The 55572-nt window shown below is 73.1% G+C and carries 46 protein-coding genes and 1 tRNA gene; 30 read left to right on the top strand and 17 right to left on the bottom strand.

Features of this window, described 5'->3' with window-relative positions; all coding sequences use genetic code 11:
• The first annotated feature begins 133 nt into the window (after positions 1-133).
• Positions 134-2281 (top strand): MMPL family transporter, encoded by a 2148-nt coding sequence (locus tag ACZ7IF_RS10020; protein ID WP_470965956.1) that lies wholly within the window; start codon positions 134-136, stop codon positions 2279-2281.
• Positions 2282-2377: 96 nt separating this feature from the next.
• On the opposite strand, the gene ACZ7IF_RS10015 is transcribed toward ACZ7IF_RS10020, so the two are convergent.
• The gene (locus ACZ7IF_RS10015) at positions 2378-2764 is read right to left on the bottom strand and encodes an SsgA family sporulation/cell division regulator (protein WP_470965952.1); all 387 of its coding nucleotides are present in this window, start codon (positions 2762-2764) and stop codon (positions 2378-2380) included.
• Positions 2765-2941: 177 nt separating this feature from the next.
• Between ACZ7IF_RS10015 and ACZ7IF_RS10010 the strand changes: the two genes are divergently transcribed.
• The 4 genes from ACZ7IF_RS10010 (at position 2942) to ACZ7IF_RS09995 (ending at position 6887) form a co-directional block, all read left to right on the top strand.
• Positions 2942-4003 (top strand): energy-coupling factor ABC transporter permease, encoded by a 1062-nt coding sequence (locus ACZ7IF_RS10010; RefSeq protein WP_470965946.1) that lies wholly within the window; start codon positions 2942-2944, stop codon positions 4001-4003.
• Between the two features lies 1 nt (position 4004).
• On the top strand, positions 4005-4766 hold the full coding sequence (gene cbiQ, locus ACZ7IF_RS10005; protein ID WP_470965941.1) for a cobalt ECF transporter T component CbiQ: 762 nt from the start codon (positions 4005-4007) through the stop codon (positions 4764-4766).
• Positions 4754-5551 carry an energy-coupling factor ABC transporter ATP-binding protein gene (locus ACZ7IF_RS10000; RefSeq protein ID WP_470965935.1) on the top strand — a complete coding sequence of 266 codons (798 nt, stop codon included), beginning with the start codon at positions 4754-4756 and terminating at the stop codon, positions 5549-5551. Before cbiQ ends, ACZ7IF_RS10000 begins: the two co-directional genes overlap by 13 nt.
• Positions 5552-5723: 172 nt before the next feature.
• The gene (locus ACZ7IF_RS09995) at positions 5724-6887 is read left to right on the top strand and encodes a serine hydrolase domain-containing protein (protein WP_470965930.1); all 1164 of its coding nucleotides are present in this window, start codon (positions 5724-5726) and stop codon (positions 6885-6887) included.
• Positions 6888-6922: 35 nt separating this feature from the next.
• Here ACZ7IF_RS09995 and ACZ7IF_RS09990 read toward each other — a convergent pair whose 3' ends face one another.
• The 3 genes from ACZ7IF_RS09990 to ACZ7IF_RS09980 form a co-directional block, all read right to left on the bottom strand.
• Positions 6923-7402, bottom strand: a complete 480-nt coding sequence (locus tag ACZ7IF_RS09990) for a YbaK/EbsC family protein (protein ID WP_470965925.1) — start codon at positions 7400-7402, stop codon at positions 6923-6925.
• Positions 7403-7652: 250 nt separating this feature from the next.
• Complete coding sequence (locus tag ACZ7IF_RS09985) at positions 7653-9302, bottom strand: penicillin-binding transpeptidase domain-containing protein (RefSeq protein ID WP_470965919.1); 1650 nt, start codon at positions 9300-9302, stop codon at positions 7653-7655.
• Between the two features lie 79 nt (positions 9303-9381).
• Complete coding sequence (locus ACZ7IF_RS09980) at positions 9382-11148, bottom strand: dolichyl-phosphate-mannose--protein mannosyltransferase (RefSeq protein ID WP_470965913.1); 1767 nt, start codon at positions 11146-11148, stop codon at positions 9382-9384.
• Positions 11149-11215: 67 nt separating this feature from the next.
• Here ACZ7IF_RS09980 and rsmI point away from each other — a divergent pair, with 67 nt between their 5' ends.
• The 13 genes from rsmI to ACZ7IF_RS09915 all read left to right on the top strand — a co-directional run bounded on the left by rsmI (position 11216) and on the right by ACZ7IF_RS09915 (position 27249).
• Positions 11216-12112, top strand: a complete 897-nt coding sequence (rsmI, locus tag ACZ7IF_RS09975) for a 16S rRNA (cytidine(1402)-2'-O)-methyltransferase (RefSeq protein WP_470965906.1) — start codon at positions 11216-11218, stop codon at positions 12110-12112.
• A 160-nt stretch (positions 12113-12272) separates the two neighbouring features.
• The gene (locus ACZ7IF_RS09970; RefSeq protein ID WP_470965899.1) at positions 12273-12764 is read left to right on the top strand and encodes a hypothetical protein; all 492 of its coding nucleotides are present in this window, start codon (positions 12273-12275) and stop codon (positions 12762-12764) included.
• Positions 12765-12810: 46 nt separating this feature from the next.
• Complete coding sequence (locus tag ACZ7IF_RS09965; protein ID WP_470965896.1) at positions 12811-13725, top strand: TatD family hydrolase; 915 nt, start codon at positions 12811-12813, stop codon at positions 13723-13725.
• A gap of 146 nt (positions 13726-13871) precedes the next feature.
• Positions 13872-15305 (top strand): ubiquitin-like domain-containing protein, encoded by a 1434-nt coding sequence (locus ACZ7IF_RS09960; RefSeq protein WP_470965892.1) that lies wholly within the window; start codon positions 13872-13874, stop codon positions 15303-15305.
• Positions 15302-16213, top strand: coding sequence for a 16S rRNA (adenine(1518)-N(6)/adenine(1519)-N(6))-dimethyltransferase RsmA (rsmA, locus tag ACZ7IF_RS09955; protein ID WP_470965885.1), 912 nt, complete (start codon positions 15302-15304; stop codon positions 16211-16213). The genes ACZ7IF_RS09960 and rsmA overlap by 4 nt, the downstream gene beginning before the upstream one ends.
• Positions 16210-17109: a 4-(cytidine 5'-diphospho)-2-C-methyl-D-erythritol kinase gene (locus ACZ7IF_RS09950; protein WP_470965878.1), complete on the top strand. Its 900-nt coding sequence runs from the start codon at positions 16210-16212 to the stop codon at positions 17107-17109. Before rsmA ends, ACZ7IF_RS09950 begins: the two co-directional genes overlap by 4 nt.
• A gap of 117 nt (positions 17110-17226) precedes the next feature.
• Entirely contained in the window at positions 17227-18585 is a 1359-nt protein-coding gene (locus ACZ7IF_RS09945) for an acyltransferase family protein (protein WP_470965874.1), read from the top strand.
• 28 nt (positions 18586-18613) lie between these two features.
• Positions 18614-20413: an ABC-F family ATP-binding cassette domain-containing protein gene (locus ACZ7IF_RS09940; RefSeq protein ID WP_470965870.1), complete on the top strand. Its 1800-nt coding sequence runs from the start codon at positions 18614-18616 to the stop codon at positions 20411-20413.
• Between the two features lie 188 nt (positions 20414-20601).
• Entirely contained in the window at positions 20602-22290 is a 1689-nt protein-coding gene (locus tag ACZ7IF_RS09935) for an outer membrane protein assembly factor BamB family protein (RefSeq protein ID WP_470965867.1), read from the top strand.
• A 53-nt stretch (positions 22291-22343) separates the two neighbouring features.
• Positions 22344-24011, top strand: a complete 1668-nt coding sequence (locus ACZ7IF_RS09930; RefSeq protein WP_470965860.1) for an outer membrane protein assembly factor BamB family protein — start codon at positions 22344-22346, stop codon at positions 24009-24011.
• Between the two features lie 133 nt (positions 24012-24144).
• On the top strand, positions 24145-24858 hold the full coding sequence (locus ACZ7IF_RS09925; protein WP_470966763.1) for a response regulator transcription factor: 714 nt from the start codon (positions 24145-24147) through the stop codon (positions 24856-24858).
• Between the two features lie 173 nt (positions 24859-25031).
• The gene (galE, locus tag ACZ7IF_RS09920; protein WP_470965856.1) at positions 25032-25991 is read left to right on the top strand and encodes a UDP-glucose 4-epimerase GalE; all 960 of its coding nucleotides are present in this window, start codon (positions 25032-25034) and stop codon (positions 25989-25991) included.
• A 481-nt stretch (positions 25992-26472) separates the two neighbouring features.
• Entirely contained in the window at positions 26473-27249 is a 777-nt protein-coding gene (locus ACZ7IF_RS09915; RefSeq protein ID WP_470965851.1) for a LuxR C-terminal-related transcriptional regulator, read from the top strand.
• On the opposite strand, the gene ACZ7IF_RS09910 is transcribed toward ACZ7IF_RS09915, so the two are convergent.
• Positions 27208-27705 carry a MarR family winged helix-turn-helix transcriptional regulator gene (locus ACZ7IF_RS09910; protein ID WP_125603002.1) on the bottom strand — a complete coding sequence of 166 codons (498 nt, stop codon included), beginning with the start codon at positions 27703-27705 and terminating at the stop codon, positions 27208-27210. The genes ACZ7IF_RS09915 and ACZ7IF_RS09910 overlap by 42 nt on opposite strands.
• A gap of 146 nt (positions 27706-27851) precedes the next feature.
• On the opposite strand from ACZ7IF_RS09910, the gene ACZ7IF_RS09905 reads away from it, so the two are divergent.
• Positions 27852-28709 carry a trans-aconitate 2-methyltransferase gene (locus ACZ7IF_RS09905; protein ID WP_470965847.1) on the top strand — a complete coding sequence of 286 codons (858 nt, stop codon included), beginning with the start codon at positions 27852-27854 and terminating at the stop codon, positions 28707-28709.
• Between the two features lie 2 nt (positions 28710-28711).
• On the top strand, positions 28712-29101 hold the full coding sequence (locus ACZ7IF_RS09900) for a VOC family protein (protein ID WP_470966756.1): 390 nt from the start codon (positions 28712-28714) through the stop codon (positions 29099-29101).
• Between the two features lie 99 nt (positions 29102-29200).
• Here the strand turns inward: ACZ7IF_RS09900 and ACZ7IF_RS09895 are convergent, their stop codons facing one another.
• Together ACZ7IF_RS09895 and ACZ7IF_RS09890 are read right to left on the bottom strand one after the other, a co-directional pair.
• Positions 29201-29875 carry a TetR family transcriptional regulator gene (locus ACZ7IF_RS09895; RefSeq protein WP_470965842.1) on the bottom strand — a complete coding sequence of 225 codons (675 nt, stop codon included), beginning with the start codon at positions 29873-29875 and terminating at the stop codon, positions 29201-29203.
• Positions 29872-30834: an acyl-CoA desaturase gene (locus ACZ7IF_RS09890; protein WP_470965839.1), complete on the bottom strand. Its 963-nt coding sequence runs from the start codon at positions 30832-30834 to the stop codon at positions 29872-29874. The genes ACZ7IF_RS09895 and ACZ7IF_RS09890 overlap by 4 nt, the downstream gene beginning before the upstream one ends.
• Before the next feature lie 398 nt (positions 30835-31232).
• On the opposite strand from ACZ7IF_RS09890, the gene ppc reads away from it, so the two are divergent.
• The gene (gene ppc, locus ACZ7IF_RS09885) at positions 31233-33926 is read left to right on the top strand and encodes a phosphoenolpyruvate carboxylase (protein ID WP_470966751.1); all 2694 of its coding nucleotides are present in this window, start codon (positions 31233-31235) and stop codon (positions 33924-33926) included.
• A 67-nt stretch (positions 33927-33993) separates the two neighbouring features.
• Here the strand turns inward: ppc and pth are convergent, their stop codons facing one another.
• The 5 genes from pth to ACZ7IF_RS09860 all read right to left on the bottom strand — a co-directional run bounded on the left by pth (position 33994) and on the right by ACZ7IF_RS09860 (position 38208).
• Entirely contained in the window at positions 33994-34584 is a 591-nt protein-coding gene (gene pth, locus ACZ7IF_RS09880; protein WP_470965834.1) for an aminoacyl-tRNA hydrolase, read from the bottom strand.
• Positions 34585-34683: 99 nt separating this feature from the next.
• The gene (locus ACZ7IF_RS09875; RefSeq protein ID WP_470965831.1) at positions 34684-35268 is read right to left on the bottom strand and encodes a 50S ribosomal protein L25/general stress protein Ctc; all 585 of its coding nucleotides are present in this window, start codon (positions 35266-35268) and stop codon (positions 34684-34686) included.
• Between the two features lie 199 nt (positions 35269-35467).
• Entirely contained in the window at positions 35468-36445 is a 978-nt protein-coding gene (locus ACZ7IF_RS09870; RefSeq protein ID WP_361600702.1) for a ribose-phosphate diphosphokinase, read from the bottom strand.
• Positions 36446-36578: 133 nt separating this feature from the next.
• Positions 36579-38027: a bifunctional UDP-N-acetylglucosamine diphosphorylase/glucosamine-1-phosphate N-acetyltransferase GlmU gene (gene glmU, locus ACZ7IF_RS09865; RefSeq protein WP_470965826.1), complete on the bottom strand. Its 1449-nt coding sequence runs from the start codon at positions 38025-38027 to the stop codon at positions 36579-36581.
• 109 nt (positions 38028-38136) lie between these two features.
• A tRNA-Gln gene (locus ACZ7IF_RS09860) sits at positions 38137-38208 on the bottom strand.
• Between the two features lie 185 nt (positions 38209-38393).
• Between ACZ7IF_RS09860 and ACZ7IF_RS09855 the strand changes: the two genes are divergently transcribed.
• Positions 38394-39635: a sensor histidine kinase gene (locus ACZ7IF_RS09855; protein WP_470965823.1), complete on the top strand. Its 1242-nt coding sequence runs from the start codon at positions 38394-38396 to the stop codon at positions 39633-39635.
• A 14-nt stretch (positions 39636-39649) separates the two neighbouring features.
• On the opposite strand, the gene ACZ7IF_RS09850 is transcribed toward ACZ7IF_RS09855, so the two are convergent.
• Entirely contained in the window at positions 39650-40159 is a 510-nt protein-coding gene (locus tag ACZ7IF_RS09850) for an SUKH-3 domain-containing protein (protein WP_470965820.1), read from the bottom strand.
• A gap of 5 nt (positions 40160-40164) precedes the next feature.
• Entirely contained in the window at positions 40165-40728 is a 564-nt protein-coding gene (locus ACZ7IF_RS09845; RefSeq protein ID WP_470965817.1) for a YwqJ-related putative deaminase, read from the bottom strand.
• Positions 40729-40956: 228 nt separating this feature from the next.
• On the opposite strand from ACZ7IF_RS09845, the gene ACZ7IF_RS09840 reads away from it, so the two are divergent.
• From ACZ7IF_RS09840 to ACZ7IF_RS09825, 4 genes are all read left to right on the top strand, one after another.
• On the top strand, positions 40957-41952 hold the full coding sequence (locus tag ACZ7IF_RS09840) for an SMI1/KNR4 family protein (protein WP_470965813.1): 996 nt from the start codon (positions 40957-40959) through the stop codon (positions 41950-41952).
• Positions 41953-41959: 7 nt separating this feature from the next.
• Complete coding sequence (locus tag ACZ7IF_RS09835; RefSeq protein ID WP_470965809.1) at positions 41960-44461, top strand: SUKH-4 family immunity protein; 2502 nt, start codon at positions 41960-41962, stop codon at positions 44459-44461.
• Positions 44462-44586: 125 nt separating this feature from the next.
• On the top strand, positions 44587-45459 hold the full coding sequence (locus ACZ7IF_RS09830; protein WP_470965805.1) for a DivIVA domain-containing protein: 873 nt from the start codon (positions 44587-44589) through the stop codon (positions 45457-45459).
• A gap of 425 nt (positions 45460-45884) precedes the next feature.
• Complete coding sequence (locus ACZ7IF_RS09825; RefSeq protein ID WP_470965802.1) at positions 45885-46493, top strand: DUF7691 family protein; 609 nt, start codon at positions 45885-45887, stop codon at positions 46491-46493.
• Between the two features lie 223 nt (positions 46494-46716).
• On the opposite strand, the gene ACZ7IF_RS09820 is transcribed toward ACZ7IF_RS09825, so the two are convergent.
• Complete coding sequence (locus ACZ7IF_RS09820; RefSeq protein ID WP_470965798.1) at positions 46717-47577, bottom strand: alpha/beta fold hydrolase; 861 nt, start codon at positions 47575-47577, stop codon at positions 46717-46719.
• Positions 47578-47659: 82 nt separating this feature from the next.
• Between ACZ7IF_RS09820 and ACZ7IF_RS09815 the strand changes: the two genes are divergently transcribed.
• Both ACZ7IF_RS09815 and ACZ7IF_RS09810 read left to right on the top strand, forming a co-directional pair.
• Complete coding sequence (locus ACZ7IF_RS09815; RefSeq protein WP_470965795.1) at positions 47660-48220, top strand: CGNR zinc finger domain-containing protein; 561 nt, start codon at positions 47660-47662, stop codon at positions 48218-48220.
• Positions 48221-48441: 221 nt separating this feature from the next.
• Positions 48442-48945, top strand: a complete 504-nt coding sequence (locus tag ACZ7IF_RS09810; protein ID WP_470965790.1) for a hypothetical protein — start codon at positions 48442-48444, stop codon at positions 48943-48945.
• A 50-nt stretch (positions 48946-48995) separates the two neighbouring features.
• On the opposite strand, the gene ACZ7IF_RS09805 is transcribed toward ACZ7IF_RS09810, so the two are convergent.
• On the bottom strand, positions 48996-49841 hold the full coding sequence (locus tag ACZ7IF_RS09805) for a hypothetical protein (protein ID WP_470965787.1): 846 nt from the start codon (positions 49839-49841) through the stop codon (positions 48996-48998).
• A gap of 111 nt (positions 49842-49952) precedes the next feature.
• Positions 49953-51647, bottom strand: a complete 1695-nt coding sequence (locus tag ACZ7IF_RS09800) for an MDR family MFS transporter (protein WP_470965784.1) — start codon at positions 51645-51647, stop codon at positions 49953-49955.
• Positions 51648-52046: 399 nt separating this feature from the next.
• Between ACZ7IF_RS09800 and ACZ7IF_RS09795 the strand changes: the two genes are divergently transcribed.
• Together ACZ7IF_RS09795 and ACZ7IF_RS09790 are read left to right on the top strand one after the other, a co-directional pair.
• Positions 52047-52823, top strand: coding sequence for an ABC transporter ATP-binding protein (locus tag ACZ7IF_RS09795; protein WP_470966745.1), 777 nt, complete (start codon positions 52047-52049; stop codon positions 52821-52823).
• Positions 52820-55393: an ABC transporter permease gene (locus tag ACZ7IF_RS09790; protein ID WP_470965781.1), complete on the top strand. Its 2574-nt coding sequence runs from the start codon at positions 52820-52822 to the stop codon at positions 55391-55393. Before ACZ7IF_RS09795 ends, ACZ7IF_RS09790 begins: the two co-directional genes overlap by 4 nt.
• Positions 55394-55572: the final 179 nt, after the last annotated feature.

The raw sequence follows: 55572 nt of genomic DNA, 5'->3' as shown, positions 1-55572 counted from the left end.
CGTCTCCCCCCCCCCCTCCCCCCCCACCCCCCCCCCCCCCACCCCAACCCACCCCCCCCCCCCCCCCCCCCCCCCCCCCCCCCCCCCCCCCCCCCCCCCCCCCCCCCCCCGCGGCCTGGTCGCCCTCGTATGGGTGGCGCTGCTCGTCGCCGCGGGCTTCGGCGCCGCGACGGCCTCCGCGCCCACCTCCGGCTCGTTCTCGATACCCGGCACGGAGGCCCAGAAGGCCTTCGACCTGCTGGACGAGAAGTTCCCGGGCATGTCCGCCGACGGCGCGACCGCCCGCATCGTCGTCAAGGCCCCGGCGGGCGCCAAGGTCACCGACCCGGGCCCCAAGGCCGAGGTCGAGAAGCTCATCTCCGGCCTGAAGAGCGGCGACGGCGCCGCCCAGATCGCCACCGTCGACGACCCGTACCGGACGCAGGCGGTGAGCCAGGACGGCTCCACCACCTACGTCAGCGTGAAGTACAAGGTCAGCGGCATGGAGCTGAAGGACGACACCCGAGAGGCTCTCAAGGACTCGGGCCACGCGGCCCAGCAGGCCGGCCTCCAGGTGGAGATCGGCGGCGACGCGCTGATGGAGGCCCCGGAGACGGGCTCCGGCGAGGCCATCGGCATCCTGGTCGCCGGCATCGTCCTCGTCATCACCTTCGGCTCGCTGGTGGCCGCCGGGCTGCCGCTGCTGACCGCGCTGATCGGCGTCGGCATCGGCGTCTCCTCGATCACCGCGCTCGCCAACGTCCTGGACCTCGGCTCCACCACCTCCACCCTCGCGATGATGATCGGCCTCGCGGTCGGCATCGACTACGCGCTCTTCATCGTCTCCCGCTACCGCGTGGAGCTCGCCGAGGGCCGGGAGCGCGACGAGGCCGCCGGCCGCGCCGCCGGAACCGCCGGCTCCGCCGTTGTCTTCGCGGGTCTGACCGTGGTCATCGCCCTGGTGGGCCTGGCCGTCGTCAACATCCCGATGCTGACGAAGATGGGTGTCGCCGCTGCCGGAACGGTGGTCATCGCGGTGCTCGTCGCCCTGACGCTGGTCCCGGCGATCCTCGGCTTCGCGGGCAGGAAGGTGCTGCCCGCCGGCCAGAAGAGCAAGCTGTTCGGCAAGGGCCGCCCGGCCGGCGCCGAGCCCAAGGCCAACGGCGGCACCCGCTGGGCCCGCTTCGTGCTGCGCCGCCCGGTGACGGTGCTGCTGGCCGGCGTGATCGGCCTCGGGGTCATCGCGATCCCGGCGTCCAAGCTGGAGATGGGCCTGCCTGACGACGGCTCCAAGCCGGTCTCCACCAGCCAGCGCAAGGCGTACGACATGCTGTCCGAGGGCTTCGGGCCCGGCTTCAACGGTCCGCTGATGGTGGTCGTCGACGGTGACAAGGCGCTGGCCGACCGCACGGCCGACCGGATCAAGGGCCTGGACGGGGTGGCGGCCGTGATGCCCCCGCTCCAGAACGAGGCCAAGGACGCCGCGATCGTCAGCGTGATCCCGAAGGACCGGCCGTCCTCCACCGAGACCGAGGACCTGGTCCACTCGATCCGCGAGGGCAACGGCAAGGACGTGTTCGTCAGCGGCCAGACCGCGATGAACATCGACTTCTCGCAGAAGATGAACGACGCGCTGCTGCCCTACCTGGCGCTCGTCGTCGGCCTGGCCTTCCTGCTGCTGATGCTGGTCTTCCGCTCGATCCTGGTTCCGCTCAAGGCGGCGCTCGGCTTCCTGCTGTCGGTCGTCGCGGCCCTCGGCGCGGTCGTCGCGGTCTTCCAGTGGGGCTGGCTCGGCTCGCTCTTCGGTGTCGAGCAGACCGGTCCGATCATGTCGATGATGCCGATCTTCATGGTGGGCGTGGTCTTCGGCCTGGCCATGGACTACGAGGTCTTCCTGGTCACCCGCATGCGTGAGGCGTACGTCCACGGCGAGCGGCCGGGCCAGGCCGTGGTGACCGGCTTCCAGTACAGCGCCCGCGTGGTCGTGGCCGCCGCCGTCATCATGATCGCCGTGTTCTCCGGCTTCCTCGGCGCCAGCGACTCGATGGTGAAGATGATCGGCTTCGGCCTGGCCGTCGCCGTCCTCTTCGACGCCTTCGTGGTCCGCATGGCCATCGTCCCGGCGGTGCTGGCGCTGCTCGGCCACAAGGCCTGGTGGCTGCCGAAGTGGCTCGACCGGATCCTGCCCAACGTGGACGTGGAGGGCGAGAGCCTGCGCAAGCACCTGGGCGAGTCCGGGTCCGGGTCGGGGGCCGGCTCGCCGGAGGACCCCGACAAGCAGCGCGAGCTCGTCAACGCCTGAGTCAACACCCGGGTCAACGTCAGGCCCGGAAAGTCACACCTGCCGAACGCCGGCCCCGCATCTGGAACCCCCAGGTGCGGGGCCGGTGGCGTTCCGCTACGCCGTCCGGGTGGTGGCGTGCGTACGGCGCAGGAAGCGGCGCAGCGCGGTGCTGTCGAACTGGAGGACGGCGACCCCCTCGGGCGAGTGGAACTCCACCACCGCCTGGACGCGCCCGCACGGCCAGACACGTACGTCCCCGCTTCCGGACGGGGCCAGCAGGCCGGCCTCCAGGAGGGCGAGGGGGAAGACCCACTCGTTGTCGGTTTCCTCGGGGGACAGCTCGGCGGGGAAGACGACGCGCACGGCCAGCGGCTCGGCGGGGGTGAAGCGCAGGGCCACCGGAATGGCCCGGTAGAGGGGGTCGTCGGTGATCACGCGGGCGCGCACCCGCTCCTCGATGGCGGTCGCGGTCGCTGCTGGATTCTCGGCGGTGGCTGACATCGACAAGACTCCTCGAAATCGGAACATTTGCGTCCGTTTGTCCGTCCAGCCTCGCACATTCCGACGAAACCGCACGGATCCATTTGTGACCCGGCTGCTCTTGCCAACGGTTTGCAACTGGGCACTACTCTTGAACGGTTAAAGACTTGTGCGAGAAAGAGGGAGCGGAGCTTCTCCATGCATGTGCCCGACGGATTCATCAACACACCCGTCTCGGTGGCCGCAGGAGTAGCGGCCGCCGCCGCTGTCGCGGTCAGCCTGCGCGGCGCCCGCCGTGAGCTCGACGAGCGCACCGCCCCGCTGGCCGGCCTCGTCGCCGCCTTCATCTTCGCCGTGCAGATGCTGAACTTCCCGGTCGCCGCCGGCACCAGCGGCCACCTCCTCGGAGGAGCCCTCGCCGCCATACTCGTCGGCCCGTACACCGGCGTGCTGTGCGTGTCCGTCGTCCTGCTGATGCAGGGCATCCTCTTCGCCGACGGCGGCCTCACCGCCCTCGGCGTCAACGTCCTCAACATGGCCGTGGTGACCGTGGTCGTCGCCTACGCCGTCTTCCGCGGGCTCCTGGGGCTGCTGCCCGCCGGCCGCCGCTCGGTCACCGTCGCCGCCTTCGCCGGCGCCCTGCTCTCCGTGCCCGCCGCGGCCGCCGCCTTCACCCTCCTCTACGCCCTGGGCGGCACCACCGACGTCCCGATCGGCAAGGTCGTCACCGCCATGGTCGGCGTCCACGTCCTCATCGGCATCGGCGAGGCCGTCATCACCGCCGCGACCGTCGGCGCCGTGATCGCCGTACGCCCCGACCTGGTGCACGGCGCGCGCCGGCTGACCGCCCCGCTGAAGCTGCGCGTCGGCGGCGAGCTGGTCGACGCCCCCGCGCCCGCCGCCACGCCGGTGCCGGCCGCCGCCCGCTCCACCCGCAAGCTCTGGCTGACCGGCCTGGCCACCGCCCTCGTCCTGGCCGGCTTCGTTTCCTTCTACGCCTCCGCCAGCCCCGACGGCCTGGAGAAGGTCGCCGCCGACAAGGGCATCGACACCAAGGTCGAGGAGCACGCCGCCGCCGGCTCCCCGCTCGCCGACTACGGCGTCAAGGACGTCTCCGACGCCCGCCTGTCCGGCGGCCTCGCGGGAGTCATCGGCGTCGGCGCGACCGTCGCCGTCGGCACCGGCGTGTTCTGGGCCGTGCGCCGCCGCCGCGCTCAGGACCTGACCGCGACGTCCACGGCCGCCCCGTCGGCCGGCTGACATGGGGGCCGGCCACGCGCACAAGCTCTACCGGCACGGGCACTCGCCCGTGCACGAGCTGCCGCCGCACTGCAAGATCGCCGCGACGTTCGCGTTCGTGGTCGTCGTCGTCTCCACCCCGCGCGAGGCCATGTGGGCCTTCGCGGGGTACGCGGTCCTCATCGCCGCCGTAGCGGCGGCGGCCCGGATCTCCGCGGGCTTCATGCTGCGGCGGATGCTGATCGAGGTGCCGTTCGTACTCTTCGCCGTGCTCATGCCCTTCGTGTCCCAGGGCGAACGGGTGGAGGTGCTCGGCATGTCCCTGAGCGTCTCAGGTCTCTGGGGCGCGTGGAACGTCCTGGCCAAGGGCACCCTCGGCGTGGCCGCCTCCGTACTGCTCGCCTCCACCACCGAACTGCGCGCCCTGCTGCTGGGACTCCAGCGGCTGAAGCTGCCGCCGCTGCTCGTGCAGATCGCCTCCTTCATGATCCGGTACGGCGACGTCATCACCGACGAGCTGCGCCGGATGTCCATCGCCCGGCGCTCGCGCGGGTTCGAGGCGCGCGGTGTCCGGCACTGGGGGGTGCTCGCCAAGACGGCCGGCGCCCTCTTCATCCGCTCCTACGAACGCGGCGAGCGGGTCTACCTCGCCATGGTCAGCCGCGGCTACGCCGGCTCCATGCCGGTGATCGACGACGTCACGGCCACCCGCGCCCAGTGGGCGTACTCGGCCGTGCTCCCCGTGACGGCGCTCGCCGTCTGTCTGATGGGATGGACGCTGTGACGTCTCCTTCCGCTTCCTCCTCCTCGCCTTCCGCTGCCGCCGCCCCCTCCCTGGAGGTGTCCGGGGTCGCCTACGCCTACCCCGACGGGCACCAGGCCCTTTTCGGGGTCGACCTCACCGTCGGCCGGGGGGAGCGGGTCGCGCTGCTCGGCCCCAACGGCGCGGGGAAGACCACCCTCGTGCTGCACCTCAACGGCATCCTCGGCGGCGGGGTCGGCTCGGTGAGCGTGGCCGGGCTGCCCGTGGAGAAGCGGAACCTCGCCGAGATCCGGCGCCGGGTGGGCATCGTCTTCCAGGACCCCGACGACCAGCTGTTCATGCCGACCGTGCGGGAGGACGTGGCCTTCGGCCCGGCGGCGGCCGGCCTGCGGGGCGCGGAACTGGAGGAGCGGGTCCGCGAGGCGCTCGAACTGGTCGGCATGGCCGGCTTCGCCGACCGGCCCCCGCACCACCTGTCCTTCGGCCAGCGCCGCCGGGTGGCGGTGGCGACCGTGCTGGCGATGCGGCCCGAGATCCTCGTCCTGGACGAGCCCTCCTCCAACCTGGACCCGGCCTCGCGGCGCGAGCTCGCCGACATCCTGCGCTCGCTGGACGTGACCGTGCTGATGGTGACCCACGACCTGCCGTACGCGCTGGAGCTCTGCCCGCGCTCGGTGATCCTGAGCGAGGGCGTCATCGCCGCCGACGGCCGCACCCGGGACCTGCTGTGTGACGACGCGCTGATGCGGGAGCACCGGCTGGAGCTGCCGTTCGGCTTCGACCCGCGGTCGGTGGCGGCGGCGTAGAGCCGGGGCACTGGGCGGCGGCGCAGGCGGTGACGCAACGCGGTCGGCTAATGCCACGGAGTGCGGATGTGGCATTAGCCGGTGGGGTCGGGCTGTGGCACGGGCCGGCCGGGCGCGCGGAGGGGCGCGCGGTCGGCGGCATAAGGGACGGCCGGCGGTTGTTGGCCTGCTCGTGAACATCCAGGGTGCGGTGACCGAGGGCTTCGAGCCCGTCAGAGACGCCTTCGCGCGCAATTTCGAGGTCCTCGGGGACCGGGGTGCGGCCGTGGCCGTGTACCGGGACGGCCGCAAGGTCGTCGATCTGTGGGGCGGCACGAAGGACGCGGACGGCGACGCCGCCGGGCCCTGGACCGAGGACACCGCGACCATCGTGCGCTCCGCCACCAAGGGCGTGGCCGCCGCCGTCCCGCTGCTGCTGCACCAGCGCGGACTGCTGGACCTGGACGCGCCGGTCGGCTCGTACTGGCCCGAGTTCAAGGCGGGCGGCAAGGAGAAGGCGCTGGTCCGCCACCTCCTCGCCCACCAGGCCGGCGTGCCCGCGCTGGACCGCGGGCTCACCACGGCGCAGGCCGCCGACGGGGTGAGCGGGGCGCGCGCGGTCGCCGCGCAGCGGGCCTTCTGGGAGCCGGGCACCGAGCACGGCTACCACGCGCAGACCTTCAGCTGGCTGGTCTCCGAGCTGGTGCTGAGGGCGACGGGCCGCACCGTCGGGGGGATCCTGGCGGAGGAGATCGCCGAGCCCCTGGGGCTGGACTTCTGGATAGGCCTGCCGGAGAGCGAGGCGCCGCGGGTGGGCCGGGTGGCGCCGGTGGAGCCGCCGGAGAGCGCGGGGCTGCTGAAGACCCGGCCGAGGAGAAACGTTTCCGAGGCATACGCCGACCCGGACTCCCTCACCCGGCGTGCCTTCGCGGCCATCGACCCCCTGCCGGACGAGAACGACCCCGTCTACCAGGCGGCCGAGCTGCCCGGTTCCGCCGGCATCGGCACGGCGCGCGCCCTGGCCCGCTTCTACGGGGCGACCATCGGTGTGGTGGAGGACGGGGCGCGGATCTTCACCCCCGCCACCACCGCGCTGGCCGGCACGGAGTTCGCGTCCGGGCCGGACCGGGTGCTGGTCGTGAACACCCGCTTCGGCCCGGGCTACATGCTGCACGGGCCGGCGTCCCCGCTGCTGTCCCCGGCCTCCTTCGGCCATCCGGGGCGGGGCGGGTCCCTGGCCTTCGCGGACCCGGAGTCGGGGATCGGCTTCGGCTACGTCACCAACGCCCACGCCAAGTCGGTCACCGCCGACCCGCGCGCGCAGGCGCTGGTGCGGGCGCTGCGCTCCTGCCTCTGACGTCGGCCGGCGTCACGCGGAGCGGTCCGGCGCGGTCAGGCGCCCTCGCGTACGTCGGCCAGCGCGGCCGCGGCGTGCTCGATGAGCTCCTTCGGGGCCATGGGGAAGACGGTGTGCGGGGTGCCGGCCGCCGCCCAGACCACGTCGTGCTCCAGCAGCGAGCGGTCGGCCAGCACCCGGGTGCGGGTGCGATGGCCGAAGGGCGGGACGCCGCCGATGGCGTAGCCCGTGGTCTCGCGGACGAGCGTGGCGTCGGCGCGGGTGACTTTCGCGGCGCCGAGTTGACGCCGTACGGCCTCGACGTCGACCCGTGAGGCGCCGTCCATGAGGACCAGCACGGGGACCCCGTCCGCTGCGAAGATCAGTGACTTCACGATCTGGCTGAGCTCGCAGCCGATCGCGGTTGCGGCGTCGGCGGCCGTACGGGTCCCTTCGGGGAAGGCGCGGACGTCGAGGTCGAGGCCCAGCTCGGTGAGGGCCCGTGCGAAGAGGGGGTGCGGGGTGCTGGTCGTCATGCCCCGGACGCTAGCGCCGCGCGGGGCCCGGAGGCCACGCGTTTTGCCCGGGCCCGGCCCGGCACGCCGGGTCGGCCCCCCGCTCGCCGCCGGCCCGCGTGTCCCGGCACCGGCCTTCGGGTCCCGCTGCCCGGCGCGGATGCCCCGGTCCCGCCTTCGGCCCGGCATCCGCCCCCCCGTACTCCGTGCCCCCCCGCACCGCGCGGCTGCGGCCGGTTCTTCCGGCCCGGGACCGGCCCCGGCCCCCCCGTCAGGAGGCGTTCAGCACCGTCGCGACGATGGGGCCCGCCGTGTCGCCGCCGTGGCCGCCGCCCTCGACCATGGCGGCCGCCGCCACATCGCCCCGGAAGCCCGTGAACCAGCTGTCCGGGGCGGCCGCGCCGTCGACCTCCGCCGAGCCGGTCTTCGCGCCCTTGTCGGAGCCGCCTACGGAGGACATGGCGCCCGCCGCCGTGCCGCCGGGGCCGGCGGCCTGCTTCATCATCCGCACCAGCTGCGCCGACACCCCGGGCGCCAGCGAGCGCGGGGCGGCGGCCAGAGCGCGGCCGTCCAGCGACGCCTTCACCAGCACCGGCTGCCGGAACACCCCGGTCCGGGCGGTCGCCGTGATCGACGCGACGTTCAGGGGGTTCATCTGGATCGCGCCCTGGCCGATGTACTCAGCGGCCGCCGCCGGACCGGACGTCACCGGCACGCTGCCGTCCTGGGACGGGATGCCGGTCTTCCAGTCCAGCCCGATCCCGAAGGCCTCCTTGGCCACCCTCGGCAGCGCGCCGTTGTCGCCCACCTCGTTGATCAGGCCGATGAAGGCCGTGTTGCAGGACTTGGCGAAACTGGTCGAGAAGGACTGGCCCTTCAGCGAGAAGTTGTTCAGGTTGTGGAAGACCTTGCCGTCCCACGAGACGCTCTGCGGGCAGTCCGCCGGGCGGTCCGCCGCCACCAGGCCCTTCTCCAGCAGCATCGCCGCCGTCACGATCTTCATCGTCGAGCCCGGGGCCCGCCGGCCCTGCATCGCCGCGTTGAAGCCGTCCCGGCGGTGGTTCGCCACCGCCAGGATGTCGCCGGTGCTCGGCTGGACGGCGACCACGGAGGCCTCGGGGTGCTGCGCCACGGCCTTCTCGGCCGCCGCCTGCACACCGGCGTCCAGCACGGTCTGGATCTGCCCCGGCTTGCCCTCCACCAGCGTCAGCAGGCTCCGCTTCGGCGCGTCCTGGGCCGCCGGTTCGATCCACAGCTCGACGCCGGGCGTGCCGCCGGTCTTCTCCCCGTAGGTCTTGCGCAACGAGTCCAGCACCGGCCGCAGCGACGGGTACTGCTCGGCCGTCAGCTCCTTGCCGTTGCGGTCGACCGCCTTGACCGGCGGGCTCGCCGGGGTGCCCGCGCGCAGCTTCTCGTCCTTCTGGAGCTGCGGGTGGATCACCGAGGGCTGCCAGTCGACGAGCGGCTTGCCGTTGCTGACGCCCCGGACGACGGTCAGGCGGGAGTCGTAGACGAGGGGCTTGGCCGTGCCCTCGTGGCTGATCTCGGCCTCGACCTTGAACGGCACCGTGGTGCCGTCCGCCGTGCCGGGGGTGATGACGGCCCTGGACACCATCGCCTTGGCCCGGTAGTCGGCCACCGCGGTCTGCGCGGCCTGCGTGTTGTTGGTCAGCTCGGCGGCCGTGCGGTCGTCGCCGGCCGCCCACGCCGCGAGGAAGGCCTGCGCGGTGGCGGCCGCCTCCTTCTCCGTGACGGGCCCGCTCCCCTTCGCGGCGGGCGACGCGCTGCTGCCCGTACCGCCACCGGCCGCGACACTGCCGTCGCCGCTGTTCCCGACCAGGGTGTACACCCCGTACGCGGTGCCGCCGACCATCGCGAGGAACACCCCGCCGACGATGGCACCCTTCGCCGCCCCGTTCACTGCGTCCCCTCCCCAGGAGCCCCCGTCCTCTGAACACGTTCAAAGAACCTGTGAGGGGACCTTACCTCTCAGTAACGGGTCAGATCCAGCTGTCCAGCCACATCCGGCCACGCCACGAGTCCATGGGCAGCGTCTGGCCGGTGTAGATCGGCCAGAAATAGATGAAGTTCCAGACGATGAGGAGGACGAGGACGCCCGCGCCGATCGCGCCCACCGCGCGCCGCCGCTCCGAGGAGCCCGCCGGGCCCAGCAGGGCGCCGGTCATCATCGCCACCGCCAGGCACAGGTACGGGACGAAGACCACCGCGTAGAAGTAGAAGATGGTCCGCTCCTGGTAGTTGAACCAGGGCAGCAGCCCGGCGCCCAGCGCGCACGCGATCGCGCCCGCCCGCCAGTCGCGGCGGAAGAACCACCGCCACAGCACGTACAGCAGCGCGAAGCAGCCCGCCCACCACAGCAGCGGCGTGCCGAGGGCCAGTACCTCGCGGGCGCACTTGCCGGCCGCGGACGCCGGGCAGCCGTCGGTGCCGGGCGCGGGGGACTCGTAGAAGTAGGAGACGGGCCGGCCCAGGACCAGCCAGCTCCACGGGTTCGACTCGTAGGTGTGGCCGGAGGTCAGGCCCACGTGGAACCGGTAGACCTCCGTCTCGTAGTGCCACAGGCTGCGCAGCCACTCGGGGAGGAAGGACAGCGAGCTGTTCTGGTCGTTCTTGGCGGCCCAGTCGCGGAAGTAGCCGCCCTTGCCGTTGTCCGGGCTGAGGATCCAGCCGGTCCAGGAGGCCACGTACACGGCGACCGCCACCGGCACCGTCGACAGGAAGCCGGGCAGCGCGTCGCGGCGCAGCATCGCCGCGTACGGGGCGCCCGCGCCGGCGGTGCGGCGCGCGGCCGCGTCCCACAGGACGGTGAGGATCCCGAAGAAGGCCAGCACCACGAGGCCGTTCCACTTGGTGCCGAAGGCCAGGCCCAGGCAGACGCCGGCGAGCAGCCGGTACGGGCGCCAGCCCAGCCGCAGGGTCTCCGCGACCGTCACGTCGGGGCGGGCGCGGCCCTCCTCGTCGACCGGCAGGGCGGCGGCGAGTCTGGCGCGCGCCTTGTCCCGGTCGATGACCAGCGCCCCGAAGGCCGCCAGGACGAAGAACATCAGCACCAGGTCGAGCAGCGCGGTCCGGCTCATCACCAGGTGCAGCCCGTCGACCGCCAGCAGCGTGCCCGCCAGGCAGCCGAGGAAGGTGGAGCGGAACAGCCGGCGGCCGATGCGGCACACCATCAGCACCGACAGGGTGCCGAGCACCGCCGTCATGAACCGCCAGCCGAAGGGGGTGAAGCCGAACATCCACTCGCCGAGGCCGATCACCCATTTGCCGACGGGCGGGTGCACGACGTAGCCGGGGTCCAGGGGGAGCGGTACCGCGTCGGGATTCGACAGGATCGACTTGTCGACATCCTTGGGCCAGCTGGCTTCGTAGCCCTGCTTGACGGTGGCCCACGCGTCCTTGGCGTAGTACGTCTCGTCGAATATCACCGCCTTGGGGCTGCCCAGGTGCGTGAACCGCAGCACCCCCGCCACCAGCGTGATCAGCAGCGGCCCCGCCCAGGCCATCACCCGCTGCCAGGTCCGTCGGCTCGCCTCGGGGATCCCGAGTGCCGTCCACAGCTGCGCGGAGGGCCGTGCGTACGGGGGCACGAGGCGGGTGCGGGCGTCGGTCACCGGCGCGGCCGGCGCGTAGCCGAACCCGCGCAGGCGGCGCAGCCACACGGGCGGCTCGTAGTCGGAGTCGCCTCCGCCCGGCCGGACGGGCGGGGCCCCCGCGGGGCTGGGCGGCGGCGTCGCGGTACTGGTCACCGGATCATCGTAGGGAACGCCCCTGTGGAGCCCCAGCCCCCACGAGCCCCAATGAGAGGATGAGCCGGTGACAGCTGACCAGCCCCGCGGTGCCGAAGCCCCCTCCTCCCACGGCGTACTCGTCCTCGCCGGGACTCCCATCGGCGATCTCGCCGACGCCCCGCCCCGGCTCGCGGCCGAGCTGGAGCGGGCCGATGTGATCGCCGCCGAGGACACCCGGCGGCTGCGCCGGCTCACGCAGGGGCTCGGCGTGTTCACCACCGGGCGCGTCCTGTCGTACTTCGAGGGCAACGAGTCCGCCCGCACCCCCGAGCTGGTGGAGGCCCTGGAGGCCGGCCGGCGGGTGCTGCTGGTGACCGACGCCGGAATGCCCTCGGTCTCCGACCCCGGCTACCGGCTGGTCGCCGCCGCCGTGGAGAAGGACATCAAGGTCACGGCCGTGCCCGGCCCGTCCGCCGTGCTCACCGCGCTCGCCCTGTCCGGGCTGCCCGTGGACCGCTTCTGCTTCGAGGGCTTCCTGCCGCGCAAGGCGGGCGAGCGCCTGGGCCGGCTCCGCGAGGTGGAGGGCGAGCGGCGCACGCTCGTCTACTTCGAGGCGCCGCACCGGCTGGACGACACCCTGGCGGCCATGGCCGAGGTGTTCGGCGCCGGCCGGCGGGCCGCCGTGTGCCGCGAGCTGACCAAGACCTACGAGGAGGTCAGGCGCGGCGGACTCGGCGAGCTCGCCGAGTGGGCGGCCGAGGGCGTGCGCGGCGAGATCACCATCGTGGTCGAGGGCGCCCCGGCGGCCGCGCCCGGCGACGTGGACGACGAGGAGCTCGTGCGGCGCGTGCGCGTGCGCGAGGAGGCCGGCGAGCGCCGCAAGGAGGCCATCGCGGCGGTCGCGGCGGAAGCCGGCGTACCCAAGCGCGAGGTCTTCGACGCGGTCGTCGCGGCAAAGAATGCGACACAAAAGATGCCGTAGGTCGGTAAAGAGCTAACCTGAAAAGCAAAGCTCAGACCGCGCACCGGCCCCTTTGGGCATGACTCGGCCAAAGGCCGTCCATTACTGGACAGGGCCTGATGCGCTCCCGCCCGAAGAGGCGTCCACTGGCAATGGCACCAGTGGAACAAGAGGAGCTGGCATGAGTGAGATCGCAGACACCCCGGTACCCGTCACGGCCGCGGGACCGGCACCTGTTCCCACCTCCGGCGTGCAGACCGTGCACGAGGCGTACTCCTTCGCGTGCATGAAGTGCGGCTACGGCTGGGAGCAGGCGTACGCGATAGAGCACCACGTCGACGGCAAGGGCGAGCCCTTCATCATGTACACGGTGAACGGCGAGCGGGTGCCCTCCCCGCTGTCGAACCCGACCTGCCTCAACTGCGGCGGACACGTCGTACGGATCATGCGCGCGGGCCAGGTCTCCACGGTGCTCGGCACGATCGACCGGCTCTACCACCACCGCATCGCCCCGGGGATCGCCGGACCGGTACCGGCCGGCGAGAACGCCCCCCGCCCGCCGAAGCAGCGCCGGGTCCCGTCGCACGACTCGCCCGGACCGGTGGCCGTGGACGCGTCCGAGCGGCGCCGCGGTCCGTTCTCCCGCCTCCTCGGGTTCTTCCGGCGGTCCTAGGAGCGGCCGCGGGGAGCGGTCACGGGAGCGGTCATAAGATCGGCTCATGAGCCCCAGCCCCAGCCCCTCCTCCCCGGCCGCCGCCGCCAAGGCCGCGTCGAAGGACGTCCCGCCCCCGCTGCCCGAGCCGCTGCGGGTGGCGGTGGCCGACTCGCACACCCACCTCGACATGCAGTCCGGCACCGTCGAGGAGGGCCTCGCGAAGGCCGCCTCCGTGGGCGTGACCACCGTCGTCCAGGTGGGCTGCGACGTGAAGGGCTCGCGCTGGGCCGCCGAGACCGCGGCCGCCCACGCCAACGTCCACGCCGCCGTCGCCCTCCACCCGAACGAGGCCCCCCGCATCGTCCACGGCGACCCCGACGGCTGGTCCCGGCAGGGCGCCCGGCCCGGCGGCGGCCAGGCGGCGCTCGACGACGCGCTCGCCGAGATCGAGGCGCTGGCCGCGCTGGACCACGTCAAGGCGGTCGGCGAGACCGGCCTGGACTACTTCCGCACCGGCCCCGAGGGGATGGCCGCGCAGGAGCGTTCCTTCCGGGCCCACATCGAGATCGCCAAGCGGCGGGGCAAGGCCCTGGTCATCCACGACCGCGACGCCCACGCCGACGTCCTGCGCGTGCTGCGCGAGGAGGGCGCCCCCGAGCGCACCGTCTTCCACTGCTACTCCGGCGACGCCGAGATGGCCCGCGAGTGCGCCGCCGCCGGCTACTACATGTCCTTCGCCGGGACCGTCACCTTCAAGAACGCCGCGCCGCTGCGCGAGGCCCTCGCGGTGGCCCCGCTGGAACTGGTGCTGGTGGAGACCGACGCCCCGTACCTCACCCCGGCGCCCTACCGCGGACGGCCCAACGCCCCGTACCTCATTCCGCTGACGGTCCGGGCCATGGCCGCGGTGCGCGGCATCGACGAGGACGCCATGGCCACCGCCCTCGCCGCCAACACGGCGCGCGCCTTCGACTACTGACGCGCCGCCCCCGTCCCGCCCCGCAAGGGTTCGCGCAGCCGTTCGTCCGACACGCTGGGTAGTCGAACGGCTTTGGTGCGTGACGCCCCCTGCCGCTAGGGTGCCGTGCCCGAGCAGCCGGGGGCCGGACCAGTGGAGCGAGCGACGTGAGCGATACGCAGGGCAGTCACCGCCGTGCCTCCTGGCCGGACACCGCGCCCGACCCGGACCCGTACGACGGCCCCTACGACGGCCCGTACGAGGACCCGTACGGCGCCGCGGCCCCCGAGCCGCAGGTCCCCGCCCCGCGCGGCGAGGGCCGCCGGGCCGCCCGGCGCCGCGCGGCGGCCCCCGCCGGCGGACGCCGCCGCACCACCACCGCGGAACCCCCGCCGCCGACCCCGCCCGCCCCCGGCGCCGACCCCGCCCCCGGCCGCCAGCCCGGCGCCGGGTCCGGCCGGCGCAGGCGTTCCGCACCCGCCCCGGCCGGCCGCGGCGCCGCCACCGCCCGCGACAGCTGGCGGCGCATCGTCCCGCAGGCCCTCGTCGTGGCCTTCCTGGCCGGCGGCACCACCGCCTTCGTCGCCGCCGACAAGGCCGTCCGGCTCACCGTCGACGGAGTGCCCCGCACCCTCCACACCTTCGCCGGCAGCGTCGACGAACTCCTCGAAGCCGAAGGCCTCGGCGTCGGCCCCCACGACCTCGTCGCCCCCGCCCCCGGCTCCGCACTCGACGACGGCCAGCAGGTCGTGGTCCGCTACGGCCGCCCCCTGCGCCTCACCCTCGACGGCACCACCCGCCAGCTGTGGACCACCGCCCGCACCGTCGACGGCGCACTGCGCCAGCTCGGCGTCCGCGTCGAGGGCGCCCACCTCTCCACCCCCCGCACCGCCACCGTCCCCCGCTCCGGCCTCACCCTCGGCGTGCGCACCGAACGCGGCGTCACGTTCATGGCCGACGGCCGCGAACGCACCATCCGCACCAACGCCGCCACCGTCAAGGAGGCCCTCGACCAGGCCGGCATCACCCTCCAGGGCCAGGACACCACCTCCGTCCCCCCGGACTCCTTCCCCCGCGACGGCCAGACCGTCACCGTGCTGCGCATCACCGGCACCCGCGAGGTCCGCGAGGAGCGCATCCCGTACGAGACCGAACGCGTCGAGGACGGCGGGCTCTTCGCCGGCACCGAGGTCGTCGAGCGCGTCGGGCGGCCCGGGGCGCGCCGGGTCACGTACGCCCTGCGCACCGTCAACGGGGTCCGCCAGCAGCCCCGGAAGATCGCCGAGGAGGTCGTCCGGGAGCCCGTCAGCCAGCGCGTCCTGGTCGGCACGAAGCCGCTGCCCACCTCCGTCGCCGGCGCCGACGGCCTCAACTGGTCCGCGCTGGCCCAGTGCGAGTCCGGGGGCCGTCCCTCCGCCACCGACCCCTCGGGCACCTACGGCGGCCTCTACCAGTTCGACGTGAGCACCTGGCAGGCCCTCGGCGGCAGCGGCCGCCCGCAGGACGCACCCGCCTCGGAGCAGACGTACCGGGCGAAGAAGCTCTACGTGCAGCGGGGGGCGAGTCCGTGGCCGCACTGCGGCCGTAGGCTTGAGCGGTGAGCACCGCAGAGCAGCAGCCCCACGAGACCTCCGAGGTCCCTTCCGACGCCCTCCTCGGGCCGGCCGACATCCGAGAGCTGGCCGCCGTCCTCGGCGTACGCCCGACGAAGCAGAAGGGCCAGAACTTCGTCATCGACGCCAACACGGTGCGCCGGATCGTGCGCACCGCCGGGGTGCGTCCGGACGACGTGGTCGTGGAGGTCGGGCCGGGCCTCGGCTCGCTGACGCTCGCCCTGCTGGAGGCCGCCGACCGGGTGACCGCCGTCGAGATCGACGACATCCTCGCCGCCGCGCTGCCCGCCACCATCGAGGCGCGGATGCCGCACAAGAAGGACCGCTTCGCGCTGGTCCACTCCGACGCGATGCTCGTCACCGAGCTGCCCGGCCCGGCGCCGACCGCGCTCGTCGCGAACCTCCCCTACAACGTGGCCGTGCCGGTCCTGCTCACCATGCTCGACCGCTTCCCGAGCATCGAGCGGACCCTCGTCATGGTGCAGTCCGAGGTCGCCGACCGGCTCGCCGCCCGCCCCGGCAACAAGGTGTACGGGGTCCCCTCCGTCAAGGCCGCCTGGTACGCGGACGTCAAGCGGGCCGGGGCCATCGGCCGCAACGTCTTCTGGCCCGCGCCGAACGTCGACTCCGGTCTCGTCTCCCTCGTGCGGCGCGCCGAGCCCGTCAAGACCACCGCCTCCAAGGCCGAGGTCTTCGCGGTCGTCGACGCCGCGTTCGCGCAGCGCCGCAAGGGGCTGCGCGCCGCGCTCGCCGGCTGGGCCGGTTCGGCCGCCGCCGCCGAGCAGGCGCTGGTCGCCGCCGGCATCTCCCCGCTGGCGCGCGGGGAGTCCCTGACGGTCGAGGAGTTCGCGGCGATCGCCGAGCACAAGCCGGCCGCCGAGAGGCCCGCGCTGTGAGCGTGACGGTACGCGTCCCCGCGAAGGTCAACGTCCAGCTGGCGGTGGGCGCCGCCCGCCCCGACGGCTTCCACGACCTCGCCAACGTCTTCCTGGCCGTCTCCCTGTTCGACGAGGTCACCGCGACCCCGGCCGAGGGGCTGACGGTGACCTGCGAGGGCCCCGACTCCGACCAGGTGCCGCTGGACCGCACCAACCTCGCGGCCCGCGCCGCCGAGCTCCTGGCGGCCCGGGCCGGCATCGAGCCCGCCGTCCACCTCCACATCGCGAAGAACATCCCCGTGGCCGGCGGCATGGCCGGCGGCAGCGCCGACGGGGCGGGCGCGCTGCTGGCGTGCGACCTGCTGTGGAAGCTGGACACCCCGCGCGAGGAACTGCTGGAGATCTGCGCGGAGCTGGGCAGCGACGTCCCCTTCAGCCTCGTGGGCGGTGCCGCGCTCGGCACCGGGCGCGGCGAGTTCCTGACCCCGGTGGCCGCCGGGCGGTTCCACTGGGTGTTCGCGGTCGCCGAGGGCGGCCTGTCCACCCCGGCGGTGTTCCGGGAGTTCGACCGGCTGACCGCCGGTACGGACGTGCCCGCGCCCGAGGCCTCCCCGGCGTTGCTCGCGGCCCTCGCCTCGGGCGACGCCGACGCGCTGGCCGCCGTACTGCCCGGGTCGAACGGCCTCCAGGCCGCCGCGCTGTCGCTGCGCCCGGCGCTGGCCGGCACCCTGGCGGCGGGCGCCGACGCGGGGGCGCTGGCCGGGCTGGTCTCCGGGTCGGGGCCGACGACGGCGTTCCTGGTCCGGGACGCGGAGTCCGCCGCGAAGGTCGCCGCCGCGCTGGAGGCCTCCGGCACCTGCCGTGCCACCCGGATCACCGCCTCCCCGGCCCCGGGGGCCACGGCCGTCTCCTGAGGCGCGGCCGGCGGCGGGGCGGGGGTCCGGGGCGCGGGAAGGGTCCGGGCTACCTAGGCGCGGGATGAGTACCCGCACCCTGTCGCGGCACGGGGCGCGGCCGCGATCGTGGTGGGCATGACAGTCAGCGCACGCGGCATGGCCGCCGCCACGCCCGCCTCCCGCGACCGCTACGTGGACCTGCTCCGGGTCGCCTCGCTCGCCACCGTCGTGTGCGGGCACTGGCTGATGGCCGCCGTCAGCACCGACGGCATAGGGAACCTGCTCGCGCTGGTGCCCCCGCTCCAGGTCCTCACCTGGGGGCTCCAGGTCATGCCGGTGTTCTTCTTCGTCGGCGGGTTCTCGCACGCCCTGTCGTACCGCTCGCTGGAACGCCGCGGCGAGGGCCGGCCCGTCTACGCGGCCTTCCTGCGCGCCCGCCTCCAGCGGCTGCTGCGGCCCACCCTGGTCTTCGTCCTCGTCTGGGGCGCGCTCGCGCTGCTCGTCCAGCTCGCCGGGGCGGACGGCGGCCGGCTGGCCGGCGCCGCGCTGCGGATGGTCACCCAGCCGCTGTGGTTCATCGGGATCTACCTGGCGATGGTGGCGCTCACCCCGCCGCTGCTGAGGCTGCACGCCCGCTGGGGCTGGGGGGCGTTCGCCGCCCTGGCCGGCGCCGCGGCCCTGGTCGACGTACTGCGCTTCGCGCTCGGCGTCCCCTACGCGGAGTTCCTGAACTTCGCCTTCGTCTGGCTCGCCGTGCACCAGCTGGGCTTCCTGCGCGCCGACGGCCGCATCACCCGTCCCGCGCTCCTGGGCGCCGCCGGGCTCGCCGGGGCCGTGCTGCTGGTGGCGGCCGGACCGTACCCGCTGTCCATGGTCGGGATGCCGGGGGAGAAGGTCTCCAACATGGCCCCGCCCACCCTGGCCCTGCTCTGCCACGGCATGTGGCTGGTCGGCGCCGTCCAGCTGCTGGCGCGGCCCGCGACGGCGTGGCTGGCCCGGCCGCGCGTGTGGCGCGGGGTGGTCGCCGCCAACGGCATCGCCATGACCGCCTTCCTGTGGCACCTCACCGCCATGCTCGGCGTGTACGCCGCCCAGCTCGCCGCGGGCCTGGCGCTGCCCGAGCCGGCCACCGCCGCCTGGTGGGCGCAGGTGCCGCCGCGGATCCTCCTCGCGGCCGCCCTCACCGCCGGGCTCGTGGCCTGCTTCCGCCGCTTCGAGGCGCCCCGGGCCGCGCCCGCCGCCCCGGCCGACGGGCAGGCCCGGACCGCGCCGAGCACCCGCGGCAGCGGGCCCGCCGCCGCCCTGGGCACCACCCTGTGCCTGCTGGGGATCCTGGGCCTGTCCATGACCGGCCTCGGCGGGCTCCTGGAGGGCCACACCGCCACCCTGATCGCCCTCCCGGTCACCGCACCCGCCGCCATCGGCATGGCAGTGGGGGGCGCCTGGCTGGTGGAACGTTCCGCGTCGGCCCGGAGGGTTAGGCTGAGGGGCTGATCCACACCCTTTCCCTGGAGCGCGTCTGATGGCCGTCAATCTGGTCAATGTCGAGGCAGTCAGCAAGGTGTACGGCACCCGTACCCTGCTCGACGGCATCTCCCTCGGCGTGTCCGAGGGAGACCGGATCGGCGTCGTCGGCCGCAACGGCGACGGCAAGACCACCCTGATCCGGATGCTGGCCAAGCTGGAGGAGCCCGACTCCGGCCGCGTCACGCAGAGCGGCAGCCTGCAGATGGGCGTGCTCACCCAGCACGACTCCCTCGACCCGGCCGCCACCATCCGGCACGAGATCATCGGCGACATGGCCGACCACGAGTGGGCCGGCAACGCCAAGATCCGCGACGTCCTCACCGGTCTCTTCGGCGGCCTGGACCTGCCCGGCTTCGGCCAGGGCCTGGACACCGTCATCGGCCCGCTGTCCGGCGGCGAGCGCCGCCGCATCGCGCTCGCCAAGCTGCTCATGGCCGACCAGGACCTCCTCGTCCTCGACGAGCCCACCAACCACCTCGACGTCGAGGGCATCTCCTGGCTGGCCGGCCACCTCCAGACCCGCCGCTCCGCCCTCGTCTGCGTCACCCACGACCGCTGGTTCCTCGACCAGGTCTGCACCCGCATGTGGGACGTGCAGCGCGGTGACGTCTTCGAGTACGAGGGCGGCTACAGCGACTACGTCTTCGCCCGCGCCGAGCGCGAGCGGATCGCCGCCACCGAGGAGGTCAAGCGGCAGAACCTGATGCGCAAGGAGCTGGCCTGGCTGCGCCGCGGCGCCCCCGCCCGGACCTCCAAGCCCCGCTACCGCATCGAGGCGGCCAACGAGCTGATCGCCGACGTGCCGGAGCCGCGCGACAAGTCGGAGCTGATGCGCTTCGCCAACGCCCGCCTCGGCAAGACCGTCTTCGACCTGGAGAACGTCACCGTCCAGGCCGGGCCCAAGACCCTGCTCAAGCACCTCACCTGGCACCTGGGCCCCGGTGACCGCGTCGGCCTCGTCGGCGTCAACGGTGCCGGCAAGACCTCCCTGCTGCGGGCCCTCGCCGAGGCCGCCCGCACCCAGGGCGAGGCCCAGCCCGCCGAGGGCTCCGTCACCGTCGGCAAAACCGTGCGCCTGGCCTACCTCTCCCAGGAGGTCGGCGAGCTCGACCCCTCGCTGCGCGTCCTGGAGGCCGTCCAGCGCGTCCGCGACCGCGTCGACCTCGGCAAGGGCCGCGAGATGACGGCGGGCCAGCTGTGCGAGCAGTTCGGGTTCACCAAGGAGAAGCAGTGGACGCCGGTCGGCGACCTCTCCGGCGGTGAGCGGCGCCGGCTTCAGATCCTGCGCCTGCTGATGGACGAGCCCAACGTCCTCTTCCTCGACGAGCCCACCAACGACCTCGACATCGAGACCCTCACCCAGCTGGAGGACCTCCTCGACGGCTGGCCGGGCTCGATGATCGTGATCTCCCACGACCGGTTCTTCATCGAGCGCACCACCGACACGGTGATGGCGCTGCTCGGCGACGCGAGCCTGCGGATGCTGCCGCGCGGTCTGGACGAGTACCTGGAGCGCCGTCAGCGGATGATCGAGGCCGCCGCCCCGGCGCCGGCCCCGGCCGCCGCAGCCAAGTCGACGTCCTCGGGAGACTCGCGCGCCGCGAAGAAGGAGCTCCAGAAGATCGAGCGGCAGCTCAACAAGATGTCGGACCGCGAGACGAACCTGCACGCGCAGATCGCCGAGCACTCCACCGACTACGACAAGGTCGCCAAGCTCGACGCGGAGCTGCGGGAACTGATCTCCGAGCGCGACGACTTGGAGATGCGCTGGCTGGAACTGGCCGAAGAGGCCTGAGTCCAGAGGGGCCGCGGAGGCCCCGGAATGCGCCGGCCGGGCGGATAACGGCCATGTCACGGGCCGGTCCTCCCTTGGGAACAGGGGTGCGACCGGCCCGGTGCGTACCGGCCACGAGTGATACAAAGGGTCGGTTCTTTTCGATCTCCCGGACCGCCCCCACCGCCTGAACCCGAAGGTATGCGCTGATGACCGAGCCGCCCCAGCCGCCGAACCAGCCGCCGTCCCCTTCCGGTTACGGGCACCTGCCCGGGCCGCCGCAGCAGGGCTACGGGTACCCGCCGCAGGGCGCCAACCCGTACGCGCAGCAGCCGCCGACGGTGCCGCAGCACCCCGTCCAGCAGCCGTCGACCGTGCCGCAGCCGCTGGCCCAGCAGGGCGGGTACGGCTTCCCGCCGCCCGGGCCGGGCACGCCCCCCGGCCCGCCGGCGCCCGGCGGACGGGGCCGGCGCAAGGGCGCGGTCGTCGTCGCGGCGGCCGTCGCGGGTGTCCTCGTACTCGGCACCGGCGCCTGGTTCACCTTCCTGAGTGACGACGACGGTGGCAAGAAGCCCGCCGCGCAGGGTTCCACGCCCGCCGACCCCAAGCCCTCGGGCTCCCCGTCCGTGGACAAGGGCGACGGCAGCGGCAACGGCATGGGCGAGCAGACCGACCTCAACGCGGGCCGCAAGCCCGGCGAGGACAGGGCGCTGTGGCTCAAGACGGCCAAGCTCCTGGCCGACGGCGACACGGGCATCCCCGCCCCGGCGATGTGGGTGGCCGGCGACACCGTCGTCAAGACCGTCGGCAAGTCCCTCGTCTCCTACGCCGTCACCGACGGCAAGGAGAAGTGGAAGCTCGACTTCAAGACGGAGATCTGCGGCTGGGCCGACCAGACCACCCCCGACGGCAAGACCGTCCTCACCATCAAGGACGGCGAGGGCTCCAACGCCACCTGCAACCAGATGAAGCTCGTCGACCTGAAGGCCGGCAAGGAGGGATGGACCAAGGAACTCGCCAAGGAGAACCTCTTCGACGGCGGCGGCTCCGTCTCCATGGCCCTCACCGGCGACGTCTTCGTCGTCAACCGGATGGCCAACGCCACCGTCCACAAGCTCAGCACCGGCGACAAGCTCTACTCCGGCAACACCCCCGAGGGCTGCCAGCCGGGCCAGTACGCCGCCGGCAACGGCAAGCTGCTCGGCATCGCCCTGTGCATGGACGACGACAAGACCGTCGAGATCCAGGACGCCGACCCGGTCACCGGCAAGAAGACCTGGTCCTACCGGCTGCCCAAGGGCTACCGCGTCGGCAGCGTCCTGTCCGTCTCTCCGATCGTCCTCGACATCACCAACCGGAGCCTCAACAACGCGGACGACACCAAGCGGGCCATCATCTCCCTGACGCCCGACGGCAAGAAGCGCGCCAGCATGTCCGCCGAGGGCTCCTTCGAGACCAACTGCAACGCCGGCAGCTCCGACAACATCCAGGGCTGCGGCAACTCCGTGGTCGACGGCGACACCCTCTACCTGCGCACCACCACCAGCAAGGGCTACGACAACGAGGTCGTCGCCTTCGACCTCGCCACCGGCAAGGCCAAGTGGCGCCAGAAGGCCGGAGACAAGCGCAACTGGTACCCGGTCAAGGCGGGCAACGGCCAGCTCATCGCCTACCGCGCCGGAGCCCTGCGCGAACCCGGCGAGATCGTCTCCATGGCGGCCGCGGGCGGCGAGCCCAAGACGCTGCTGCGCATGCCCTCCGGCCCCTCCGCGAACATCGAGAGCTCGATGGTCACCTTCCAGCTGAGGGCCTTCGAGGACGGCCGGTACTTCACCTCCACCACCAGGCTGAACGGCAACAACACGGAGGAGCGGCTCCTGATGGTCTTCGGCAAGTGAACGAGTCCACCGAGCGTCCCACCGAGCGCCCCACCGAGAGGCAGTAGCAAGCGATGAGCACCCCGCCGCCCCCCAGCCAGCCGCCCTCCGGCGGTTTCGGCGGCCCCCCGCCGCCGCCCGGCCCCCCGCAGCCCCCGGCCCAGCCGCCCACCGTCCCGGCCCACCAGGCCGGCTACGGCTACCCGCAGCCCCAGGCACAGCCCGGCTACGGCTACCCGCAGCAGCAGCCCAGCACGCTCCAGGCCCCGGCGCAGCCCCCGTACTCCGCCCCCGCGGGCGGCGGCAACGACAAGCGCAACCAGCTGGCGATCGTCGGCGCGGCCGTACTGGCCATGGCGCTCATCATCGGCGGCGGCTTCTGGTACGTCTCCGGCGACGACGGCGGCAGCGGGCAGCCCACCGCGAACGGCGCCAGCGGCTCCCCCGACGGCGACAAGGCCCCCGCCGGCACCCCCGGCAGCGAGAAGGTCCCGACCAACCCCAAGTCGAAGACGCTGGTCAACGTCCCCAGCCCGGCCCCGGCCGACGTGGTCTCCGTCGACGGCTCCTGGCTGACCGACACCACCTACGTCAAGTCCGACCTGGCGAAGGTCGTCGGCTACAACCTCGTCGACGGCGGCAAGAAGTGGGAGCTCCCCCTCCCCGCCAACGTCTGCGGCGCCACCAAGCACATCAGCGACAACAAGACCGCCATCCTCTTCGAGGAGGGCATGGCGACCAACGAGAAGAAGTACCCCCAGTGCACCCAGGTCGGCGTCATCGACCTGAACACCGGGAAGCTGCTCTGGTCCGCCACCGCCAAGTCCGCCACCGGCGGCGACAGGCCGGTCTCCTTCAGCGAGGTCACCATCAGCGGCCAGACCGTCGCCGCGGGCGGCCTGTCCGGCGGCGCCGCCTGGAACCTCGCCGACGGCAAGTCCCTGTGGACCCCGAAGACCGACGGCGAAGGCTGCTACGACATGGGCTACGCCGGCGGCGAGGCCCTCGCCGTCCTGCGCAAGTGCGGCCGCGGCTCCAGCCCGACCCTGTACGCGCAGGCCCTCGACCCCGCCACCGGCGCACCGAAGTACCAGTACAAGCTGTCCGCGGGCATCGAGTGGGCCGGCATCATCTCCACCAAGCCGCTCATCATCGCCGCCAACGTCGGCAACACCGCCAAGAACGCCACCAACGTCAGCGACCTGTTCGTCGTCGACGACGCGGGCCAGCTCAAGACCCGCATCGGCCTCGCCGGCGGCAGCTACGCCCCCAAGTGCCCCGCCACCGAGGTCGAGCAGTGCTCGAACATGGTCGTCGGCAACGGCAAGGTCTACCTGCCGTCGTACGAGCACCAGGGAACGGCCTCCGTCGGCCGGACCAACGAGATCGTCTCCTTCGACCTGGAGACCGGCAAGCCCACCAGCGACCGCGCCGACGCGGGCGAGAAGTACACCATGTACCCGCTGCGCATGGACGGGTCCAACATCATCGCCTACAAGGTGCCCCCGTACGACGGCGGCGGCCAGGTCGTCAGCATCGACGGCAAGACGATGAAGGAGACCCTGCTCATGCAGAACCCGGTGGACAAGGCCAGCCAGCGCGTCGAGACCGCCTTCTCGCTGGACCACTCGGAGTTCCGCTACCACAACGGGCGCCTGTTCATCGCCCGCACGATGGTGCGCAAGCCGTACTCGGAGAAGGCCGACCCCGAGTTCCTCTTCGTCTCCTTCGCGGCGAGCTGACGCCCGCCCCTCCCCGACGCCGAGAGCCCCCGGACGGTGCCCACCGATCGGGGGCTTTCGCGCGGTAACCGGCACGCCCCGTCGAACAAGCGTGTAGCTTGCCGGGTCAGAAGGATCTGGGGTGGGAGCCTTGATGGGCGTACGGGTGATGGTGGTCGACGAGCACCGTCTGCTGGCCGAGGCGCTCGCCTCGGCCCTGAAGCTGCGCGGGCACCGCGTGCTCGCGGCGGCCGCGCCGGCGGCCGGAGCCGCCGAACTGGTCATCGGCCGCGCCCCGGAGGTGTGCCTGTTCGGCACCGGCGCCCCGGCGGAGCCCGGGGTCTTCGAGCCGGTGGTGCGGATCAAGCGGGAGCGGCCGCAGATCGCCGTGGTGGTGCTGGGCCCCGTGCCGAGCCCGCGCGGGATAGCCGCGGCCTTCGCGGCCGGCGCCTCGGGGTACGTACGCCAGGACGAACGCATCGAGGGCGTCGAGCGGGCCCTGGCCAAGGCCCGGGCGGGGGAGGTCGCCATCGCCCCGCAGCTGCTCCAGGGGGCCTTCGCGGAGCTTCTGAACCCCTCGGCGCAGCCCGACGACGAGGGCAGCCGGCTGCTGCGGCTGCTGACGCCGCGGGAGGTCGAGGTGCTGGTCCGGGTCGCGGAGGGCGAGGACACCCGGCTGATCGCGGCCGGCATGGCCATCGCGCCGAGCACAGCCCGTACCCATGTGCAGCGGGTACTGATGAAGCTCGGCGTGGGGTCACGGCTGGAGGCCGCCGCGCTGGCCGCGCGTACCGGGCTGCTGGACCGTGCGGTGCTGCCCGTGCGGCAGCGGCCGCAGGGGCCCGGGGCCGAGCCGTCCGGGGACTGACCCCGGCCGCCCGGCGGCCCCGCGGCCGGGCCGTGCCCGGGCCGTGCCCGGGCCTTCGGGAGCGTGCGGGTACCGTTCCCGGACGGCCGCGATTTCCCCGGAAGCGCGGAATCCGGTAAGCCAGTCACCAGAGCACGCGCATCCGCGTGCTTCCGCGAGAGGTAGGAGTGCGAGTGAGCAAGTACCTGGTCACCGGCGGTGCCGGATACGTGGGCAGCGTCGTGGCCGCCCATCTGCTGGAGGCCGGACACGAGGTGACCATCCTCGACAACCTCTCCACCGGCTTCGCCGAGGGCGTCCCCGCCGGCGCCACCCTGATCGACGGCCGGATCCAGGACGCCGCCGACCACCTGGACTCCTCCTACGACGCGGTGCTGCACTTCGCGGCCTCCTCGCAGGTGGGCGAGTCCGTGGTGAACCCCGGGAAGTACTGGGACAACAACGTCGGCGGCACCCTCGCCCTGCTGACCGCGATGCGGGAGGCCGGGGTGCGCAGGCTCGTCTTCTCCTCCACCGCCGCCACCTACGGCGAGCCGTCCGGCGGAACGCTGACGGAGGACTCGGTGACCGCGCCGACCAACCCGTACGGCGCCTCGAAGCTGGCCGTCGACCACATGATCGCGGGGGAGTGCGCGGCGCACGGCCTCGCCGCCGTCTCGCTGCGCTACTTCAACGTGGCCGGCGCCTACCGCGAGTTCGGCGAGCGCCACGACCCCGAGACGCACCTGATCCCGCTGGTGCTCCAGGTCGCCCTCGGGGAGCGCGAGTCCATCTCGGTGTTCGGCGACGACTACCCGACCCCCGACGGCACCTGCGTCCGCGACTACATCCACGTCGCCGACCTCGCGGACGCCCACCTGTCCGCGCTGCGCGTCGCCACCGAGGGCGAACACCTGGTGTGCAACCTCGGCAACGGCAGCGGCTTCTCGGTCCGCGAGGTGATCGAGACGGTCCGCAAGGTCACCGGCCGGGAGATCCCCGAGGTCGTCGCCCCGCGCCGCGCCGGGGACCCGGCGGTCCTCGTCGCCTCCGCCCGCACGGCGCACGAGCGCCTCGGCTGGACCCCGACCCGCTCCGACCTCACCAACATCGTGACGGACGCCTGGAACTTCGCCCGCGAGCGGCGTTCCTGACCTCCCGTAACCTCCCGCGCCCCCCGCACCCTCCCCCGGTCTCGTCCGGGGGGACCCAGGTGCGGGGGGCGCGCGCGTTGGGGCCGGGCGCGGCAGGCGGGCGCCGCGCGCGGGCGCCCGGCGTGCGTACGCCGGGTGAAATGCACCCCGTGCAACTGCCCGTGGCACACGCCCGTCGGGAATCCGCCTCCGGGGCGCCCTGAGGGTTGAAAACCGGCCACCATGAAGGCCGTTGCGGACCGTCACACCGGAATATCGCTCGAAAAACTTCTGCTATTCGGCCAACCGCGAGACCCCGCCCGCTCTACGCTGATGCGTGACACCGGTGGGGGCCGGTGTTGATTCAGGGGTCGAGACACGCCGGGTACGGCGTCCGGTCCGGGGTAGTGCACAGATGTCGCGGCGGCGGCCGCGGGGGCTGTGGGCCACCCGGCCGGACGCCGTACCCGTAGTCGTCCGTTCCCCGACCCTTGGGGGTTTTGTGGTTCGTATCCGGGTCCTGGTGGTCGACGGCCACCGCATCTTCGCCGAATCTCTGGCAGCCGCGCTCGCGGCCGAGCCGGACGTGGACGTGTCCGCGGCCGGCAGCGGTCCCGCGGCCTCGCGCTGCCTGGAGCGCGCGGTGGCGGAAGGCCGCCGCTACGACGTGCTGCTCGTCGACGCCGACCTCGGCACCGGCGCGGCCGCGTCGGGGGGCGTGCCCGGCCAGCGGGAGGCGGGCTCAGGCCCGGCGCCGCCGCCGGCCGACGGGATCGCCCTCGTCGCCGGGGTGCGGGTGGCGCACCCCGGCGTGCGCACCGTGGTCCTGGCCGAGCGCGACGATCCGCGCCGGGCCGCGCTCGCCCTCCAGGCGGGCGCCTCGGGGTGGGTGGCGAAGGACTGCTCGCTCTCACGGCTGCTGGCCGTCATCCGGGGGGTGCTGCGCGAGGAGACCCACCTGCCTCCCGCGCTGCTCACCGGGGTGCTGCGGGAGCTGACCGCCGCCCGCAAGCACCGTACGGACAGCGAGCGGCTCGTGGAGTCCCTCACCCCGCGCGAACACGAGGTGCTGCGCTGCATGGTGGCGGGGCTGGGCCGCAAGGACGTGGCCGCGCGGCTGTTCCTGTCCCCGCACACCGTCCGGACGCACATGCAGAACGTGCTGGGCAAGCTCGGGGTGCACTCCACCCTGGCCGCCGTGGCGCTGGCCCGGCGGGCCGGCGTACGCCCCGCGGAGCTAGCCGGGGATGTTGTCGAACGGAGCGGTCAACTGGCGTAGCAGCCCGGCGAGCTCGCCCCGCTGCGTCGTGGAGAGCTGGGCCAGGATCGCGCGTTCCTGGGCCAGCAGTCCCGCCAGGGACTGGTCGGCGCGGTCGCGCCCCTCGGGCGTCAGGCGTACCAGCACCCCGCGCCGGTCGCTGGGGTCGGGCAGCCGCTCGACGAGGCCCTTCTTGGCGAGCCGGTCGATGCGGTTGGTCATGGTGCCGGAGGTGACGAGCGTCTGTGTCAGCAGCTGTCCGGGGGAGAGCTGGTAGGGCGCGCCCGCGCGCCGCAGCGAGGTCAGGACGTCGAACTCCCACGGCTCCAGGCCGTGCTCGGAGAAGGCGAGCCTGCGGGCACGGTCGAGGTGGCGCGCGAGCCGGCTGACGCGGCTGAGCACTTCGAGCGGTTCCACGTCGAGGTCAGGGCGCTCTCGCCGCCATGCCGCGACCAGTCGGTCGACCTCGTCCTCCATGCCGATCAGTGTACGGGGTCTGTCGACATGAAGTCTCTTGAAATCGAGAATCTTGACATCGAGATATAGTCTGACCGAGCATGGGGCATGGAGGTGGCCGGAACAGCTTCCGCTTCCGACCGCCCCACCAGTAGGGAGGCTCGAACATGCATTCCGATATCGCGCCGGCCGTGCGCCCCCACACCATGGACGGCTCCGCACCCGTCTGGGACCCCCAGCAGTACCTCCGCCACGCCGGCCACCGCACGCGCCCGTTCCTCGACCTGATGAACCGCATACCCGAGCTCCCCACCCCCACCGCACGCATCGCCGACCTCGGCTGCGGCCCCGGGAACGTCACCGCGCTCCTCGCCGACCGCTGGCCCGACGCCCGCATCACCGGCTTCGACCTCTCCCCGCAGATGCTCCAGCGCGCCACCGCCGAGTACGCCGGCCCCACCCCCGGCGGCGGCCGGCTCGACTTCCGCCACGCCGACCTCGCCGACTGGATGCCCGAGGAGAGGTACGACCTGATCGTCTCCAACGCGGCCCTGCAGTGGGTGCCCAGCCACCCCGGCTCCTTCGCCGCCTGGATCAACGGCCTGCGCCCCGGCGGCACCTTCGCCTTCCAGATCCCCGGCAACTTCACCGCCCCCAGCCACCGGCTGCTCGCCGAACTGTGCGACGCCCCGCGCTGGCGCGACCGCCTCGCCGGGCACGGCGCGCGCTACATCCACATCCTCGAACCCGCCGAGTACCTGGCCCGCTTCACCGAGCTCGGCTGCGCCGTCGACGTCTGGGAGACCACGTACTCCCAGCTCCTCCAGGGCGCCGACCCCGTCCTCGACTGGGTCAAGGGCACCGCCCTGCGGCCCGTCCTCACCGCCCTCGGCGACGACCGCGAGGCCGTCGACCGCTTCCTCACCGAATACCGCGAGGCCCTGCGCGCCGCGTACCCGCCGGGCCCCCGGGGCACCGTCTTCCCGTTCCGCCGCATCTTCGCCGTCGCCCACAAGGAGGCATGACCGTGCTGACCGCAGTCGACCACGTCCAACTCGCCGCGCCGCCCGGATCGGAGGACAAGCTCCGCGCGTACTACCAAGACGTCCTGGGCATGCGGGAGATCTCCAAACCTCCCGTCCTCGCCGCGCGCGGGGGCTGCTGGTTCACCGCCGGGGGCGTGCAGCTGCACCTGGGCGTGGAAGAGGACTTCAGGCCGGCCCGCAAGGCGCACCCCGGGCTGCGGGTGACCGGCATCGAGGCGTACGCGGGCAGACTCCGTGAACGCGGCGCCGAAGTCGTCTGGGACGACAACCTGCCGGGCCACCGGCGCTTCTACTCCCACGACCCCGTCGGCAACCGGCTCGAATTCCTGGAGCCGCTCGCCCCCGGCGCCGGCGGCCCGGCGGCCGGCTGACGCACCGGCGGACCCCGCACGGCCCCGCACGACGCGACGGCGCCCCGCCACCGGAACACCCGGTGACGGGGCGCCGTCGCGCGCGGCCCCGTACGGACCTCAGTTCTTGCGGTGGCCCACCAGCCGCGGCCTCGCCTCCAGGTTCTCCAGCCCGTGCCAGGCCAGGTTCACCAGGTGCGCCGCCACCTCCGCCTTCTTCGGCCGCCGCGTCTCCAGCCACCACTGGCCCGTCAGCGCCACCATCCCGACCAGCGCCTGCGCGTACAGCGGGGCCAGCTTCGGATCGAAGCCCCGGGCCTTGAACTCCAGCCCCAGGATGTCCTCCACCTGCGTGGCGATGTCACTGATCAGCGAAGCGAACGTGCCCGTCGACTGCGCCACAGGCGAATCCCGCACCAGGATGCGGAAGCCGTCCGTGTAGTTCTCGATGTAGTCCAGCAGCGCGAACGCGGCCTGCTCCAGCAGCTCCCGCGGATGCCCCGCCGTCAGCGCGCCCGTCACCCCGTCCAGCAGCTGGCGCATCTCGCGGTCCACGACCACCGCGTACAGGCCCTCCTTGCCGCCGAAGTGCTCGTACACCACCGGCTTGGACACCCCGGCCTTCGCCGCGATCTCCTCCACCGAAGTGCCCTCGAAGCCCTTCTCGGCGAACAGGGTGCGGCCGATGTCCAGCAGTTGCTGGCGCCGTTCGGCGCCCGTCATCCGGACCCGGCGTCCTCGCCTGGGCTTGTCGCTGCTGGAACTGCTGCCGTCGATCGCCACGTCCCCCATCATGCCGCGTTCGGCGTCTTTTCCTTGCGCCGGGCGTCGATCCTCGCCCCGGACGGCCAGCGCACGTCAGAGGCCCACCCCAGCAGCTCGAACCAGCGGATCAGCCGCGCGCTGGAATCGACCTGACCGCGCAGCACCCCGTGCCGCGCCGACGTCGGGTCCGCGTGGTGCAGGTTGTGCCACGACTCCCCGCACGACAGCACCGCCAGCCACCACACGTTGCCCGAGCGGTCCCGCGACTTGAACGGCCGCTTGCCCACCGCGTGGCAGATCGAGTTGATCGACCACGTCACGTGGTGCAGCAGCGCCACGCGCACCAGCGAACCCCAGAAGAACGCCGTGAACGCACCCCACCAGGACATCGTCACCAGACCGCCCACCAGCGGCGGGATCGCCAGCGACACGACCGTCCAGAGGACGAAGTCACGGCTGATCCGCCGGATCGCCGGGTCCTTGATCAGGTCCGGGGCGTACTTCTGCTGGTTGGTCTGCTCCTCGTCGAACAGCCAGCCGATGTGCGCCCACCACAGGCCCTTCATCAGCGCCGGCACCGTCTCGCCGAACCGCCACGGCGAATGCGGGTCGCCCTCGTGGTCGGAGTACTTGTGGTGCTTGCGGTGATCGGCCACCCACCGCACCAGCGGCCCCTCCACCGCCATCGACCCCATGACCGCCAGCGCGATCCGCAGCGGCCGCTTCGCCTTGAAGGAACCGTGGGTGAAGTAGCGGTGGAAGCCGATGGTGATCCCGTGGCAGGCCAGGAAGTACATGAACACCATCAGGCCCAGGTCCAGCCAGGTCACCCCCCAGCCCCAGGCCAGCGGCACCGCCGCCAGCAGAGCCAGGAACGGCACGGTGATGAACAGCAGCAGCGCGATCTGCTCCACGGAGCGCTTCTGCTCACCGCCGCGCGTCGCGGAGGGCGCCGAGGAGTCCTCGATCAGTTCGGGACTGATGGTCATGGTGGGGTTCCCCTGGGGGGTGAGAAGCCGGCGGACGCCGGGCCACGGACCTACGGATCCGTAACCTACGGCATCGTAAGTATGGCAAAGACGGCCCGCGCGGCAACAGGACGACGCCACCTGCGCGAACCGAGTCCAAAGAGCGGGCGCTCTGCCGGGGCACAGGGGCGGGACACCTATCCTGGTGTCGTCGGACAGCGCGGTCCGCACGGGCAGCCCGGGCTGCGCAGCACGACCGGAACGGCCGCGCACCCCCCGGGAGCCCACAGCCCAGTAGCGCTCGAACACTGCAAGGAGCCGCACCTGTGAGCAGTGCTGACCAGGCCGCCCAGGCCCCCGTCACCCAGCCCGCCGCCCCCTCCGCCGCGACACGGACGGCGGAGACGGCGAACGCGGAGCTGCGCGCGGACATCCGCCGCCTCGGCGACCTCCTCGGCGAGACCCTCGTCCGCCAGGAAGGCCAGGAACTCCTCGACCTCGTCGAGCGGGTCCGCGCCCTGACCCGCACCGACGGCGAGGCCGCCGCGGCCCTCCTCGGCGACACCGACCTGGAGACCGCCGCCAAGCTGGTGCGCGCCTTCTCCACCTACTTCCACCTCGCCAACGTCACCGAGCAGGTGCACCGCGGCAAGGAGCTGCGCGCCCACCGCGCCGCCGAGGGCGGGCTCCTCGCCCGCACCGCCGACATGCTCAAGGACGCCGACCCCGAGCACCTGCGCGAGACGGTCAAGAACCTCAACGTCCGCCCCGTCTTCACCGCGCACCCCACCGAGGCCGCCCGCCGCAGCGTCCTGAACAAGCTGCGCCGCATCGCCGCCCTGCTGGAGGAGCCCGTGTCCGGCGCCGGCGAGCGCCGCCGCCACGACCTGCGGCTCGCCGAGAACATCGACCTCGTCTGGCAGACCGACGAGCTCCGCGTCGTGCGCCCCGAGCCCGCCGACGAGGCCCGCAACGCCATCTACTACCTCGACGAGCTCCACGCCGGCGCCGTCGGCGACGTCCTGGAGGACCTCGCCGCCGAGCTCCAGCGCGTCGGCGTCGAACTGCCCGCCGGCACCCGCCCCCTCACCTTCGGCACCTGGATCGGCGGCGACCGCGACGGCAACCCCAACGTCACCCCCCAGGTCACCCGCGACGTGCTGATCCTCCAGCACGAACACGGCATCACCGACGCCCTCGAACTCGTCGACTTCCTGCGCAGCCTGCTCTCCAACTCCATCCGCATCGCCGGCGCCACCGAGGGCCTCCTCGCCTCCCTCCAGGCCGACCTGGAGCGCCTCCCCGAGATCAGCCCCCGCTACAAGCGGCTGAACGCCGAGGAGCCGTACCGCCTCAAGGCCACCTGCATCCGGCAGAAGCTCCTCAACACCCGCGAGCGCCTCGCCAAGGGCACCCCCCACGAGGAAGGCCGCGACTACCTCGGCACCGCCGAGCTCCTCGCCGACCTCACCCTCATCCAGACCTCCCTGCGCGAACACCGCGGCGCCCTCTTCGCCGACGGCCGCATGGACCGCACCATCCGCACCCTGGCCGCCTTCGGGCTCCAGCTCGCCACCATGGACGTACGCGAGCACGCCGACGCCCACCACCACGCCCTCGGCCAGCTCTTCGACCGGCTCGGCGAGGAGTCCTGGCGCTACGCCGACATGCCGCGCGACTACCGGCAGAAGCTCCTCGCCAAGGAACTCCGCTCCCGCCGCCCCCTCGCGCCCACCCCGGCCCCCCTCGACGCGGCAGGCCAGAAGACCCTCGGCGTCTTCACCGCCGTCAAGGACGCCTTCGAGAAGTTCGGCCCCGAGGTCATCGAGTCCTACATCATCTCGATGTGCCAGGGCGCCGACGACGTCTTCGCCGCCGCCGTACTCGCCCGCGAAGCCGGCCTCCTCGACCTCCACGCCGGGTGGGCCAAGATCGGCATCGTCCCGCTCCTGGAGACCACCGACGAGCTCCGCGCCGCCGACGTCATCCTCGACGAGATGCTCGCCGACCCCTCCTACCGGCGCCTCGTCTCCCTGCGCGGCGACGTCCAGGAGGTCATGCTCGGCTACTCCGACTCCAGCAAGTTCGGCGGCATCACCACCAGCCAGTGGGAGATCCACCGCGCCCAGCGCCGGCTCCGCGACGTCGCCCACCGCCACGGCGTCCGCCTGCGCCTCTTCCACGGCCGCGGCGGCACCGTCGGCCGCGGCGGCGGCCCCTCCCACGACGCGATCCTCGCCCAGCCCTGGGGCACCCTCGAAGGCGAGATCAAGGTCACCGAGCAGGGCGAGGTCATCTCCGACAAGTACCTCGTCCCGTCCCTGGCCCGCGAGAACCTGGAACTGACCGTCGCGGCCACCCTCCAGGCCTCCGCCCTGCACACCGCCCCGCGCCAGTCCGACGACGCCCTCACCCGCTGGGACGCGGCCATGGACATCGTCTCGGACGCCGCCCACGGCGCCTACCGCGAACTCGTCGAGGACCCGGACCTGCCCGCGTACTTCTTCGCGGCCACCCCCGTCGACCAGCTCGCCGACCTGCACCTCGGCTCCCGCCCCTCCCGCCGCCCCGACTCCGGCGCCGGCCTCGACGGCCTGCGCGCCATCCCGTGGGTCTTCGGCTGGACCCAGTCCCGCCAGATCGTCCCCGGCTGGTACGGCGTCGGCTCCGGCCTCAAGGCCCTGCGCGAAGCCGGCCAGGACACCGTCCTCGCCGAAATGGGCGAGCGCTGGCACTTCTTCCGCAACTTCCTGTCCAACGTCGAGATGACACTGGCCAAGACCGACCTGCGGATCGCCCGCCACTACGTCGACACCCTCGTCCCCGACGAGCTCAAGCACGTCTTCGACCGCATCCGGGCCGAGCACGAGCTCACCGTCCGCGAGGTCCTGCGCATCACCGGCGGGGAGCGGCTCCTCGACTCCCAGCCCGTCCTCCAGCAGACCTTCGCCGTCCGCGACGCCTACCTGGACCCGATCTCCTACCTCCAGGTATCCCTGCTGGCCCGCCAGCGCCAGGCCGCCGCCCGAGGCGAGGACCCGGACCCGCTGCTGGCCCGGGCCCTGCTGCTCACCGTCAACGGCGTCGCCGCCGGCCTGCGCAACACCGGCTGACCGGCCCCGCACACGGCCCCGCGAACGCAGGAAGCCCCCGCCGTCGGCGGGGGCTTCCTCGTACGCGTCAGGAGTTGTACGCCGACTGGGCGCGCTCCAGACCCTCCTGGACCAGGCACTCCACCGCGTCCGCCGACCGGTCCACGAACCAGTCCAGCTCCTTGCGCTCCGTCGAGGAGAAGTCCTTCAGCACGAAGTCCGCGACCTGCATCCGGCCCGGCGGACGGCCGATGCCGCACCGCACCCGGTGGTAGTCGGCGCCCATCGACTTCGTCATCGACTTCAGCCCGTTGTGGCCGTTGTCGCCGCCGCCCAGCTTCAGCCGCAGCGTCGCGTAGTCGATGTCCAGCTCGTCATGGACCGCGACGATCCGCTCCAGCGGCACCTTGTAGAAGTCCCGCAGCGCCGTCACCGGACCGCCGGACAGGTTCATGAACGACATCGGCTTCGCGATCACCACCCGGCGGTTCAGCGGCCCCGGCGGACCCATCCGGCCCTCGACCACCTGCGCCCGCGCCTTGTGCGCCTTGAACTTCCCGCCGATCCGCTCCGCCAGCAGGTCCGCCACCATGAAACCGATGTTGTGGCGGTTACCGGCGTACTCCGCCCCCGGGTTACCGAGACCGACGATCAGCCACGGCGCCGCGTCGTCCGACATCAAAAGCTCCTTAAGCCCGTGAACGAGAACGACCGCCGTCCCGCTCCAGTGGAGCCGGACGGCGGTCGGTCAGCAACTGCTGAGGGGGTGGGGCGAGGCTCAGGCCTCGGTGCCCTCGGCGGCCTCGGCGGCCGGCTCCTCGGCCTGCGGGGCGACGACCTGCAGGACGGCGGTCTCACCGTCGACGGCCAGCGTGGTGCCGGCCGGCAGGACCAGGTCCTTGGCGTGGATGGAGGCACCGGCCTCCAGGCCCGCGATGGACACGGTGACCTCGGTCGGGATGTGGGTGGCCTCGGCCTCGACCGTGATGGTCGACAGCAGGGTCTCCAGCAGGTTGCCGCCGGCGGCCAGGTCGCCCTCGGTCACGACCGGAACCTCGACCGTGACCTTCTCGCCCTTCTGGACGATCAGGAAGTCGACGTGCAGGATGTTGCGGCGCAGCGGGTGGCGCTGGACGGCCTTCGGGATGACCAGCTCGGTGCCGGCACCCTCGATGTCCAGGGAGAGCAGCGCGTTCGGGGTCTTCAGCGCCATCATCAGGGCGTGCGACTCGACACCGACGTGCTTCGGGGAGGTGCCGTGGCCGTAGATGACACCCGGCGTCAGGGCCTCGCGGCGGGACTGGCGGGCAGAGCCCTTGCCGAAGGTGTCACGGAGCTTGGCGGCAAGCTTGATCTCGGACATGTTCACTCCTCGTGGGGTGACGAAAACGGACAGAGGTCACCCGGCCGGAACGGCCTGCTACGAAGAGCGCGTCGATAACGGAGCACCCGTACCGGAAAACAGGTACGGCCTCCCTCGCCGAGCAACTCGTCGAGTGTACCCGGGAGGGAGGCCGCGCCCAAAAGGATCTAGCCCGGAGGCCGGCGCAGGGCCGTCAGGCCTACTGCTGCTCCTCGAACAGGCTCGTCACCGAACCGTCCTCGAAGACCTCGCGCACCGCGCGCGCCACCATCGGGGCGATCGACAGGACCGTGATCTTGTCGAGCTCCAGGTCGGACGGGTCCGGCAGGGTGTTCGTGAAGATGAACTCGCTGACCTTCGAGTTCTTCAGGCGGTCGGCCGCCGGGCCCGACAGGATGCCGTGCGTGGCCGTCACGATGACGTCCTCCGCGCCGTGCGCGAAGAGCGCCTCGGCGGCGGCGCAGATCGTGCCACCCGTGTCGATCATGTCGTCGACCAGGACGCAGACGCGGCCCTTGACCTCACCCACGACCTCGTGGACGGTCACCTGGTTGGCGACGTCCTTGTCGCGGCGCTTGTGCACGATCGCCAGCGGCGCGTCCAGACGGTCGCACCAGCGGTCGGCCACGCGCACGCGGCCGGCGTCCGGGGAGACGATCGTCAGCTTGGTGCGGTCCACCTTGGCGCCCACGTAGTCCGCGAGGACCGGCAGGGCCGACAGGTGGTCCACCGGACCGTCGAAGAAGCCCTGGATCTGGTCGGTGTGCAGGTCGACCGTCAGGATGCGGTCCGCACCCGCGGTCTTCAGCAGGTCCGCGACCAGGCGGGCCGAGATCGGCTCGCGGCCCTTGTGCTTCTTGTCCTGGCGGGCGTACCCGTAGGACGGGATGATCACGGTGATGGAGCGGGCCGACGCGCGCTTCAGCGCGTCGATCATGATCAGCTGCTCCATGATCCACTTATTGATCGGAGCCGTGTGGCTCTGGATCAGGAAGCAGTCCGCGCCGCGAGCCGACTCCTGGAAGCGGACGTAGATCTCGCCGTTCGCGAAGTCGAAAGCCTTGGTCGGCACGAGGCCGACACCGAGCTGGTGCGCGACCTCCTCGGCCAGCTCGGGGTGGGCGCGGCCGGAGAAGAGCATCAGCTTCTTCTCGCCGGTCGTCTTGATCCCGGTCACAGCACTGTCTCCTCAGACGTGTGAAAGCTGCTCGCCCCCGTGTGCGTCCGTCCCGCACACGGTGAGCCAGCCGAATTGCGTGCACCTATCACGGTACGCCGTCCTGGGCGTACCTGTTTCCGGTCAGTTCACCTCAATGGCTGCCGGAGTCCTTCTCCGCCGACGACTGCGCGGCCGTCGCCGCCGCGCTGCCGGGACGCTTGCGGGCCACCCAGCCCTCGATATTCCGCTGCTGGCCACGGGCCACGGCCAGCGCGCCGGGCGGCACGTCCTTCGTGATCACCGAGCCGGCGGCCGTGTAGGCACCGTCCCCGATGGTGACGGGAGCCACAAACATGTTGTCCGAACCCGTCTTGCAGTGTGAGCCGACCGTGGTGTGGTGCTTGTGCTCGCCGTCGTAGTTGACGAACACGCTCGCCGCGCCGATGTTCGTGTACTCGCCGATCGTCGCGTCGCCCACGTAGGAGAGGTGCGGCACCTTCGTGCCCTCGCCGATCGTCGCGTTCTTCATCTCGACGTACGTGCCGGCCTTCGACTTCACACCCAGGTTCGTACCCGGACGCAGGTACGCGAACGGACCCACCGAAGCCAGGTCGCCGATCACCGCGCCGTCCGCCACCGTGTTGTCCACCCGGGCGCCCGCACCCACGCGGGTGTCCTTCAGGCGGGTGTTCGGGCCGACCTCGGCCCCCTCGCCGATGTGCGTCGCGCCGAGCAGCTGCGTACCCGGGTGGACCACGGCGTCCTGCCCGAAGGTGACGGTCACGTCCACGAAGGTCCCCGCCGGGTCCACGACCGTCACGCCCGCCAGCATCGCCCGCTCCAGCAGACGCGCGTTCAGCAGCGCCCGCGCCTCGGCCAGCTGGACCCGGTTGTTGATCCCCAGGATCTGGCGGTGGTCGCTGCCGACCGCCGCGCCGACGCGGTGCCCCGCCTCGCGCAGGATCCCGAGCACGTCGGTGAGGTACTCCTCGCCCTGGCTGTTGTCGGTGCGCACCTTGCCGAGCGCGTCCGCGAGGAGCGCGCCGTCGAAGGCGAAGACCCCGGAGTTGATCTCCCGGATCGCGCGCTGCGCGTCGGTGGCGTCCTTGTGCTCGACGATGGCGGTCACGGCGCCGGTGGCCGGGTCGCGGACGATGCGGCCGTAGCCGGTGGAGTCGGGGACCTCGGCGGTGAGCACGGTGACGGCGTTGCCGTCGGCCTCGTGGGTGGCCGCGAGGGCGCGCAGGGTCTCGCCGGTGAGCAGCGGGGTGTCGCCGCAGACGACGATCACGGTGCCGGTCAGCTGGCCGCCGAGCTCCTCCAGGGCCATGCGGACGGCGTGGCCGGTGCCGTTCTGCTCGTACTGGACGGCGGTGCGGACGCCGGCGTCGACGCCGGCGAGGTGCGCGGTGACCTGCTCGCGGGCGTGGCCCACGACGACCACGAGGTGGGTCGGGTCCAGCTCGCGGGAGGCCGCGACCACGTGACCGACGAGCGAGCGCCCGCAGATCTCGTGCAGAACCTTGGGTGTGGCCGACTTCATGCGGGTGCCCTCACCCGCTGCGAGTACGACGACGGCTGCCGGGCGGGTTGCGCTCACGGGTGGGCCCTTCGGCTTCGGGGGTGGACCCGTGAAGGATAGCGGGGGGTCACGGCCCGGAAACGAGGCCGGGTCCCGACCGTGGTGGTCGGGACCCGAACGTGCCCAGCTCCCCCGCCAGGACTCGAACCCGGACATAAGGCACCAAAAGCCTCAGTGCTGCCAATTACACCACAGGGGATAGCCAACCCACTCGAATCGGACATCTGGTCGTCCTGGTCCAAGTTGATCGCTCCTACTATGCCGCACCCTGCCCCCTCGACGCGACGGTCAATGCGGCGGTGTGGACCGGCGCCTTTCGGCCGTCGGCGGTTCAGGGAATTTCGGCCCGTCGCTGTGCCGGGCCCGCTGCGTACGCTGGACGGCATGACCAGTACGGGGGATGAGCGCGAGGGGACGGGCCGGGACGGGCCCTGGTGGTGGGAGCGGCGGCGGGGGGCCGTGCTCGATGTGGGGCTCGGGGTGGCCTCGGCCGTCGAGTGCGCCTTCGAGGGGGTGCCGACCGCGCGCGAGGCCGGGGTGCCGGTGTGGGCAGGGGTGCTGTTCGGGGCGCTCGTGGGCTCGGCGCTGGCGCTGCGCAGGCGCTGGCCGGTCGCGGTGGTGCTCGTCGGGATCGCCGTCACGCCCGCCACGATGGGCTTCCTGCTGAGCGTCGTGGGGCTGTACACGCTGGCCGCCTGCGAGGTGCCCCGGCGGGTCCTCGCGACGCTGGCCTCGATGTCGCTGGCGGGGACGTTCGTGGTGACGTACGTACAGACCCGCGGGGACGTGGAGGCCGACGGCACGCTCGTGATCGTGCTGTCCGTGTTCATGGCGGTGGCGCTGACCGTGCCGCCGGTCCTGCTCGGGCTGTACGTGGGCGCGCGGCGCCGGCTGATGGAGAGCCTGCAGGAGCGGGCGGACTCGCTGGAGCGGGAGCTGTCGCTGCTGGCGGACCGGGCGGAGGAGCGGGCCGAGTGGGCCCGGCAGGAGGAGCGGACGCGGATCGCGCGGGAGATGCACGACGTGGTGGCGCACCGGGTGTCGCTGATGGTGGTGCACGCGGCGGCGCTGCAGGCGGTGGCGGCGAAGGATCCCGTGAAGGCGGTGCGGAACGCGGCGCTGGTGGGTGACATGGGGCGCCAGGCGTTGACGGAGCTGCGGGAGATGCTGGGGGTGCTGCGGGCTCCGGAGAAGCAGCCGGTGCGGGAGGTGTCCGCGCCGGCGGCCCTGGAGGAGGGGCCTTCGCTGGGGGAGCTGGAGGTGCTGGTGGGGCAGTCGCGGGCGGCCGGGATGGCCGTGGAGGTGCTGGTGCAGGGTGAGGGCGGCGGTTACCGGCCCGAGGTGGAGCAGACGGCGTACCGGGTGGTGCAGGAGGCGCTGACCAACTGCCACAAGCACGCCCCGGGCGCGCGGGTCGTCGTACGGCTGGCGCACCGGGAGGGGGAGGTGGCCATGCAGGTGGAGAACGGGCCGTGCGAGGGGGAGGCGCGGGGTGCCGATCTGCCCAGCGGGGGGAACGGGCTGGTGGGGATGCGGGAGCGGGTGCTGGGGCTGGGCGGGGTGTTCGTGTCCGGGCCGACGGACGCGGGCGGGTTCAAGGTGTCGGCCGTGCTGCCCGCCCGGTAGTCGCGGCGGGTCCGTCAGCCGGTGGTGAGGCGGGCGGGCTGGAGGCCGGTGAGGAGGAGGGTGAGGGCCTCGTCGAGTCCGGCGCCGAGGTACCAGTCGCCGGTGTGGTCGACGAGGTAGACGCGGCCTTCGCGGTCGATGGCGAGGTGCGAGCCGCCGTCGGTGCCCGCGCCGAGCGGGCAGAGCTGGGTGGACAGGGCGCGTCCGAGGTCGGCGAAGGTGCGGGCGAGGTGGAGGCCGGTCAGGGGGTCCACGCGTACGGGCGTGGGGGCTATCTGGCGGCCGGGGCCCGGGGCGGTGAGGGTGAGGCCGCCGAATTCGGCCCAGGCCTCGACGGCGGCGGGGAAGACGGTGTGCCGGTGGCCGGCGGGGGTGGTGTGGTCGCGCAGGGCGTCGGCCCAGTATTCGGCCTGCTTGATGTCCCAGCGGCCGGGTTCCCATCCGGCGGTGCGCAGGGCGGAGTCCACGGGGCCGGGGAACCGGGTGGCCGAGGAGCGGTCGTAGGAGGCGGAGGACGCGGTCATGGTGGCTACTCGGGGTGGGTGAGGTCGACGGGGCGTACGCCGAAGTGGTTGAGGAGCGCGTCGCAGGAGCGGCAGGGCGGCGCGTAGGTGCCGTGGAAGGGGTCGCCGTCCTCGCGGATGTGGCGGGCGGTTATGCGGGCGTGCTTGAGGGAGCGGCGGGCTTCGCTCGCCGAGAGCGGCTTGCGGGAGGCGCGCTTGCTGCGGGCGCCCTCGACGGCGGCGAGGTGGCGGGAGAGCAGGATGGCTTCGGGGCACCGGCCGGTGAAGCGCTCGCGCTGGCCGCTGGTGAGGGTGTCGAGGAAGTCCTGGACGAGGGGGTGCAGGGCGGGCGGCTGGTCGCCCTTGCCGGCGGTGCCGGTGAGGGTTTCCCCGCGGACGGAGAGCGCGGCGGCGACGGTGGGCAGGATGCCGTCCCGGCGGAAGCGGAGCACGGGTGTGGTCTGGGCGGTGCCGGTGCTGCTCCAGCGCAGGCGGGGGTCGCCCGCGGGGCCGGCGTCGGCCGGCTGCGGGCGGCCCGTGCGGGGTGCCGCGTTCTGTGTGGTCGCGGTCCGTGTGGTCGCGGTCTGCATGGTTGCTCTTCCCTCCCGTGGCGGCGGTGGTGGTCGCTGTCGCGCACGCCCCCGTGCTGCGGGACAGCCTGTCAAATGTCACCTGTCGCGCGGAAGCGGGGTCGAAGATTCGTATCAATTCGGATGTTCCCGCCCCGTCGGCGCACGCGTGGCTCGGGGGCGGGTGAGGGTCTTGCCGGAGCACATAGGCTGTGGTGAACCAGCCAGATCCAGCAGGGGGCTACCGCCATGACGACAGGTCGGCTCGGGCAGCAGGCCGCGCCACCCAACGCCGCTTACTCGGGGCAGGTCGTGCATTTCCCGGACCCGGTCCGGGCCGCTCGGCATCCCCACGGGGTGCGGATGGACGCCAACGGTCATCCCGATTTCTCGCGCTACGCGCGCGCGGCCGTGGAGATCGCCGAGCCCCCGGAGGGCTTCGGCGTGGACGAGCTGCGCCTGACGGACTTCGTGTCCGCCAACGCGGCGATGCGTGCCGCCGCCCACCCGCTGTGGGACACGGTGGGTCCGGCGGCGACCCCGCACGGCTGGACCTGGCACCACGTCGCCGGTTCGCGGCGGATGGAGCTGGTCCCGGTCGAGGTCAAGGCGCTGCTGCGGCACCACGCGGGTCTGGCGACGGCCCCGGTGGACCACGACAAGCGCGGGGCGCGGCCGCTGCAGGAGGCGCGTCCGGCGCACCTGGGGCTGCCGAAGGCCCTGGTGTCGGTGTCGGAGCTCCAGGTGCAGGGCGTCGAGGAGGACCTCGGCTACCGGCTGCCGGAGGCGTACCGGTCCTTCCTGAAGGCGGCGGGCGGCTGCGCGCCGGTGGGCGCGGGGCTGCTGGTGGAGCTGGGGCTGCTGGTGGACCAGCCGTTCTTCACGGTGCGTGAGGAGGCGGCGGTCAACGACCTGGTGTACGTCAACAAGTGTCTGCGGGACCACCTGACGAAGGACTACCTGTGCGTGGCCTTCGTGCAGGGCGGGCTGCTCGCGGTGAAGGTGAAGGGCGAGGGCGTGGGCTCCGTCTGGTTCTCCCCGTACGACGACGCGCGTGACCGGGACGGCTGGTCGGTGCAGGAGCGGGTGGAGCGTCTGTTGCTGCCGTGCGGTGCCGATTTCGATGCCTTCCTGGAGCGGTTGGCGGGTAATCCGCCGGAGCTGGAGACGGTGGCCGGTCTGATGGTGGACGGCGGATTCGCGCGTTCGGTTGCAGTGTCCGGCGCCGGCATGGGTGAGGGGTGAGGCCGTCGTGGTGACGTTCGCGCAGGCGCAGGAGCGCGCCGAGGAGTGGATCAACGGGGACGTGCCCGCGTACCAGCACCGTGAGGTGCGGGTACGGGAGTTCGGACTCGGGTTCGTGGTGTGGGCCGAGGACCGGGCGGCCGGTCCGGTGTCCGGTGGCGGCCGGCAGCGGCTGGTCATCGCGCGGGACAGCGGTGAGGTGACGCTGTGGCCGGGGCTGCCGGTGGGCGAGGTGATCCGGCGGTACGAGGAGGAGTACGGGGCGGCTGCCGCGTCTGCGGCTTCGGAGGCTTCGGTTCCGCCGCCGCGGATCGACTCGGAGCAGACCTCGTTCATGCTGACGCCGCCGCAGTGGCTGCAGGAGGCGGCGGACCGGGCGGGGATCCCGCCGGCGGGGGCTTCGGCTCCGGCTGCGGCTGCTGCTTCGGGTGCGGGTGCGGGTGCTTCGGAGGGTCCGGTTCCGCTCGGTCGCGGGGGTGAGGTGCCCTACGAGCCGACCGCGAACGACGGGGTGCCGGCCGGGTCCACGCCGTGGGCCGGTACGGACGTGAACTCCGGGGCCGACGACGGCTCCGTGCCGCTGCCCGCCACCGTGTTCGCGCCGCCGCTGTCCGGCTCCGACCTGGACGACGCGCCCTCCGCCTCGGGGGTGGCCCCGGAGGCCAAGACCACGCTGATGGCGGGCGGCAGCCAGCTGCCGAAGACGACCGTGGCTCCGGCGCTGGCGGTTCCGGCGGACGCCGCGGCCATCGCCGACGCGCCGACGAGCCGGGCCCGCGTCTCCCGGCCGGGCGGGGCCGCGCAGCCTCCGCAGGCACCGCAGGCACCGCCGGCCCCGCAGCAGCCGCCGCAGGCCGGTGCGCCCGGTGCGCCGGGTGCGCCCGGTGGTGGGGCGCAGTACGCCGCCACGATGCTGGCCGCGCCGGGCATGACGCCGACGCCTCCGGGGACGCCGCCGGCGCCTCCCGGTCCGCCCGGTCCGCCCGGGGCTCCGGGCGCTCCCGCGGCCCCTGGTGCGCCCGGTTCCCTGGGCGGGGGGCTGGACCACGCCGCGACCATGCTCGCCGGTCCGGCCGTGGTGCAGCCGCCCGGCCCGCCGGCGCCTCCTGGTCCGCCGGGTCCTCCGGCTCCGCCCGCGCCTCCTGGTGCTCCGGGTGCTCCCGGTACGCCTGGGGCTCCCGGGGCCGGCGCGCACCAGGCCGCGACCATGCTGGCGGCGCCGGGTGTGGTGCAGCCGCCCGGTGCTCCTGGTGCGCCGACGCCGCCTGGTCCGCCCGGTGCTCCCGGTGCGTCCGGCTCCCTGGGCGGCGGGGGGCTGGACCATGCCGCGACGATGCTCGCCGGTCCCGCCGTCGTACAGCCGCCCGGGCCTCCCGGTGCTCCGGGTGCGCCCGGTGCTCCCGGGGCCGGCGGGCACCACGCCGCGACCATGCTGGCCGGTCCCGGTGCGGTGCAGCCGCCCGGCCCGCCGCCCGGCACGCCTCCGGGCCCGCCGCCCGCCCCGGCCGGGCAGCCGCAGGCCCCGTCCGGCGCGCCCACGGTCGGCCCCGGCTACCAGGCGGTGCTGCGCTACCGCGCGCCCGACGGCTCCGAGCAGCAGCTGATCCGCCGCTCGGCGCCCGGTACCCCGCACCCCGAGTGGCAGATCCTGTACGAGCTCCGCGCGATGAACGTGCCGCCGCAGCAGGTGCTGGAGCTGCACACCGAGCTGGCCTCCTGTGAGCTGCCCGGCGGTTACTGCGCCCGGATGATCCGGGAGACCTGGCCGCAGGTGCGGATCACCAGCGTGGCCCCGTACGGGACCGACCACGCGGGCCGTCAGCAGGGCATGCGCCATCTGCTCACCCATCAGGGTGAGCTGCACCAGGTGGCCGACGGACCCGCGCGCCCCGCGCCGGTCCGGGCGCCGCTGCCGCAGGTCCCGCTCCAGCCGGCGATCCCGATGGACGCGATCGCGCAGGAGCTGGCGGGCGCCTTCGGGCCGCAGGGGGTCTTCCGCTTCGACCAGCGGGCGGTGTCCCGTCAGGGCGTGCCGGAGATCGTGGCGCAGACCCTGATGTGGGCGGGTCTGCCGGTCGACTTCGGGCCGTTCTTCTGGGCGCAGGCGGTGCCCGGCCAGCCGGTGCCGACGCTGGCCGAGCTGGCCGCGCAGCGCGGGGTGCAGCCGGCGTCCGACGCGGGCTCGTACCTGGTCGTCGGCAGCGACTTCGGCAAGGCGCTGTGCGTCCAGTACGGGACCGCTCACATAGTGGCGGTGCCGGTGGAGGCCGGTCCCGGCGGGGCGCCCGTGCCGCCGCAGTTCGTGAATTCGAGCCTGCCGCAGTTCGCGCGCTCGCTGGCGATGCTGGGTCACATGTGGCGGCTGCGCCAGCATCTGACGCCGGAGCAGGCCGGGCGTTGGACCGTCGATTTCCAGGCGAATCTGGCGGGTCTGGACAGCGCGGCGCTGGCCTCGCCGGAGAGCTGGTGGTCGGTGCTGCTGGAGCAGATGTGGGACGGACTGCTCTGACGGGATGACCGCAGACGTGGCCGGGCCGGGTCCCCTCGTGTGGGGGACCCGGCCCGGCCATTCCGGCTTCTGCGAGCAAATGACGCATCCTTGACAGCAATCCCCGCGAGAGAGGCGCTCCCAGGATGACTGCACCCTTTGCGACTGTGCGCGGTCGCGGCTACCGGATGGACGAAGTCGACCGGTATCTCGCGCGACTGTCCGGCAGCCGGGACGAGGCCTGGGAGCGGGTGGCGCGGCTGACCGTGCTGGCCCGTCAGATGGAGGCGGAGGCCGAACGGTTGCGGGCGGCCGTGGCCGCGCTGGCTCCGCAGACGTACGACGAGCTGAGCGAGCGCGCGCGGCGGATCCTGCAACTGGCGCAGGAGGAGGCGGAGGTCCTGCGGGAGGAGGCGCGGGCGGACGCGGCGGAGGCGGCGGGCGCGGCCGAGGCGCACGCCGACCGGGTGGCCGAGCTGGCGCGGCACGACGCGGAGGCGGTGCGCGAGCAGACCGAGGTGCGGGCGCGGCAGGGGCTGCTGCGGGCTCAGCGGGAGGCGGACGCGCTCCGGTCGGAGGCGCGGGAGGACGCGGCGGGGTGGCGGTCCGAGGCACAGGCCGCGCTGGCGGAGACGGGGCGCCGGGCGCGGGCGCTGCTCGCGGAGCGCGAGCAGGAGCAGGTCGAGCGGTGGGACGCGTCGGGGCGGGAGCTGGCGGCGCGGGCGGACGAGCAGGACGCGCGGTACGCGGAGCTGGAGCGGTACGCGGAGGCGCGGCTGGCGGAGGCGCGGCGGGGGTTCGCGGAGGCGGAGGAGTCGGCGCGGCACGGCCAGGAGGACGCGGAGGCGCGGGCGGAGGAGCTGGTCGCGCAGGCGCGGGTCCGGGAGGAGCGGACGGGGCGCGAGACGGACCGGATCCTGCGGGAGCACGCGGAGGCGCAGGAGGAGATGCGGGCCCACATGAGCCACGTCCGCTCCAGCCTGGCGGCTCTGACGGGGCGGGCGCCGGCGGAGGGGTAGGGGGTCGTCGTTGCCCTGGCCGGGCGGTTGCCCTGGCCGGGCCTCTGTCCTGGCCGGGCGGTTGGCGGTGAGGGCCGTTGCCTGGCTGGGCGGGGTGCCTGGGGGGTGGCTGCGGGGGCCGGGGTCGGGGGCGGGTGGGGTGTCGTCCGGGACGGGCTTCGATGTTCGGCGCCCGTTCCTGTTCCGGTTCGCGAGCGGTACCGCGCGCCGGATTCATCTCGTTTCAGTCCCGGCCAACACCCCACCCCGCCCCCGCCCCCTCACGTCACCGTCCGGCCCCGCCGACAGCCTCCAGCCCTGCCCGGGGACGCAGCTGGGGGCAGGGGACCGGCTCCCCCGAGGAGGAGCCCCAGTGCTTCGGCGGGGTAAAGGGGGCGGATCGAGCTGCCAAGTGGGTTGTCAGTGGGCGGCGTTAGCCTCGCGGTATGAGTTCCTCGCTGAGTGTGTACCTGCTTGATCTGAACGCTGCCCACGCCCTGGTCGGCTCCCGCGACGACGCGCTCCTGGACATCGTCCGGGAGAGGTTCGCCGCCGACCTGGCGCACGATGACGACTGGTTCGACTCCGAGATCGAGAACGGCGCGCCCACCGCGTACGAGGCGCTGCGCGCGGTGGTGTACGGCGGGCCGTTCAGTGAGGACCGGGAGCACGCCTTCCAGTACGCCTACGCCTACAAGCGGCTCTGTGGCCTGACCGGGACCTTCCTCGACAACTCCTCCTTCTCCCCGTACCGGGGCGACTGGCTGTCGATGGTCGACGCGGGGCTGCGCGCCCTGAAGGTCGACGCCGTTTCCGTCGAGGACTTCGACTTCTCCGATCTGCCCGGCGGGCTGCCGTCCACGTACACGCCGGGTTGCGGCGAGTGGACGTACGAGCAGTGCGTGAAGGCGCTGGAGCAGTTCGAGGAGACCAAGCGGCAGGGGCATGTCCCGCTGCTGGACAGCGAGGTGGCGGAGGCCGTCCAGGACGTGCTGGGGTGGCTGCGGCAGGTCGAGGCGCGGCCCGGGTTCGGGATCGTGGGTTTCCGGTCCTAGGAGGTGCGTGAGCTGTTGGGGCGGGCCGGCGTCGAGGGGGTGCCCGACCGGGTGCGCTTGCTGGGGCGGTGGGACGTCATGGGGGCCCGTGCGGAAACGATTCTTGGGGCTGGTGCCGGCCGCCCCGGCTTTGCCGCGCCGGCCTTGGGCGACAGCGTCGCCGTCGTTGCCGCGTCGTACCGGGCGGGGGCCGGCGTGCACGCGGTGCGCCGGCCCGGGAGCGTCACCGGCCGGCGGCGGTGGGAGTGAGGAAGTCGCGGATCAGCGGGGCGATTTCGGAGAGGTGGGTCTCCAGGGCGAAGTGGCCCGCGCCCTCGAAGACGTGTACCTCGGCGTGGGGCGCGTCGTGGAGGTACGCCTTGGCGCCCGCCGGGGTGAAGAAGGGGTCGCCGGCGCCCCAGGCGACGAGGACCGGGACGGCGGCCGTGCGGAGCCAGGCCTGCCAGGCGGGGTAGTGGGTGAAGTTCGAGGCGTAGTCGAAGGCGAGGTCGGCCTGGGCGTCGGCGCGGCCGGGCAGGCCGAGGTAGTGGACGTCGAGCGTCCAGTTGTCGGGGGAGACCAGGGAGGGGTCCGCGACGCCGGTCTCGTACTGGAAGCGGGTGCCCTCCTCGGTGAACAGGGCGCGGACGCGCTCCTCGTTGCCGGGCACCTCGCGCCGTAGCCCGGCGAACTCCCGGGCGGCGTCGGACAGGCCCTCGTCGTACGCGTTGCCGTTCTGGACGATCAGGTGCGTGACGCGGTCCGGCCGGCGGGTCGCGAGCCGCAGTCCGACGGGGGCGCCGAAGTCGAAGACGTACAGGGCGAAGCGGTCGAGGCCGAGGGCGTCGGTGAAGCCCTCCACGATGTCGGCGAGCCGGTCGAAGGTGTACGTGAACCCGTGCGGGGCGGTGGTGCGGCCGAAGCCGGGGTAGTCGGGGGCGATCAGCCGGTAGGGGGTGTCGCCGAGCGCGTCCATCAGGCGGGTGAACTGGTGCGAGGCGGTCGGGAAGCCGTGCAGGAGCAGCAGGACCGGGCCGTCGGCCGGGCCGCTCTCGCGGTAGGCGACGGTCACGCCGTCCACGTCGACGGTGCGGTGAGCGATCATCACATGCCTCCTTGGGCTTCGGTGGCATTAGTCTGCGGCAGGTGTGGCTAATGGGTCAAGAGGTATTGCTAGCATTAGCGGCGTGAACGTCTTCCCGCTGCTGGGCGAGCCCCTCGCCCTCGACCTGCTGAACACCCGGCCCGCCGGTGCCGGCGACCTCATCGCCGACCGGGCGGGACTCGCCGCCTGGCTGGCCGAGGAGCCCGGGCGGCTGAGCCACGTCGCGGAGGTCGGGGAGGCCGAGGTGGCCGCCGTGCACGCCGTGCGGGAGGCGGCCGGGCCGCTGCTCGCCGCCGCCCGGCGGGGTGAGCGTCCCCCGGCCGGCGAGCTGGCCGCGCTCAACGGGATCCTCGCCGCGGCCCCGGCCCGCACCGAGCTGGCCTGGACAGCGCTGACCGGCATGACGGCGGCCCCGTACCGGGAGGCCGCCCCGGCGCAGCGGCTCGCCGCGGAGCTCGCGGAGGCCGTGGTGCTGCTGCTGACGGACCCCCGGGTGACGGCGGTGCGCGAGTGCGAGGCGCAGGACTGCGTACTGCTCTTCCTGCCCGCGCACCCCCGCCGCCGCTGGTGCGTGGCTTCGGCCTGCGGCAACCGGGCCCGGGTGGCCCGTTACTACGCCCGGCACAAGGGGGAGGGCGCGTGAGCCGCGAGTGGGAGTCGCTGACCGAGACCGCCGAGGGGTGGCGGGTCAACCGGATCTCCCCGGAGGGGGCGGCGGGGTGAGCCCGTGGGGGGCAGGGTGGGTGAACCTCGGGGCGCGCTCCCGCTGAGGAAAGGTTTCGCCAACGCGTCGCGCTTCTACGCTCCGTCCCGGATGCCACCGGACCGGCATCCGCCCGTGGAAGAGAAGAACGGAACCCCCTCATGCGTCTTCGCACCACCGCCGTAGCCCTCGCCGGAGCCCTCACCCTCGTCCTGCCGACCGCCGCCACCGCGCTCGCGGACGACGGCAAGGCCCTCAGCTACAGCTTCCTCCAGGACGGCGAAAGCAAGACCGGGCAGGTGAGCGACCTGACCGAAGGCAAGTGCCAGCCGCTGGCCGTGACCGACGCCTCCTCGCTCGAGGAGGTCGCCAACGAGACCGACAAGGTGGCCCTGCTGTTCGACAACAAGAACTGCGACGGCGAGCCGGTCCTGGCCGCGGGCCCGGGGGAGAAGGCGGGCGACTTCCCGGCCGTCGCCGTCGTCTTCGAGGCCGCCGAGCCGGGCCAGAAGCCGGAGCAGAAGCCGGAGCAGGGCGAGAAGGACAAGCGCGAGGAGGCCGCCCAGGCCCCCGTCCAGGCGCCGGCCGAGAGCGACGGCAGCGACGCCGCCGACGAGGAGGAAGAGGCCGACTACTACGAATCCCCGTTCCGCACCCTGGGCTGATCTTCCCTTGACGAACGAGGGGCCCGGCACCCGAGGGTGCCGGGCCCCCGTCATGCCCGCCGGGCCGGAGCCGCGGGGGCGCCCTCGTAGCGGTACGGGTCGCTCCGCAGCCCGCGCGAGACGGCCACCACCGTGAACGGCGGCTTCGCCGTGGCCGGCAGCGGGGCCGTCAGGGCGCCGGTCGCCGCGTCCGGCGTCACCGCGAGCGGGGTGTCGTCCACCGTGAGGCGGGGCTCGGTGAAGCCGCCGCCCTCCACCCGGAGCAGCCCCTCGGGGGTGACGGTGACGTCGGTGATCACCGGGTTGGCGCGGGTGGCCATCTTGTTCACCAGGTAGGCCCCCGCCGGAGCGCCGGTCAGTGCCCAGATCTCGGCGGGCAGCCGGGGCAGCCCGCCGCCCACGTCGGAGAGGAAGAAGAGGACGACGTAGAGCATCGTGACCGCGCTCAGGGCCACGTACTGGAGGTCCACCAGGTCGGTCCGGCCGCTGTCGTTCGCGATCAGCTCACGCAGCGGGCGGCGGCCGCCGGGGGTGGGCTTGGGGGCCGGCTTGGCCATGCTGCCGTTCTCCACCCGGAAGCCGACGACGGCCTTCGCCGCGATCAGGGCCGCGTACGGGCCCCCGAGCAGCGGCAGGTACACCGAGGTCAGGGACGACAGCGGGCCGTCGGAGCCGGTGCCTCGGAAGTAGGAGATGCCGCCGCCGGCCGTCAGCCCGTACGCGAGGACCGCGAGCAGCAGCCAGACCAGGATCACCGTCCAGGCCAGCGCGAGGGTGGTGGAGGTGGAGAGCCGGCCGTCGCGGCCGGTGACGAAGCCCGGCCGGCGGCGCAGGCGCAGGGCCACCGGTCCGGCCAGGGCGGCCAGTAACGCGAGCGCGAAGAGTGCGGATGCCATGTCGTCCCCCCGGATACGGTCCTGGGCAAGAGGGTCACCCACCGGACCCGGACATGACAACCCGGCTGGCGGGCCGGAGCACGAGGAGCGGACCGGCCCGCCGCCGCCCCGCTACTCGTGCTCCGGCAGCACCGGGAACCTGCGCGGCGCCACCAGCAGCAGCACCAGCACCGCCGCCACCCCGGCGGCCGTCGCGCCGAGGAAGATGTGCTCCACCGCGGCCGCCACCGCCCCCCGCAGGTGCTCCGAGGCGGCCGGCGACAGGGCGCCGGGCTCCGCCAGGGCCCGCGACACGTCGTCGAGGCGCTCCGGCAGCCCCGGCAGCGGAGTCCCCGCCAGCCGGCCGGCGACGGTCGCGTTGGCCACCGCCCCCAGCAGCGCGGCCCCCACGCTCTGCCCGACGGTGCGGCAGAACAGCACCGAGGCCGTCGTGGTCCCCCGCTCGGCCCAGCCCACCGTGGACTGCACCCCGACCACCAGCGGCAGCTGGAAGAGCCCGAGGGCGGCGCCCAGCAGCAGCATCACCAGCGCGGGCTGCCACGGCCGCGCCGGGTACGGCAGCAGGGCGAAGGCGAACAGGACCACCGACGCCAGCCCCATGCCCAGGGCGGCGGTGTCGCGGAAGCCGATGCGCCGGTACACGTGCTGGCAGACGGCGGCCGACAGCGGCCAGCTCAGGGTCATCAGGGCGGTCAGGAGCCCGGCTCCGACCGGTCCGAGCCCGAGCACGGACTGGGCGTACGTCGGCATGAACACCATCGGGGCGACCATCAGCAGCCCCAGCGCCGCCATCGCCAGGTTCACGGCGGCGATGGTGCGCCGGCGCCACACCCAGCCGGGCAGGATCGGTTCCTCGGCCCGGCGCTCCACCCGGACCACCACCGCGGCCAGGACCGCGCTCGCGCCCAGCAGTGCCAGCGAGGGCGCCGACAGCCAGGGCCAGGCCACCCCTCCCTGCACCAGCGCGAAGAGCAGCAGCCCGCCGCAGGCGAAGACGGCGAGCGCCCCGGCCCAGTCCACCGGGCCCCGGCGGCCGGGGGAGCGTACGGGTTCCACGAGGTGGCGGGTGGTCAGCCAGAGGGCCAGCCCGGCCAGCGGCACGTTGATCAGGAAGGTCCAGCGCCAGCCCGCGTACCCGGCCAGCATTCCGCCGAACGCCGGGCCGAGCAGGGCGGAGCTCGCCCACACGGTGGTCATCCGGGCCTGTATGCGGGGGCGCTCGCGCAGCGGGTAGAGGTCGGCGGCCAGGGTCTGCACGGTGCTCTGCAGGGCTCCGCCTCCCAGCCCCTGGACGATCCGGAAGGCGATGAGCGCGGCCATGTTCCAGGCGGACGCGCACAGCAGGGAGCCGGCCAGGAAGAGGGCGGTGCCGAAGAGCAGGACGGGCTTGCGGCCGAAGGTGTCGCTGAGCTTGCCGTAGACGGGGAGGGTGACGGTGACGGCGAGGAGGTAGCCGGAGAACAGCCAGGAGAAGACGGAGAACCCGCCGAGGTCCCCGACGATCTGCGGGACGGCGGTGGAGACGATCGTGCTGTCGAGCGCGACCAGGGCCATGCTCAGCATCAGCGACACCACCACCCGGGTGGGCGGCCGTCCGCGCACGCCCCCGTCGGCCCCGGGGCCCGCCGCGGCAGCCGCCCCGGAGTCCGGTCCCGAGGCCGTTCCGGGTACGGGGTCGTCCGCGGAGGCCCTTCCCCCGGTGGGGCGTGCGGGGTCCGCCGTCCCCTCCGCGGAGGCTTCCGTGGAGCTTTTCGCCCCGTAATCTCCTGCTTCCACCACGTTCCCCTCGTCTGCGGGGAACACCATCTCACCGGGCCGCTCCGGGCGGAATCCCCGTCTCACGGGCGCCCGGTCCCTCGGCGACCCCTACCCCGGGTCCGTCGAAGGGTGGACAACCCCTAGGGGTAGCTCAGCATTTGGGCCCAGGGGACGTTCGTCCCGGCGGAGGAGGCCGAAAGGCCCGCGAGGTCCTTAACTGGTTCATACGAGCGGGGCCGCCGGGGGGCGGGGTGGGGTTAACCCCCCGGTGGATACGGCGATGGGCACCAGCGCGCCCGGTGCCTCCCGCACCGCAGACTTCGACGGCGACGACGACGCACGTACCGGCGCGGACGCACGTACGCGTACGGCAGGGCCACCCGCGCCTCGGGCGCAACGCACACGCACACGCACACCAACAGGGGAGACAGCACCGTGACAACGGCGATGACCGAGACCAGGCACGGGAGCGGCGGGGGACAGAACTCCGTCGCGGCCCGGGCGCGCCAGGTCGTCAAGGCCTACGGCTCCGGCGAGACCCGCGTCGTCGCCCTCGACCACGTGGACGTGGACATCCACCGCGGCCAGTTCACCGCGATCATGGGCCCCTCCGGCTCCGGCAAGTCCACGCTGATGCACTGCCTGGCCGGGCTGGACACGGTGACCGGCGGGCAGATCCACCTGGAGGACACCGAGATCACCGGCCTGAAGGACAAGAAGCTCACGCAGCTGCGCCGGGACAAGATCGGCTTCATATTCCAGGCGTTCAACCTGCTGCCGACGCTCAACGCCCTGGAGAACATCACCCTCCCCATGGACATCGCGGGCCGCAAGCCGGACCCGCAGTGGCTGGACCGGGTCGTCCAGACGGTCGGCCTCGCGGGCCGCCTCAAGCACCGCCCGACCGAGCTGTCCGGCGGCCAGCAGCAGCGCGTGGCGGTCGCCCGCGCCCTCGCCGCACGCCCGGCGATCATCTTCGGCGACGAGCCGACCGGAAACCTGGACTCCCGCGCCGGCGCCGAGGTCCTCGGCTTCCTGCGCCAGTCGGTCGACCAGCTGGGCCAGACCATCGTGATGGTCACCCACGACCCGGTCGCCGCCTCCTACGCGGACCGCGTCATCTTCCTCGCCGACGGCCGCATCGTCGACGAGATGCACGGGCCCACCGCCGACCAGGTGCTCGACCGGATGAAGGACTTCGACGCGCGCGGGCGGACCTCGTGACCGTCATGAAGACCGCGCGGCGCAACTTCCTCGCGCACAAGGGCAGGATGGCGCTCTCCGCGGTCGCCGTACTGCTGTCGGTCGCCTTCGTCTGCGGGACCCTGGTGTTCACGGACACCATGAACACCACCTTCGACAAGCTGTTCGCGGTCACCAGCTCCGACGTCACCGTCAGCCCCAAGGAAGCCGAGGAAGGGGAGGAGATCTCCAGCCGCGGCAAGCCGGAGGGGCTGCCCGGCTCGGTCGTGGAGAAGGTGCGCGGCGCCGAGGGCGTCAAGTCCGCCGAGGGCGGCGTCGTCTCGATGGCCGTGACGGTCGTCAACTCCAAGAACGAGAACATGGGGTCGACCACCGGAGCCCCGACCATCGCGGGCAACTGGAACGACAACGAGCTCAAGTCGATGAAGATCACCTCCGGCCACGCCCCGCGCGGCCCCACCGAGGTGATGGTCGACGCCGACACGGCCGACAAGCACAAGCTGAAGCTCGGGGACGAGCTGCGCACCATCGCCGTCACCGGTGACATCAGGGCGAAGATCAGCGGTATCGCCTCCTTCACCGTGACCAACCCGGGCGCGGCCATCGTCTACTTCGACACCGCCACCGCCCAGGAGAAGCTGCTCGGCGCCCCGGGCACCTTCACCCACGTCAACGTCACCGCCAAGGACGGCGTGACCCACGAGCAGCTGAAGAAGAACGTGGCGGGCGCGGTCGGCGCCGACACGTACAAGCTGCAGACCGCCAAGGAAGCCGCCGCCGCCAACAAGAAGGACATGGGCTTCCTCGACGTCATGAAGTACGTGATGCTCGGCTTCGCCGGCATCGCCTTCCTCGTCGGCATCTTCCTGATCTTCAACACCTTCTCGATGCTGGTGGCCCAGCGCACCCGCGAGATCGGCCTGATGCGCGCCATCGGCTCCGACCGGGGCCAGATCAACCGCTCGGTCCTCATCGAGGCCTTCCTGCTCGGCGTCGTCGGCTCCCTCGCCGGGGTCGCGGCGGGCGTGGGCCTGGCCGTCGGCCTGATGAAGCTCATGGGCCAGCTGGGCATGCAGCTGTCCACCGGCGACCTGACGGTCAAGTGGACGACCCCGGTCGTCGGCCTGGTCCTGGGCGTCGTCGTCACCGTGGTCGCCGCCTACGTCCCGGCCCGCCGGGCCGGCAAGGTCTCCCCGATGGCCGCCCTGCGCGACGCCGGAACCCCCGGCGACAAGAAGGCCGGCAAGGTCCGCGCGGCCCTCGGCCTGGTCCTCACGGGCATCGGCGCGGCGGCCCTGTTCCTCGCCGGAGCCGCCGAGAAGGCCTCCGAGGGCTCGCTGTGGCTGGCCGTCGGCGTGCTGTTCAGCCTCATCGGCTTCATCGTGATCGGCCCGCTGCTGGCCGGCGTCGTCGTCCGGGTGCTCGCCGCCCCGGTGCTGCGGCCCTTCGGGTCCGTGGGCCGGCTCGCCGAGCGCAACGCGCTGCGCAACCCGCGCCGCACCGGCGCCACGGCCGCCGCGCTGATGATCGGACTGGCGCTGGTCGCCTGCCTGTCGGTGGTCGGCTCCTCCATGGTGGCCTCCGCCACCGACGAGCTCGACCGCACCGTCGGCGCCGACTACATCGTGGGCTCGCAGAACGGCCAGCCGATGATGCCGCAGGCCGAGCAGGCCATGCGGGCCACCAAGGGCCTGGACCACGTCACCGCGTACCGCGAGGTCGAGGCGAAGATCACCGCCCCGGACGGTACCTCCGCCCAGGACCGGATCAGCGTCACCGACCCGACGTACGCCCAGGACGTACGCCGCAAGATGACCGCGGGCGAGCACAAGGACGCGTACGCGGCCGGCTCCATGGCGGTGGGTTCCCTCTACGCCGACAAGCACCACGTCAAGGTCGGCGACGAGCTGACGGTGGCCTTCAACGGCGGCAAGACCGTCAAGCTGAAGGTCGCCGCGATCACCTCGGACGAGGGCAACCTCGACAAGGGCGTGAAGTACGTCAGCACCGCGACCGCCGAGGCCAACATCCCGGCCGACCAGCTGGCGCGCCCGTTCATGCTGCTGGCCAAGGCCGAGAAGGGGCAGGCCGACAGCGCGTACACGGCGCTCAAGGCGGCCATGGCCGAGTACCCGCAGTACAAGGTGCTCAACCAGACCGACTACAAGCAGGACCTCAAGGACCAGGTCGGGCAGCTGCTCAACATGGTCTACGGGCTCCTCGCCCTCGCGATCATCGTCGCGGTGCTGGGTGTCGTGAACACCCTGGCCCTCTCGGTGGTCGAGCGGACCCGCGAGATCGGCCTGATGCGCGCCATCGGCCTCTCCCGCCGCCAGCTGCGCCGCATGATCCGCCTGGAGTCGGTGGTCATCGCCCTCTTCGGCGCCCTGCTGGGCCTCGGCCTGGGCATGGGCTGGGGCGCCACCGCCCAGCAGCTCCTCGCCCTCCAGGGGCTGAAGGTGCTGGAGATCCCGTGGCCGACCATCATCGGCGTCTTCGCCGGCTCGGCCCTGGTGGGCCTGTTCGCCGCACTGGTCCCGGCCTTCCGGGCGGGGCGGATGAACGTTCTGAACGCGATCGCCAGCGAATAGCGGGGGCGGTCGTACGGGGGAAAGCAACGGGGGAACCACGGGGGAAAGCACGGGGGAACCACGGGGGAGCGCGGGGGGGGGGGGGGGGGGGGGGGGGGGGGGGGGGGGGGGGGGGGGGGGGGGGGGGGGGGGGGGGGGGAGGGAGGGGAGGGGGGGGGGGGGGAGATGACCGATGCGCT

Source organism: Streptomyces sp. NPDC037421 (assembly GCF_055602105.1).
This window is presented reverse-complemented; position numbering and strand designations above follow the sequence as displayed.

What these genes read in the sequence shown, in the direction of transcription:
- ACZ7IF_RS10015 (WP_470965952.1), bottom strand. Translation starts at nt 2,764, where the DNA reads ATGTCAGCCACCGCCGAGAATCCAGCAGCGACCGCGACCGCCATCGAG.
- ACZ7IF_RS10010 (WP_470965946.1), top strand. Translation starts at nt 2,942, where the DNA reads ATGCATGTGCCCGACGGATTCATCAACACACCCGTCTCGGTGGCCGCA.
- cbiQ (WP_470965941.1), top strand. Translation starts at nt 4,005, where the DNA reads ATGGGGGCCGGCCACGCGCACAAGCTCTACCGGCACGGGCACTCGCCC.
- ACZ7IF_RS10000 (WP_470965935.1), top strand. Translation starts at nt 4,754, where the DNA reads ATGGACGCTGTGACGTCTCCTTCCGCTTCCTCCTCCTCGCCTTCCGCT.
- ACZ7IF_RS09990 (WP_470965925.1), bottom strand. Translation starts at nt 7,402, where the DNA reads ATGACGACCAGCACCCCGCACCCCCTCTTCGCACGGGCCCTCACCGAG.
- ACZ7IF_RS09970 (WP_470965899.1), top strand. Translation starts at nt 12,273, where the DNA reads ATGAGTGAGATCGCAGACACCCCGGTACCCGTCACGGCCGCGGGACCG.
- ACZ7IF_RS09965 (WP_470965896.1), top strand. Translation starts at nt 12,811, where the DNA reads ATGAGCCCCAGCCCCAGCCCCTCCTCCCCGGCCGCCGCCGCCAAGGCC.
- ACZ7IF_RS09945 (WP_470965874.1), top strand. Translation starts at nt 17,227, where the DNA reads ATGACAGTCAGCGCACGCGGCATGGCCGCCGCCACGCCCGCCTCCCGC.
- ACZ7IF_RS09940 (WP_470965870.1), top strand. Translation starts at nt 18,614, where the DNA reads ATGGCCGTCAATCTGGTCAATGTCGAGGCAGTCAGCAAGGTGTACGGC.
- ACZ7IF_RS09935 (WP_470965867.1), top strand. Translation starts at nt 20,602, where the DNA reads ATGACCGAGCCGCCCCAGCCGCCGAACCAGCCGCCGTCCCCTTCCGGT.
- ACZ7IF_RS09930 (WP_470965860.1), top strand. Translation starts at nt 22,344, where the DNA reads ATGAGCACCCCGCCGCCCCCCAGCCAGCCGCCCTCCGGCGGTTTCGGC.
- ACZ7IF_RS09925 (WP_470966763.1), top strand. Translation starts at nt 24,145, where the DNA reads ATGGGCGTACGGGTGATGGTGGTCGACGAGCACCGTCTGCTGGCCGAG.
- ACZ7IF_RS09910 (WP_125603002.1), bottom strand. Translation starts at nt 27,705, where the DNA reads ATGGAGGACGAGGTCGACCGACTGGTCGCGGCATGGCGGCGAGAGCGC.
- ACZ7IF_RS09905 (WP_470965847.1), top strand. Translation starts at nt 27,852, where the DNA reads ATGCATTCCGATATCGCGCCGGCCGTGCGCCCCCACACCATGGACGGC.
- ACZ7IF_RS09895 (WP_470965842.1), bottom strand. Translation starts at nt 29,875, where the DNA reads ATGATGGGGGACGTGGCGATCGACGGCAGCAGTTCCAGCAGCGACAAG.
- ACZ7IF_RS09890 (WP_470965839.1), bottom strand. Translation starts at nt 30,834, where the DNA reads ATGACCATCAGTCCCGAACTGATCGAGGACTCCTCGGCGCCCTCCGCG.
- pth (WP_470965834.1), bottom strand. Translation starts at nt 34,584, where the DNA reads ATGTCGGACGACGCGGCGCCGTGGCTGATCGTCGGTCTCGGTAACCCG.
- ACZ7IF_RS09875 (WP_470965831.1), bottom strand. Translation starts at nt 35,268, where the DNA reads ATGTCCGAGATCAAGCTTGCCGCCAAGCTCCGTGACACCTTCGGCAAG.
- ACZ7IF_RS09855 (WP_470965823.1), top strand. Translation starts at nt 38,394, where the DNA reads ATGACCAGTACGGGGGATGAGCGCGAGGGGACGGGCCGGGACGGGCCC.
- ACZ7IF_RS09850 (WP_470965820.1), bottom strand. Translation starts at nt 40,159, where the DNA reads ATGACCGCGTCCTCCGCCTCCTACGACCGCTCCTCGGCCACCCGGTTC.
- ACZ7IF_RS09845 (WP_470965817.1), bottom strand. Translation starts at nt 40,728, where the DNA reads ATGCAGACCGCGACCACACGGACCGCGACCACACAGAACGCGGCACCC.
- ACZ7IF_RS09840 (WP_470965813.1), top strand. Translation starts at nt 40,957, where the DNA reads ATGACGACAGGTCGGCTCGGGCAGCAGGCCGCGCCACCCAACGCCGCT.
- ACZ7IF_RS09830 (WP_470965805.1), top strand. Translation starts at nt 44,587, where the DNA reads ATGACTGCACCCTTTGCGACTGTGCGCGGTCGCGGCTACCGGATGGAC.
- ACZ7IF_RS09825 (WP_470965802.1), top strand. Translation starts at nt 45,885, where the DNA reads ATGAGTTCCTCGCTGAGTGTGTACCTGCTTGATCTGAACGCTGCCCAC.
- ACZ7IF_RS09820 (WP_470965798.1), bottom strand. Translation starts at nt 47,577, where the DNA reads ATGATCGCTCACCGCACCGTCGACGTGGACGGCGTGACCGTCGCCTAC.
- ACZ7IF_RS09810 (WP_470965790.1), top strand. Translation starts at nt 48,442, where the DNA reads ATGCGTCTTCGCACCACCGCCGTAGCCCTCGCCGGAGCCCTCACCCTC.
- ACZ7IF_RS09805 (WP_470965787.1), bottom strand. Translation starts at nt 49,841, where the DNA reads ATGGCATCCGCACTCTTCGCGCTCGCGTTACTGGCCGCCCTGGCCGGA.
- ACZ7IF_RS09800 (WP_470965784.1), bottom strand. Translation starts at nt 51,647, where the DNA reads ATGGTGTTCCCCGCAGACGAGGGGAACGTGGTGGAAGCAGGAGATTAC.
- ACZ7IF_RS09795 (WP_470966745.1), top strand. Translation starts at nt 52,047, where the DNA reads ATGACCGAGACCAGGCACGGGAGCGGCGGGGGACAGAACTCCGTCGCG.